General features: G+C 47.2%; 43 protein-coding genes (2 of these 43 only partly in view). 8 read left to right on the top strand and 35 right to left on the bottom strand.

Going from position 1 to position 57,671, the window contains the following annotated elements; genetic code table 11:
* The 4 genes from MHH28_RS15720 to MHH28_RS15735 form a co-directional block, all read right to left on the bottom strand.
* Positions 1-42, bottom strand: the 5' portion of a protein-coding gene (locus MHH28_RS15720; protein WP_405116469.1) for a hypothetical protein. Its footprint begins 372 nt before the window's first position; 42 of the gene's 414 nt are visible here — the first part of the coding sequence; it begins with the start codon at positions 40-42; the stop codon falls past the left edge of the window.
* The gene (locus tag MHH28_RS15725; protein ID WP_405116471.1) at positions 39-875 is read right to left on the bottom strand and encodes a sugar phosphate isomerase/epimerase family protein; all 837 of its coding nucleotides are present in this window, start codon (positions 873-875) and stop codon (positions 39-41) included. The genes MHH28_RS15720 and MHH28_RS15725 overlap by 4 nt, the downstream gene beginning before the upstream one ends.
* 46 nt (positions 876-921) lie before the next feature.
* Positions 922-2,259 (bottom strand): anaerobic C4-dicarboxylate transporter family protein, encoded by a 1,338-nt coding sequence (locus MHH28_RS15730; protein WP_405116472.1) that lies wholly within the window; start codon positions 2,257-2,259, stop codon positions 922-924.
* A 130-nt stretch (positions 2,260-2,389) separates the two neighbouring features.
* Entirely contained in the window at positions 2,390-3,271 is an 882-nt protein-coding gene (locus MHH28_RS15735) for a PfkB family carbohydrate kinase (protein ID WP_405116474.1), read from the bottom strand.
* Positions 3,272-3,580: 309 nt separating this feature from the next.
* Here MHH28_RS15735 and MHH28_RS15740 point away from each other — a divergent pair, with 309 nt between their 5' ends.
* A complete protein-coding gene (locus MHH28_RS15740) occupies positions 3,581-4,291 on the top strand; it encodes a GntR family transcriptional regulator (RefSeq protein ID WP_173132271.1) in 711 nt (236 codons plus the stop codon).
* Positions 4,292-4,364: 73 nt separating this feature from the next.
* On the opposite strand, the gene MHH28_RS15745 is transcribed toward MHH28_RS15740, so the two are convergent.
* Positions 4,365-5,558 (bottom strand): WD40/YVTN/BNR-like repeat-containing protein, encoded by a 1,194-nt coding sequence (locus MHH28_RS15745; protein WP_405116477.1) that lies wholly within the window; start codon positions 5,556-5,558, stop codon positions 4,365-4,367.
* Positions 5,559-5,766: 208 nt separating this feature from the next.
* Between MHH28_RS15745 and MHH28_RS15750 the strand changes: the two genes are divergently transcribed.
* A complete protein-coding gene (locus MHH28_RS15750) occupies positions 5,767-5,946 on the top strand; it encodes a hypothetical protein (RefSeq protein WP_405116479.1) in 180 nt (59 codons plus the stop codon).
* A 72-nt stretch (positions 5,947-6,018) separates the two neighbouring features.
* Here the strand turns inward: MHH28_RS15750 and MHH28_RS15755 are convergent, their stop codons facing one another.
* From MHH28_RS15755 to MHH28_RS15775, 5 genes are all read right to left on the bottom strand, one after another.
* Positions 6,019-6,897: a sugar phosphate isomerase/epimerase family protein gene (locus tag MHH28_RS15755; protein ID WP_405116482.1), complete on the bottom strand. Its 879-nt coding sequence runs from the start codon at positions 6,895-6,897 to the stop codon at positions 6,019-6,021.
* Positions 6,898-6,952: 55 nt separating this feature from the next.
* Positions 6,953-7,975: a LacI family DNA-binding transcriptional regulator gene (locus tag MHH28_RS15760; RefSeq protein ID WP_405116484.1), complete on the bottom strand. Its 1,023-nt coding sequence runs from the start codon at positions 7,973-7,975 to the stop codon at positions 6,953-6,955.
* A 66-nt stretch (positions 7,976-8,041) separates the two neighbouring features.
* Positions 8,042-9,613 (bottom strand): DUF3502 domain-containing protein, encoded by a 1,572-nt coding sequence (locus MHH28_RS15765; protein ID WP_405116486.1) that lies wholly within the window; start codon positions 9,611-9,613, stop codon positions 8,042-8,044.
* A 79-nt stretch (positions 9,614-9,692) separates the two neighbouring features.
* A complete protein-coding gene (locus MHH28_RS15770) occupies positions 9,693-10,595 on the bottom strand; it encodes a carbohydrate ABC transporter permease (RefSeq protein ID WP_405116488.1) in 903 nt (300 codons plus the stop codon).
* 27 nt (positions 10,596-10,622) lie between these two features.
* On the bottom strand, positions 10,623-11,558 hold the full coding sequence (locus MHH28_RS15775; RefSeq protein WP_246553017.1) for a sugar ABC transporter permease: 936 nt from the start codon (positions 11,556-11,558) through the stop codon (positions 10,623-10,625).
* A gap of 401 nt (positions 11,559-11,959) precedes the next feature.
* On the opposite strand from MHH28_RS15775, the gene MHH28_RS15780 reads away from it, so the two are divergent.
* On the top strand, positions 11,960-15,292 hold the full coding sequence (locus MHH28_RS15780) for a GH36-type glycosyl hydrolase domain-containing protein (RefSeq protein ID WP_405116490.1): 3,333 nt from the start codon (positions 11,960-11,962) through the stop codon (positions 15,290-15,292).
* A 29-nt stretch (positions 15,293-15,321) separates the two neighbouring features.
* Positions 15,322-17,487 (top strand): beta-glucosidase BglX, encoded by a 2,166-nt coding sequence (gene bglX / locus MHH28_RS15785; protein WP_405116492.1) that lies wholly within the window; start codon positions 15,322-15,324, stop codon positions 17,485-17,487.
* A gap of 98 nt (positions 17,488-17,585) precedes the next feature.
* Here the strand turns inward: bglX and MHH28_RS15790 are convergent, their stop codons facing one another.
* On the bottom strand, positions 17,586-18,356 hold the full coding sequence (locus tag MHH28_RS15790) for a DeoR/GlpR family DNA-binding transcription regulator (protein WP_405116494.1): 771 nt from the start codon (positions 18,354-18,356) through the stop codon (positions 17,586-17,588).
* Positions 18,357-19,241: 885 nt separating this feature from the next.
* Between MHH28_RS15790 and MHH28_RS15795 the strand changes: the two genes are divergently transcribed.
* The 3 genes from MHH28_RS15795 (at position 19,242) to MHH28_RS15805 (ending at position 24,351) form a co-directional block, all read left to right on the top strand.
* Positions 19,242-20,210 carry a metallophosphoesterase family protein gene (locus MHH28_RS15795; RefSeq protein ID WP_405116497.1) on the top strand — a complete coding sequence of 323 codons (969 nt, stop codon included), beginning with the start codon at positions 19,242-19,244 and terminating at the stop codon, positions 20,208-20,210.
* Positions 20,211-20,235: 25 nt separating this feature from the next.
* The gene (locus MHH28_RS15800; protein ID WP_405116500.1) at positions 20,236-21,096 is read left to right on the top strand and encodes an EamA family transporter; all 861 of its coding nucleotides are present in this window, start codon (positions 20,236-20,238) and stop codon (positions 21,094-21,096) included.
* 78 nt (positions 21,097-21,174) lie between these two features.
* Positions 21,175-24,351 (top strand): ATP-binding protein, encoded by a 3,177-nt coding sequence (locus MHH28_RS15805; protein ID WP_405116503.1) that lies wholly within the window; start codon positions 21,175-21,177, stop codon positions 24,349-24,351.
* 90 nt (positions 24,352-24,441) lie between these two features.
* Here MHH28_RS15805 and MHH28_RS15810 read toward each other — a convergent pair whose 3' ends face one another.
* From MHH28_RS15810 to MHH28_RS15835, 6 genes are all read right to left on the bottom strand, one after another.
* Positions 24,442-29,709, bottom strand: a complete 5,268-nt coding sequence (locus MHH28_RS15810; protein WP_405116506.1) for an S-layer homology domain-containing protein — start codon at positions 29,707-29,709, stop codon at positions 24,442-24,444.
* Between the two features lie 283 nt (positions 29,710-29,992).
* A complete protein-coding gene (locus MHH28_RS15815) occupies positions 29,993-32,188 on the bottom strand; it encodes an S-layer homology domain-containing protein (protein WP_405116508.1) in 2,196 nt (731 codons plus the stop codon).
* A 138-nt stretch (positions 32,189-32,326) separates the two neighbouring features.
* Complete coding sequence (locus MHH28_RS15820; protein WP_405116511.1) at positions 32,327-34,111, bottom strand: aminopeptidase P family protein; 1,785 nt, start codon at positions 34,109-34,111, stop codon at positions 32,327-32,329.
* A gap of 77 nt (positions 34,112-34,188) precedes the next feature.
* Positions 34,189-34,341: a hypothetical protein gene (locus MHH28_RS15825; RefSeq protein ID WP_405116513.1), complete on the bottom strand. Its 153-nt coding sequence runs from the start codon at positions 34,339-34,341 to the stop codon at positions 34,189-34,191.
* Positions 34,342-34,685: 344 nt separating this feature from the next.
* The gene (locus tag MHH28_RS15830) at positions 34,686-36,146 is read right to left on the bottom strand and encodes a helix-turn-helix domain-containing protein (protein ID WP_405116516.1); all 1,461 of its coding nucleotides are present in this window, start codon (positions 36,144-36,146) and stop codon (positions 34,686-34,688) included.
* Between the two features lie 105 nt (positions 36,147-36,251).
* Positions 36,252-37,178: a helix-turn-helix transcriptional regulator gene (locus MHH28_RS15835; RefSeq protein ID WP_405116519.1), complete on the bottom strand. Its 927-nt coding sequence runs from the start codon at positions 37,176-37,178 to the stop codon at positions 36,252-36,254.
* Positions 37,179-37,356: 178 nt separating this feature from the next.
* Between MHH28_RS15835 and MHH28_RS15840 the strand changes: the two genes are divergently transcribed.
* On the top strand, positions 37,357-38,052 hold the full coding sequence (locus MHH28_RS15840) for a nuclear transport factor 2 family protein (RefSeq protein WP_405116521.1): 696 nt from the start codon (positions 37,357-37,359) through the stop codon (positions 38,050-38,052).
* 189 nt (positions 38,053-38,241) lie between these two features.
* Here MHH28_RS15840 and MHH28_RS15845 read toward each other — a convergent pair whose 3' ends face one another.
* The 18 genes from MHH28_RS15845 to MHH28_RS15930 form a co-directional block, all read right to left on the bottom strand.
* Complete coding sequence (locus MHH28_RS15845; protein ID WP_405116523.1) at positions 38,242-38,829, bottom strand: YdcF family protein; 588 nt, start codon at positions 38,827-38,829, stop codon at positions 38,242-38,244.
* Positions 38,830-39,408: 579 nt separating this feature from the next.
* The gene (locus tag MHH28_RS15850; protein WP_405116526.1) at positions 39,409-40,935 is read right to left on the bottom strand and encodes an oligosaccharide flippase family protein; all 1,527 of its coding nucleotides are present in this window, start codon (positions 40,933-40,935) and stop codon (positions 39,409-39,411) included.
* A gap of 37 nt (positions 40,936-40,972) precedes the next feature.
* Positions 40,973-42,049 (bottom strand): polysaccharide pyruvyl transferase family protein, encoded by a 1,077-nt coding sequence (locus MHH28_RS15855; RefSeq protein WP_405116528.1) that lies wholly within the window; start codon positions 42,047-42,049, stop codon positions 40,973-40,975.
* A gap of 19 nt (positions 42,050-42,068) precedes the next feature.
* Entirely contained in the window at positions 42,069-43,241 is a 1,173-nt protein-coding gene (locus MHH28_RS15860) for a hypothetical protein (protein WP_405116530.1), read from the bottom strand.
* Positions 43,234-44,235: a glycosyltransferase family 2 protein gene (locus MHH28_RS15865; protein WP_405116532.1), complete on the bottom strand. Its 1,002-nt coding sequence runs from the start codon at positions 44,233-44,235 to the stop codon at positions 43,234-43,236. The genes MHH28_RS15860 and MHH28_RS15865 overlap by 8 nt, the downstream gene beginning before the upstream one ends.
* On the bottom strand, positions 44,222-45,376 hold the full coding sequence (locus tag MHH28_RS15870; RefSeq protein WP_405116535.1) for a hypothetical protein: 1,155 nt from the start codon (positions 45,374-45,376) through the stop codon (positions 44,222-44,224). Before MHH28_RS15870 ends, MHH28_RS15865 begins: the two co-directional genes overlap by 14 nt.
* Positions 45,377-45,492: 116 nt before the next feature.
* On the bottom strand, positions 45,493-46,548 hold the full coding sequence (locus tag MHH28_RS15875; RefSeq protein WP_405116537.1) for a glycosyltransferase family 4 protein: 1,056 nt from the start codon (positions 46,546-46,548) through the stop codon (positions 45,493-45,495).
* A 137-nt stretch (positions 46,549-46,685) separates the two neighbouring features.
* Positions 46,686-47,816, bottom strand: coding sequence for a glycosyltransferase family 4 protein (locus tag MHH28_RS15880; RefSeq protein WP_405116539.1), 1,131 nt, complete (start codon positions 47,814-47,816; stop codon positions 46,686-46,688).
* Positions 47,813-48,946, bottom strand: coding sequence for a DegT/DnrJ/EryC1/StrS family aminotransferase (locus MHH28_RS15885; RefSeq protein WP_405116540.1), 1,134 nt, complete (start codon positions 48,944-48,946; stop codon positions 47,813-47,815). The genes MHH28_RS15880 and MHH28_RS15885 overlap by 4 nt, the downstream gene beginning before the upstream one ends.
* Positions 48,946-49,584: an acetyltransferase gene (locus MHH28_RS15890; protein ID WP_405116541.1), complete on the bottom strand. Its 639-nt coding sequence runs from the start codon at positions 49,582-49,584 to the stop codon at positions 48,946-48,948. Before MHH28_RS15890 ends, MHH28_RS15885 begins: the two co-directional genes overlap by 1 nt.
* Before the next feature lie 28 nt (positions 49,585-49,612).
* Complete coding sequence (locus MHH28_RS15895; protein WP_405116544.1) at positions 49,613-50,215, bottom strand: sugar transferase; 603 nt, start codon at positions 50,213-50,215, stop codon at positions 49,613-49,615.
* Between the two features lie 117 nt (positions 50,216-50,332).
* On the bottom strand, positions 50,333-51,382 hold the full coding sequence (locus tag MHH28_RS15900; protein WP_405116546.1) for a stalk domain-containing protein: 1,050 nt from the start codon (positions 51,380-51,382) through the stop codon (positions 50,333-50,335).
* Positions 51,383-51,384: 2 nt separating this feature from the next.
* Positions 51,385-52,050: a hypothetical protein gene (locus MHH28_RS15905; RefSeq protein ID WP_405116548.1), complete on the bottom strand. Its 666-nt coding sequence runs from the start codon at positions 52,048-52,050 to the stop codon at positions 51,385-51,387.
* Between the two features lie 23 nt (positions 52,051-52,073).
* A complete protein-coding gene (locus tag MHH28_RS15910) occupies positions 52,074-53,906 on the bottom strand; it encodes a polysaccharide biosynthesis protein (RefSeq protein ID WP_405116550.1) in 1,833 nt (610 codons plus the stop codon).
* A gap of 41 nt (positions 53,907-53,947) precedes the next feature.
* The gene (locus tag MHH28_RS15915) at positions 53,948-54,634 is read right to left on the bottom strand and encodes a CpsD/CapB family tyrosine-protein kinase (RefSeq protein ID WP_405116553.1); all 687 of its coding nucleotides are present in this window, start codon (positions 54,632-54,634) and stop codon (positions 53,948-53,950) included.
* The gene (locus tag MHH28_RS15920; RefSeq protein ID WP_405116555.1) at positions 54,615-55,391 is read right to left on the bottom strand and encodes a YveK family protein; all 777 of its coding nucleotides are present in this window, start codon (positions 55,389-55,391) and stop codon (positions 54,615-54,617) included. Before MHH28_RS15920 ends, MHH28_RS15915 begins: the two co-directional genes overlap by 20 nt.
* Before the next feature lie 93 nt (positions 55,392-55,484).
* Positions 55,485-57,494: an S-layer homology domain-containing protein gene (locus MHH28_RS15925; protein ID WP_405116558.1), complete on the bottom strand. Its 2,010-nt coding sequence runs from the start codon at positions 57,492-57,494 to the stop codon at positions 55,485-55,487.
* An 87-nt stretch (positions 57,495-57,581) separates the two neighbouring features.
* A protein-coding gene (locus MHH28_RS15930; protein WP_405116560.1) for a tyrosine-protein phosphatase crosses the window boundary here: on the bottom strand, positions 57,582-57,671 show its end. 693 nt of this gene lie beyond the right edge of the window; the window shows 90 of its 783 coding nt (coding positions 694-783); its start codon lies off the right edge, out of view; it ends in the stop codon at positions 57,582-57,584.

The following is a 57,671-nucleotide window of genomic DNA, read 5'->3' on the forward strand; positions in this document are numbered from 1 at the left end:
TTCGATCCCTGTGCCCTCATATTCGTATATACCAGCCTTCATCTAAGTACCCCCTGCTTCTCGAACCAGGCCAGCGAATTCCGCACTGCCTGCTCAGGGTCAAGCACATATCTGCGGTCAAGCAGCTCCAGACCCAGATATCCCTTGTATCCGCAGTCGTCCAGAGCCTGCAGCGCCTCTCCCATCGGCAGCTTGCCTTCGCCGGGCACCAGATGTCCGCCGGGATTGCCGTCCACAAAATGCACATATGTCATATTGCCGCCAAGCTCGCGGATGAAGTCGTGAATAGTATCTTTACCTGTCACCGCCATAACGTCTGTATCCGCCAGCCCCTTCAGGTTGGGACTGCCTACTTCCCGGATCATTTTGGCGATGTGCGCTGCGGTGTTAAATACATGGGTAGAGTAGGACGTAAAGGCCTCCAGCGGTAAAATGACGCCCTCCCTTTCTGCGGTTCTGCAGATTTGCTCAAGCGATTCCCTGCACCAGTTCCACATGTCGGAATCATCAGCGTCCAGATAAGCAAGGCCTGTAGTCACCAGCATCTGGTTACAGTCCAATTGAACAGCCGTTTCGATATGCCGGCAAAAAAACTCCACGCTTGCCTTACGGTACACCGGGTCGGGATGGCTGATGCTAATCGGATATACGCTCTGCTCAGGGGTGAGACAGATGACCTTGAGGCCCCGGTCTTGGATGCTCTGCTTCAAGTCCCGGACATCCTGCGGCGTGTAATAATCCAGGTGGAAATGGGGGCCGGACGCCCACAGCTCAATATTCTTGAATCCAAGCCGGGCAGACGAGTCCAGGAAATAGTTCAGCGAATATCGTTTGTAGTGAAAGTTCGCGGTTGCGATCTGATCCAGTTGTATCATGATGGTTGAATTCCTCCTTGTATGTTCTCCGGTTACCTATCTTCTCTTAAGTGAGGATGCTTCCCAGCAGCGTTGCCGTAACGACAGAAATAACGATGTTAATCATTCCCGGCACCATGAAGCTGTGATTCAGCACGTATTTGCCGATCTTGGTTGTACCCGCCGTATCGAACGAGATAGCCGCAAGGCATTGGGCGGATACAGGCAGGAAGAAGTTGGCGTTAACCGCCATCCATGCGCCTACGATAATATAGACCGGCAGATCAAGCGCTATGGCAATCGGAATCATGATTAGGGTGGTCGCGCCCTGACTTGTTGTAAGCGCAGCAACGATGAACATAATTACCGCAAGCATCCAGGGCTGACTGTTAACAATGGCCGTCACATGCTCCTGAATAAACTCCGTCTGCCCGCCGATAAACGTACTGCTCATCCAAGCGAGACCGAACGCGCAGACCATGGCCAGCGCCCCCGCCCGGAAAATGGAGCCGTTCAGAATTGTCTCAATGGCCGGCCGGCAGAAAATAATAATCAGGGAAGCACAGACGAGCATCACAATCTCAATGGTAAGGGCCATGGATAGCACGGTTGTCGTCCCGTCTGCCGTCCAGGAAGGACGCAGCTCAGGGAACAAGCCCAGAACGACAATGGACAGAACTCCAAGCAGGAACAAGAGCACTGCGGTTTTCGCGCCTTTGGGCACCGCGCTGCTGTCCTTCTTCTCTTCCGGTGCAGCCCGCTCTGTCAGCCCCTCATCCATCAGCCCTTCGGCCAGTCTGCGCAGGTATTCCGGGTCCTCCGCCAGCTCTTTTCCCTTACGGAGCGTTAGAAGCGCACTCACAATGACTCCCAGCAGCGTGGAAGGAATGGCAATGGTCAGGATCGTGCCGAGCTCGACCCCGAACGGTGCCATCAGACCCAGCATCGCGGCGGTCGCCGCGGATACCGGTGAACAGGTGATGGCTTGCTGTGACGCAATAATACTGTTGGAGATCGGGCGCTCAGGCCGGATGCCGCTGTCGATGGCCAGTTTGTTAATGATCGGCAGCAGACTATACACGACATGCCCTGTCCCGGACAGGAAGGTGAATAACCAGGAAATAACCGGGGCGATGATGGTCACATTCTTCGGCGATTTATGCAGCATTTTCTCCGCAACCCGGACAAGGAAGTTCAGGCCGCCCGAAGACTGAAGCGCGGAAGCCGCCAGCACCACCGCCAAAATAATGAGCATGACATCCACCGGAGGCGAGGCAGGCTGCACCCGGAACAGAAATACGAAGATCGCCACACCTACACCGCCAAGCAGTCCCATAAAGACATCGCCGACTCTGGCGCCAAAGAATATGAGTAAGAAAATGATCAAGAGTTCAAACCAGAACATAAAAATTCCCCTTTTATAGTTTGTACTGACTTCACCGATCATTAGCCGCGTCTTCTGACTTCACAGGCGGCTTTTCTCTAAGTTGAATACGCTTACAATATTAGGACAAGAATGGAGTCCCACCGGCCAATCAGACCAGTGGCGCCCCGAATCCAAAAGCTCCGTGAACCCGGCAGATTTGAGCTGCAAACTCTGCTCCCTTACCCATGCTTGATTTGATATCTTCAAGGAGCTTGTCCTGCGGGCCAAATTCGATGCGCCGATCCTCTGCACTCCGGATCAGCTCCATGAGGAAAGCCGTAATATAAGAATCTCCCGCTCCCATCGTGTCTGCCGCATCCGTCGAAACGGCCTGCTGGTACACCCATTCATCACCGTACAGGGCATAGGACCCCTCTTCGCCTACTGTTCCAACCACAACCTTGACACCAAGCCGCTGCGCCTTGCGCATCTCCCGTTCCCGCTCCTCTGCCGTTAAATGGCTACAGGACAGAAATGCGATGTCTATATTAGGGCAGACCTGCTGCAGATACTCGTCGTTCCAGCGGACAGAGAAATCATAGGATACGGGTACCCCGCTCTCCCGCAGAACGCTCAGATCCTGCTCAATGTAACTGTTCAGACTCGTATGAATCACGGCAAACTGCTTCAGGTACTCCAGATCACCGCCGGTGAACTCCCACGCCCGTTCCTTGGCGATACCGCCTTTGTTGGACCCGAGGAATACGCGGTCCCCCTCCTCCAGCGTAACCCGTGCATAACCGTTCTCCCCTTCGTAGCTGCGGCAGCGGCTGCGGTCAATCCCTAGCTCATCAATGACCTGCTGAATGTACCGGGCGACCTCATCGTTGCCGAATTTCCCCAGATAGGCGGACTGGACACCGCACATGGCTGCGTAAGCAGAGAAGTTCAAGGCATTCCCGCCGGGATACATCATCCCCTGATGGACATATTTATCGACTACATTGTCGCCGATGCCGATTACTTTAAAGGATTCAATAATTTGTTTCATCTCCCCTATTTTTCCTCTCTTGTATGATACATACTTTTCAAATTCACTCCATGCCGGCTTTTGTATTGGAATGTTATGAGGTTATATTAACACAAAGCAATACATGACGCAAGATAGGGCTTTCATTTTATTTTTCCGCTGCCTTTCCGGGCAGAAAAGGTTGTGCAGTGTTAACAAATGCCCCAGATTGTTATACTATATAAATATAGTATTAAAACAATACAATACATTTCGCTCTAAGTCTGCCCTGGTTAGACAAGCAATTTCTGGATATATTCTGTATTGATTTCACAAGTTGGAGGTAAATACATGCTTGACCCTTCCGAGTCATCGCCTTTATACAAACAGCTTCAAGAGAAAATATTAGACTCCATTCACAGCGGCTCCCTGCAGCCCGGAGATAAACTGCCCACGGAGCTGGAACTCAGCGAGGCCAACCAGGTAAGCCGGGTGACGGTCCGCGCCGCGCTGGACTCACTCACCTCTGAAGGCTACCTGGTGCGTATACCGGGCAAAGGTACCTTCATCACCAAAGACAGAATCAAGAAGAACGTTGCCGAGACGATCGGCTTCAGCGATACATGCAGACTGCAGAACAAAGTTCCGGGAGCCAAGGTCATCAAATGCGTGATTGAAGACGCCACCCTCTCCGATCAGGAGCATCTGGGACTGAAGTCCGGCGACAAGGTGATCAATATCGAGCGTATACGCTACGCCGACGGCGTGCCGATCTCCGTGGAGTATTCGCGCTTCCCTTCCTCTTATTCGTTTCTGCTGAATGAAGATTTGAACGACAAGTCGCTGTATGAAATCTTAAGAGCTAAATATAAGGTGTCATTCGGGCACGCCAGAAAATACATCGTGCTTGAGTACGCCACCTTTGACGTAGCCACCTACCTGAATATCGCGGAAGACCATCCGCTGCTCAGTATCAAGAGCACCGTATCCGGTACAGACGGCAATAAAATCCACCGTTCCAAACAGCTTATTCTGGGCGACAAGTTCGAGTTAATTGTGTGAGATTAACAACCAAAAGACGGGTCCTCTCCCTCCAGGGAGAAGACCCGTCTTTTGGTTGTGACAACTATGTTATTTACTGCCCTGTATTCTCAAAAGAAAATCTGGCTGTCCAGGTAGCTCCTGCATCTTTGGTAACGTACAGTGTAGAGCTGTTCATGCCTCTGACTGCCAGCCAGCCCCGGTTATGATCGGTGAATGAGATGACTCCCCCGAATCCGGGAACCGCCTTCTGATTACTCCAGGTCCGGCCGTTGTTCTTGGTAAGCCCGACGCCCACTTCTTCCGCTGCCGGCTGGTAACCTGCCAGGAAAGCCGTTGTCTTGCCGATCAGCACCATATTGCCGGGGGTACCGGAAGCCGGTCCCTTCTTCACCGTGGCCGCGCCGCTACCCGGAGCCGGTCCACCTCCTGCTGTCTCCTGGGCAATCACCCGGGTCCAGCTTACTCCGGCGTTAGAGCTGCCGTAGACTGAATACGAGGTCTGCGACATTCCGGAACCGCCGTAGAGTACAGCGTATACCTGACTGGCATTGGCGTAGAGCTGTCCGTAACTAGGATCAGCATATGGAACGTTCAGCATCCGCTTCCAGTTCGCCCCGCCGTCAGCCGTCCGCATTATCTGATATCCGCTGCCCGGCACAACAACCGCAGCCCATCCGCTGTTACGGCTGGTGAAATAGGCTCCGCGGGTATTGGCAGGTGTCTTGATCAGGCTCCAGCTCTCCCCGCCATCGTTCGTATAGTAAGTAGAGTTCCGGTTGTAGCCGAATCCCTTGCTGCTGTCCAGAAATTCTACCGATTCAAAGGTCACGGCCTTGTTCGACAGCCTTGTCCACGTAGAGCCTCCATCAGCGGTGCGGATCAGATAATTAGCCTGACCGTCCTTGACTGCGGCAAGTGCCCAGCCATGAACATTATCCGGGAAATCCATCTGCCGGAAATTCCACTGCCCTTCATAGATCTTCTGGAAGTGACAGCCTCCGTCCGAGGTTCCAATCAGGAACCCGTTCCCGGCTGCCCGCCCCGTATCTGAACTTAGGAACTCTACATCCGAGAAGACCAGCGGCTGCGCTTCCGCCCCCTGGTGCGCCTTCTGCAGGCCCTTAAGTAGCCCATGGTCTCCGGTGCTGCAGCCCTGCGGCGGAGTAGGAGCCGGTGCTGCCGATGCCTGAACCGGAGAAGCTGACGCCCCCCAGCCAGCTAGAGAGATTAGACTTGCGGTAAGGAGCGTTGCGGTGATCTGCTGCAATCTGGTTGTCCAATTCATGGGTGACACCTCCTAGAATATATATACCCTCTGAGCAGAACGTTACTCTGACAGTACATGAACATATTACTCCATCTGAGACCCACAATGTAGGTGTGAAAGGGTACAAAACTGTAACCTATTTCGCTAATTAGATTCCCTCCGGAATGGTTAATTAATAAGTAACGAAGCTTACATGCACACCGCATTCAAGGAGGAAGTGAAGAGTATGATCAAACAAGATGTTCAGTATGCACTTCTCTCCAATATGTGGCAGCGCGTGCACTTGATCAGCGGAGAAACCTACACCGGACTATGCAAAATCGACCACTCCTCAGATGCACTGCATATTGAAACGAATAAAGGGAATTTCACCGTTCCCTATTGGACCATTAAGCGATTCATCTAATCACATAACTACAACCAAAAAGACCTCACGGCCACATCAGGAGATGTGAATCATGAGGTCTTTCTTTTACACTCATACAACCGGATTGGGTATCATACTTCCGCCCCGGCACTGCTTCAGATAATTCAGCGCATGGACCTGGCCGGTCATCTCCAGCTCATCACGGTAGACCGGATCATGCCAGCCCTCGATATCGATGGTGCCCTGATAGCCGCCCTGCCGGAGAATGGTGATGATATCCGTCCAGTTGGTATCCCCGAAGCCCGGTGTACGGTCCCATACGTAAGGCTTAGGACCATGAATCCCGTACTCCTTGACTATATCCCAGGCAATCGTCGCATCCTTGCCATGAACATGGAAGATCTTATCCACCCATTTACGCAGCTGCGGAACCGGATCAATTAGCGCGGTGAGCTGATGGGCAGGCTCCCATTCCAGCCCGAGATTGTCTGCTGGAACGGCGTTGAACATCTTCTCCCACGCAGTAGGGTTGTGGGCGATATTCCAATCGCCCTTCTGCCAGCTTCCGCCCATTGCACAGTTCTCAAAGGCAATCCGCAGTCCCTTGTCCGCCGCCCGCTTCGACAGCTCACTGAATACCTCGGCGAATCTCGGAAGCGATTCGTCAATGGACGAGCCGGGCTGCCGTCCGGTGAAGCCGCCGATCATATCTGTGCCGAACAAGTGGGCATGTTCAATCAACTGCTCCCAGCCGGCAAGGGTATCTCCGCTCTCGGGGTTGCCGCCTAGCGGATTGCCATAGATTCCGACAGAGGAGATCACGAAGTGATGTTCAGCAGCCAGCTCCCGAATCCGGGCTGCCGTCTCCGCCAGATCGGTACCGCCAATCGTCTGCCAGAAATTCAACTGGAAGGATTCGAAGCCATGCCTCACAATCTGCGGAATGACCTGAAGGGCTTCACCGCCACGGACCAAAGTGCCTATTCTCAAAGATTCTTGCATCCTTAGGTTCAACTCCAATACGTTTATAGTCAGCGCCCTGCTGTTACCGGCCCTTGATCATCTTGCAAGAGCCCCGTTTGAGCAATACCGCATCATAGACAATATGCTGATGGGCTGAATGTTTGGTGATCAGATCAAACAGGACCCCCACACTCGACAGCGCCATTTCAGTTCCCGGCTGGCTGATGGTATCCAGCGCAGGGTGGTAATATTCTCCCATCTCAATGCCGTCGAAACCGATAATGGACATATCATCAGGAATAGATAAGCCTGCGGTAAGCACCGCCTTGGCTGCACCGATGGCAATGGTATCGGAGGCAGCGAAGATTGCCGTCACTGATCTGTCGCGGTTAAGCAGTCTGCGTGCAGCGTTGAAGCCCGAGCTTGGACTGTATTCACAATCTTCAACAAGCCCTGCGTTGTAAGGCAAATGATGTTCTTCGAGTGCCATCTTGTAACCGCTTAACCGGCGGCTGCCGGTAGTGTCTTCCAGTAAAGGTGACTTAGCGAGAAAGCCAATGTTCTTGTGTCCGAGCGAAATTAAATAGGAGGTCGCCTTGTAGGCTTCCTTGGATTCATCGATAGTTACGCTTGAGAAGATGGACGGGTCTACTTCCTGTGAGGTGGTAATGGTCGTTAGTACAAACGGAACCGTCAGCTGCTTGAACTTCTCTTCGGAGTGATTATAAGTACCGCCCATGAAAATAATCCCGCTAAGATTCTTTTCCTTCACCAGCTGAATTGCAGCGTTGATCTCATCGGTCCCGTCCTCTACCTGATGGATGAGAAACGGATACCCGCGAAGATTGACCTGACGCTCAATTTCTTTGATCATAATGGCGAAGAACGGATTGGTAATCCCTTTAACCATGAGTGCAATGTTCTTGGATTGCGTGGTTTTCAAATTCCGCGCATTGGAATTGGGAATATAATTGTATTCCTTGACGACACTTAGAACCTTCTCCCGGGTAGCATTGCTCACCAGACCCTTATTATTGATGACTCTGGACACTGTTGAGATGCCCACACCGGATATCCTGGCGATATCCTTAATGTTTACGTCCACACTACTCCCCCATTTATAGGTAAGGGAGCTATTCATCATAGCTCCCCTGTAACCTATGTCATTCTTTTAGTTAACAGGTGTAAATTCTGCCAATTGTTTCTCTACTTCGGCAATGACCTTGTCAACTCCTGCTTTTTTCAGCTGATCGCGGTATTCTGCTACAGCTGTTTTTGGATCTTTGTTTGTTTTACCCAGCATGAGCTGAATACCAAGCTGTGCATTCACGTTCGAGATCGAAGCAATTTCGGTAGTTACATTAGCCGGGTCGAAGCTGAAGCCGTTGTATGGATCATCGATAGCTTCTTTATCCCATGCAGCGAACAGATCTTTACGGATCGGGTTCTCAGTATCACTAGGAATCACGAACTTATCGTTTCTGAGCGACCAGGCCGAGAAGCCGCCGCCGTCTGTTTTTTCATTGAAGCCTGCAGGCTGTTTCTTCACGCCGTTTTCAATCACGTAGTGCTTGCCTTCGATACCGTATTGCATCAGGTTGTAGTAGCTTTCATCGGTCATGAATTTCTCAATCACCATCAGAGAACGCTCTGGGTTAGAGGAGTTCGCACTGATAACTGTCGAGTTGTCTACACCCATCTTACGTTTGATTTTCTTATTTGCTTCAGCAAAAGTATAGAAGGCTGTTGGAGAATTAGGCAGCGCCTTGATATCTCCGCCATACTGGCCGATCCAGTCTTGTGCATGAGTCAGATAACCCGCAGAGTTCGCGGCTCTGAAGTTGTCTTTGCTGCCGAGGGAAGCGGACAGAACGTCTTTGCCCCAGTAGCCCTTGTCGCCCCACTCACGCATTTTCACAGCCCAATCCTCGAATTCCTGGGTGAAGGCCGGATGGAATACAGTCTTGTAATCCTCTGGGCTCTTAGTGACCAGGTTCAATTCATTCAGCGAGATACCAGGTGCGTTCAGCCACATGCCTGTAGTATCTACGAGCATTCTGTACATGTTCTGTGCATCCTCAGCCTTACCGTTAATTGGCGGGAAGGATTCCTTGGCCACTACATTATCCATGTATTTAACCATATCATCGATTGTCTTAATTTCAGTCATACCGTATTTCTTCAGCAGATCGGTACGATAAGCATAACCGGCAGGCGTATATTCGCTGAACAGACTCGGTACGCCGTAGATTTTGCCATCTACCTTGGTGTTCTGCCAGGAGGTTTCTGGAATCTCCGCTTTCAGCTTAGGCGCTACCTTGTCCAGCATGTCGGTAATGTCAGTCAGCGCACCTTCAGTAGCCAGGGTGTAGTAGGACACAGGAGCACCCGGAGAAGCATGCGACAGATCGAACGATTCACCGGAAGCGAACAGCAGCGGATACTTGGTAGCTACGTCTCCCCAGTCAATATATTTGATTTCAAGCGTAGTATTCAGATCGGCCTTAAGCTTCTTGTTGATCTCGGCCAGAATGTCTTTATTGGTAACTCCTTCGCTGCCCCACAGGTAGTACGTCAGCTTCGCTTCCTTAGAAGTGTCTACGCCTCCGGAATTAGTGGAAGAGGATGGAGTATTCGACGAACCCGTATTTCCATTTGCATTATTGCTTGACGAACAAGCGGATAGCACTCCAGTAAGCATGAGGACAGCAGCTAGAGAAGAAGCAATCTTTTTACCTTTCATTCGGTAAGCCTCCCTTTTCTTTTCTATATTATGGATTTTGCATCTATAACAAACACCCTTCAATTGAAGCAGGCGTCCATTAACCCTTAACAGCACCGATGGTAAGACCGGTTACGAAGTAACGCTGAATGAATGGATACAGGAGAATGATCGGGCCTGTGGCCAGCACGGCTGTAGCCATTTTGATCGATTGGGTCGGCAGATCGGCTGTATTAATGACCGCCCCCGAGTTGATGAGACTGCCCATATTCGCCTGATTGATCATGCGCTGCAGGAAGTACTGGAGCGGGAATTTGCTCTGAGTGTCCATGTACAGCATTCCGTTGTACCACTCATTCCAGAAGCCCAGTGCCGAGAACAGACCAATCGTTGCCAGTGACGGAACCGCCAGCGGCATGAAGATCCGCCAGTAAATGCGGAAATCGCCTGCGCCGTCAATCGTCGCGGATTCATACAGGGAATCCGGGATCGCCTTCATGAAGTTACGCATCAGGAAGATCGACCACGCCCCTACCACCGCCGGCAGGATCATGGCGAACAGGTTGTCCTTGAGGTGCAGATGCTTAACCATCAGGATGTAAGTCGGAATCAATCCTCCGCTGAACAAGGTGGTGAAATAGATCAGGAAGGAGAAGAAGTTACGGTATTTGAAATCCTTGCGGTTCAGGACAAATCCGGCCATGGACATCATGAACAGCCCGAGCACCGTACCGACGACTGTGATAAAGATCGTTACCTGATAAGCATCCACCAGCTTGTCGGAGTTACTGAGCAACAATTCATAGGCCTTGAAAGAGACCTCATTCGGTATCAGCTTGTACCCCTCGCGGATAATCTCCTGCTCATTCATGAAGGAGGAAGAGATCATCAGCGCAAAAGGAAACACACAGAACAGGGCAAACACGGAGATGCAAATGTAGCTGATCACCTTAATGAAAATGCTGCCTGAATCCTGTTTGATTTTAATAGTATTACTTGCCATATTAACACCCCTGTTTCTTATCTTGTCTTAGAACAACGCGCTATCCGGTTCAACCTTACGCACAATAAAGTTAACGACAAGCACCAGAACCAGACCGAATAAGGATTGGTAGAAGCCTACAGCAGCACCCATGGAGAAGTTAAATTGTCCCACGAGCGACCGGAAGACATACGTATCTATAATATCCGTCTGCGGATACAGCACGGAGTTTGTTCCAATCAAATTGTAGAAGAGGTCGAAGGAGCCTTTGAGAATTCCGCCCATACCGAACAGGAGGAGCAGAATGAAGGTTGGCTTCAGAATCGGCAGAGTCATATAACGGATACGCTGCCAGGTAGTGGCGCCATCCATATAGGCTGCTTCATAAAGATCATGGTTGATCCCCGTTATAGCTGCCAGATAGACAATCATACCGTAACCGGTACTTGCCCAGATTTTGAACGCTACAATAATGTATTTCCAGATTCCAGCGTCGGAGTAGAACTCAATCTTGTCTAAGCCTGTACTGGTAAGCATCGTATTGATAAACCCGGAGTTGAAGTTGAACAGGTTATACGCGAACACGCCGACGATAACCATCGAGATGAAGTTCGGAAGCAGAATAACCGACTGGGAGATCTTCTTGAACCACTTGCCTGCAATCTCCGACAGCATGATGGCAAATACAATCTGGATGATGTTACCCAGTGCAAGGAACACCAGATTGTAGAGCAAAGTATTCTTGGTGATATTCCAGAGGTCTCCGTTCTGAATCAGGAACTCGAAATTCTTGAGTCCGATAAAGTCACTGCCAAAGATCCCTTTGTTGAGCTTGTAATCTACGAATGCAACGTAAGCGCCCGGCATTACCGCATAATGAAACACAGCAAAATACACAATGACAGGCAACAGCATGAGATACAGCACTTTGTTCTTCAATAATTCCCGGACGATATTTCCGCCCGATTGTACAAATCTTGCCAATGAGCCCACCTCCTAAATGAACAATGCATTCCACTGCAATGATTAACCATTTTCGCCAATATAGAAACGTTTCCATTAATTCTTTGTGTTTCCCCTTGCTCAGAGCATACTCCTTCCTTGTATACGCTGTCAAACATTTTTTATTTTCAAATAACAAGTAATAATTTTACATTAAACAGATCATAATATATAAAAAGGCGGTTTTTTTATAGATAATTGACTTTTTTCCGTCGAAAGTCTAAACTCGAAATGAATCGCTTATGGAAACGTTTCTATTTGATTTTCATACGGACATGTAAACCTCTTTTGTGACATCTGATGATGAATCCCCCCATTCTGAACCATTTCATGTCCTAATCAAGCACTGGAAAGCGAGGCTCGATATGATATTCACACAACAAATGAACATGATTACCTTAACCCGTGATGACCTGTCGTATACATTCCTGCCTACAGGAGATATTTTTGAATTCACGCAGGGCTCTACACTTATTAATCTGTTCCAAGGCAATCCGGCAGATGGCTCTTCCAATAATATCTATCTGCGCGTATATACGGAGCAAGGAATCAACAGCTATCCGCTGCTGGGCATCCGCTCAGGCTCCAGGCTCTCCCGTTCCGCTGACAAACTGATTTTTGAAGGTTCTATAGAAGCAATCAGCTACCGGGTCACCTTCGCACCGGCCAAGGACGGCATCTGGTTCTGGCAGCTTCAGCTCTCCGGCAGCGGCGAGACTGTGGATGTAGTGTACGGCCAGGATGTCGGCATCGCAGAGAAAGGCGGCATTCTCGCCAACGAGCTGTATATGAGCCAATATCTGGATCACAGCATCTGGGAAGGTCCGCAGGGCTACGCCGTATGCTCGCGCCAGAACCAGCCGCAGGGAACGGACTTTCCGTATCTCCAGCAGGGTGTAGTCGGTTCACGGGCAGTGGGCTATTCCACCGATGGTATGCAGTTCTTTGGCATTTCCTATAAAGGAACCTATGTGCCGGAGGCGCTGGCCGGCAATCTGCAGAACCGTAATTATCAGTACGAGCTGGCCTACACCGCGCTCCAGACTGAGACTATGGTCCTGTCGGCTCCGGTCCAGTTCGCCTTCTACGGCCTATTCCGTCCGAATCATCCTTCCGCTGTTACAGAGCTTGAATTCCAGGCTGAGCTGCAGGCGGCTTATGCAGAGATCGATTGGAGCGGCAAGGAAGCCGTGCCAAGCCAGGATGTCCCTGTACTGAGTGACGATATCGGCAAGCCTTATGTCTCCGCGCAGTGGTCACAGGACCAGATCGATGCTGCCTTCCCTAACCGGAAGCTTGAGGAGACCGAGAATGGCCAGCTGCTCTCCTTCTTCACAGACGGGCATGTCCATGTGGTCCTGCAACCTAAAGAGCTGCTGGTTGAACGTCCGCATGGCCATATCATTACCTCGCTGCTTGGAGACAAGCAGGTAGACAACAACCTGATCTCTTCCACCAACTATATGTACGGGATTTTCAACGGACAGACCGTGGTGGGGAATACTTCGTTTCATAAAGGGATCTCCACGCCGCGCGGGCTGCTGAACATTCAGCGGAACAGCGGTCAGCGGATCTACGTCCGCATGGACGGGGTCTACCGGATTCTTACGCTGCCTGCGGCTTACGAGATGGGCGTGAATTTTGCGAAATGGCATTATCAGCTGGAAGACGATGTGCTGACGGTTACCTCGCTCGCCGCAGCAGGCCAGCCGGATGTTGCCCTTCAGGTCAGCTCGAAGCTGGGCAGATCCTACGATTATCTGATCACGAACCAGCTGGTGATGGGCGAGCATGAATTCCAGCATCCGGTACGGGTTGAAGCGAAGGACGGTATCCTGCAGCTTCTTCCTGATGAAGCGTCCCTTCAGAAGCTTCCTTATCCGGGCCTGCATTTCGATATCCAGCTGCCGGGAACCTCTTATACTTACAGTGATGACCGGATGTTCTATGCCGACAGACAGCCGCGCAACGGCACCCTGCTTACCTTGTCGGTGACGCAGTCGCCTGGCTTCCAGCTCGTGCTTCAGGGCAGGCTTACAGCAGCGGATGCGCTTCCGCTGGCGGCACCTTACACTCTGGAGAAGGAACAGGCGCAGTATAACGAATTCTACGCTTCGTTCACTTCCGGCTTCCAGCTTGAGATCGGTGGCGCCGAGCAGTCAAGAATCGACATTCTGAACGAGACCGCATGGTGGTACACCCATAACGCGATGACCCACTTCATCATGCCGCATGGTCTTGAACAGCCGGGCGGAGCAGCCTGGGGTACACGCGATGTCTGCCAGGGGCCGATGGAATACTTCCTGATGACCCAGCATTATGAGCTGGCCCGCAATGTGCTGCTGAAGATCTACTCGCATCAGCTGTGGGAGAGCCGGGAATGGCCGCAATGGTTCATGTTCGATCAGCATCCGGTCCAGGCCCATGAATGGCACGGCGACGTTGTGCTCTGGCCGCTCAAATGTATCAGCGATTACATCATGGCTACCGGAGACTATTCGATTCTTGACGAGAAAATCGGCTATCACCATCTGGCGGACGCTCAGCCAAGCCAGCAGACCGAGACTGTCCTTGCCCACGTGAAGGCTGCCGTAGAGACCATCCGTGAACGCTTCATCCCGGGCACGGCTCTGATCAACTATGCAGGCGGCGACTGGGATGATACCCTGCAGCCTGCCAATGAGGCGCTTAAGACCAAGCTGGTCAGCGCCTGGACAGTAGCACTCGCCTTCCAGGTGATCCGCAATCTGTCCCAGGTGACTTCAGCCGATGCTGAATTCTCCGCCAGCCTTGCAGCTATGGCCGAAGACATGAAGGAATCGTTCCGTACGCTCCTGATCAAGGACGGCGTTATCGCCGGCTTCGCTTACTTCCAGGAGGACGGCAGCATTGATTATATGCTTCATCCGCTGGATCAGCAGACCGGCATTCACTACCGGTTATTGCCGATGACCCGCAGCATCATTGCCGAGCTGGTTACACCGGAGCAGGCCGCAGCCAATCTGCGCCTGATCGATGAGCACTTGAACTGCCCGGACGGCGTGCGCCTGATGGACCGTCCTGCCCGCTATGAAGGCGGCGTAAGCACCATCTTCCGCCGTGCGGAGCAAGCAGCCAGCGTCGGCCGTGAGATCAGCCTGCAATATGTACATGCCCATATCCGCTATATTGAAGCTTCCGCCAAGCTGGGCGAAGCGAAGCGTGCCTGGGACGGCCTGTTCCAGATCAATCCGATCAATATCCGGCAGAGCGTGCCTAATGCCCAGCTGCGCCAGAGCAACATGTACTTCAGCAGCTCGGACGGCGACTTCCCTGACCGCTACAGCTATCAGGAGAACTTCGACCAATTGCGTGACGGTAGCGTTGAGGTGAAGGGCGGCTGGCGGCTGTATTCCAGCGGTCCCGGGATCTATCTCAATCAGCTGATCTCAGCGGTTCTGGGTATCCGCTTCAGTGAAGAAGAGCTGATTATCGATCCGGTTCTTCCGGCCAGCCTTGACGGCCTGCGCTTCACTTACGAATGCTTCGGCAAGAAGCTGACCTTCGTCTATCATATTGGCTCCGGCCCGGCCCGCACGCCGGAAGTGCATGCAGCTGGCGTGGCTGTTACCGGCCAGGTTCTATCCAATCCATACCGCCCGGGCGCGGTAAGCATTGCCAAGAATCACCTGCTGACCCTGCCCGGGGATGAGCTGCATATCTATGTAACACAATAACTTTCAGTACGCTTACGAAGGAGTTAGCCATGACTAAACCGTTTATCCAGGATCTCGTGAACGATATGACACTAGACGAGAAGTTAGCCCAGCTTACCCAGCTTGGTCCATACTATTGGGGTCTGGATGATACCGTGGATTTGACGGGTCCATTCAAAGAGCTTAATATCGAGCCGCAGGTGATCAAAAGCATCGGAAGCGTTCTGAACGGCATTGGAGCAAGGAATGTCATTGAGCTGCAGACCCGGCATCTGGAATCCAGCCGCCTGAAGATCCCTCTGATCTTCATGGCCGATGTCATTCACGGCTACCGGACCATTCTGCCGATTCCGCTCGCCATGGGCTGTTCTTTCGATCTTGATGCCTGCGAGCGGTTCGCTGAGGTAGCCGCTCGGGAGAGCGCTGCCGCCGGCATTCACCTCACCTTCTCCCCGATGACCGACCTCGTGCGCGATCCGCGCTGGGGCCGGGTCATGGAGACCTCCGGTGAGGACCCTTACCTGAACGCCCGGGTGACCGAGAGCATGGTCCGGGGCTACCAGGGTAAGGACCTGAAGGAGCCGGGGCGGATCGCTGCCTGCGTGAAGCACTTTGCCGGCTACGGGGCGCCTGAAGGCGGGCGTGAATATAACACGGTGGACATGTCCACCGGCGTACTCCGTGAGTTCTATCTGCCAGCCTACAAGGCGGCAGTGGATGCCGGTGTCGCTATGGTGATGGCTGCGTTCAATACGATTGACCGCATCCCGTCCAGCGGCAACAGCAAGCTCCTGCGCGGCATTCTCCGCGAGGAGTGGGGCTTCAATGGCGTGACTATCGCCGACTTCAACTCTGTGAACGAGCTGGTGCCCCACGGGGCAGCGCAAGACGGCCGCGAAGCTGCCTTGAAGAGTCTGGTCGCGGGACTGGATATCGAGATGATGTCCACCCACTATCTGAACCATGCTGCCTCGCTCATTGAGGAAGGCCTGCTCGACCTCCGTCTGATCGACGAAGCGGTTACCCGGGTACTGGAGCTTAAGGATGCCCTCGGCCTGTTCGACAATCCGTTCAAGGATGCCGACCCTGTAGCCGACGAAGCCGATAAGCCCAGTGCAGAGCATCTCCAGGCTGCCCGCGAGATGGGTGCCCGCTCAATTGTTCTGCTCAAGAACGAGGACGGAGTCCTGCCGCTTAAGCGCGGCATGAAGATCGGCCTCGCCGGTCCCTTCGCGACCTCGATTAATGTTCTTGGCGGCTGGGCCGGTACCGAGAAAGACCCGGCGGTCTCCCTCTACACCGGCATCACCGGCAAAATCCCGGCAGCGGACCTGCTCACAGCGATGACCGGTGAACTGGGAAGCATGCTGGAGGGTGTATTCGATGTGGAGGATGCTTCCGAAGCGGCTTACGAGCAGCTGAAGGATTGCGATGTGATTCTTGCCGCAGTAGGCGAGAACCAGCAGGATACCGGCGAAGGCGGCAGTAAAGCCAGCCTGCGGCTGTCCGCCCATCAGGAGAAGCTGATCCACCGCCTCAAGGCAACCGGCAAGCCGGTGGTCACCATTGTGTTCAGCGGCCGTCCGCTGGAGCTTGCGCCAGTGCTTGAGTCAAGTGACGCCTTGGTGCAGGCCTGGTTCCTCGGCACCGAGTCGGGAAATTCCATTGCAGATGTGCTGTTCGGCGACTATAACCCGTCCGGACGCCTCTCCATGAGCTTCCCTTACTCCGTGGGACAGATTCCGGTGTACTATAACGCTTATCAGACAGGACGCCCTTATGATCCGCAGTACCCGAATGTGCGTTATGTTACCCGGTATCTGGATATCCCGAATGATCCGCTGTTCTGCTTCGGCTATGGCCTGAGCTATTCCACCTTTGCCTACAGCGGGTTCACGGTAGAAGCTGCCGCAGACGGCAAGGTGCTTGCCTCCATCGAAGTGGAGAACACCTCCGGGGTTACCGGCAAAGAGACGGTTCAGCTCTATATCCGTGATGTAACCGCCAGTGTTGTCCGTCCAGGCAAAGAGCTGAAGGGCTTCAAGCAGATCACCCTTGCCCCCCATGAGAAGCAGACGGTATCCTTCGAGATCACCAGAGACATGCTCATGTTCTACGGCCAGGAGGATCAGCTTGTGTTCGAGCCCGGAGACTTCGATATTATGATCGGCGCAAACTCCGGCGACCACAGTACACAGCGTATCTGGATCGGCTGATCCCGGAATACCCCGAATAGAATGACACAACAGAAAGCGCCAATCCGCTCACCTGAAGGTGAACAAGGATTGGCGCTATTTGGGCAACACACACTGAATTATGACCCAGTCAGCAGCTCTATATCCAGCCGGGCAAACGTATCCTTCCATTCCGCAGAGCAGCCGCTGTCCGTCAGAACCATAGAGATATGCTCGATCGGGGCAATCTGGGCAAAGGTCGTGACGCCGAATTTGGAGTGGTCGGCAACCAGAATGGATTCTTCCGCCCGTTCCATCATCCTGCGTGAGATCAGAGCCTCCTCCAGATGATAGTCCGTAATCCCCTCGGAGAGCGAGATTCCCCCCGCCGAGATGAAGGCCTTGTTCACCTTGAACTGGCCCAGCAGGTCATGGGAGGTAATTCCCACGGCCGCCTGATACGCTGTGTTCACCTCACCCCCGGCAAAAATAACCTTCCCCTGAAAATGCTCCAGCGCACAATTCAGCACTGGAACCGAATTCGTAATGACCGTCACCTGTGAGCGGTCTTGGAGCTGGCGCATGATCTCAAGCGTGGTCGTCCCGTTGTCCAGGATGATCGTCTCGCCGTCTTGAATGAGCGACGCTGCGAGCCTGCCGATCGCCTGCTTGTCCGCCAGATTCATCTGGGAACGCCTCATGAAGGTCGGTTCATCATTCCCGGAGCGAATCCGCACAGCTCCCCCATACACCTTGCGCAGCCGCCCTTCCTTCTCCAGCCGGTCGAGATCGCGCCGGATGGTCTCTGTCGTAACACCGAACCGCTCAGCCAAAAAATGCACCTGCACCTTCCCCGCAAGCTCCAGCTGGGAGAGTATCGTGTGCTTGCGTTCTTCATAAGTCAGCGACATCCAAGCTTCCTCCTGTCGTAGGGAATTTTATAGATTGTACTTTTATTTTTTCTATGTGGGATTGGCCGTGACACCAGAGAATAGTTGGCCATCCAGCCGCTTTTGTCCCAGATTCCCTTGACTCAGCCACTTTTCGCGGGAGAAATCCGGTGACGGCTGCTGCACGGGGTAGCCAGGGCAAATGTATGCTAAAAACAGCATACAATCTGCTTGCGCGAAGGTAATCAGGCCCAATGTATGTTAAAAACAGCATACAATCTGCTTCCGCGAAGGTATCAGGCCCAATGTATGGTAAAAACAGCATACAATGTGCCTACGCGAAGGTATCAGGCCCAATGTATGTTAAAAACAGCATACAATCTACTTGCGCGAACTTGTTAGTAAATTCGAATTTTTGTCGGGCATCTCTAATCATAATGTTGTTTTTAGTGTATTGATGTTGTTTTCACCAGTATATGAATCTGAATTCCCCTTGTCAATGCGAGACCCCTGCCACAGAAACATTCTTGGTAGATACACGGGTATGGCACACATTGTATTTTATACAGCAGACTATTCCAAAATCGTCCAAAAAGTAGCCTCTGCTGCACTTTGTACACTAGAATTCTTCTAAGAAGAGGTTTTGAAGCTATATTAGTAAAAACTATTGTATGAACTACAGCAGAATGAGCTTCTGCCTAATCTCGGGCTAATTCTATTGCAGAGAATACAATCAGCAATAAAGGAAGCTTGACAGAATAATCAAACGAGCCTAAAATCAACATGAAACAACATAAAGAAACATAAATCAACAACACATTGAATCAACAAACGCCGCACTATTACATTACCACACGCCTTACTGCCACACTCATAATCGGATTGACAAGAGAGGGGATTTCCCGCATGAACAGTAAATTATCATTTCGGCAAGACGGCACCTTCACTATCGTACAATTCACTGATCTGCACTGGATAGATGGACGGGCTGAGGATCAGCGTACCCGGGAGCTTATGGAGCGGGTGCTTAAGGCGGAGCAGCCGGATCTTGTTGTCTTCACAGGAGACCTTATCTATACCGGTCCTGTCTCTGAAGGCGAGCTTCCCTGCCGGGACCCGAAGCAGGCCTTCCGCGATGCGGTGGCCGCTGTAGAGAAGAGCGGAGTCCCTTGGGCCTTCGTATTCGGCAATCATGATACCGAGAACGGGGTGACCTATAACGAGCTGATGGAGATCGCCCTGGAGCATCCCCACTGTGTGGCTGAAGCCGGTCCGGCTGAGCTTGCCGGTTCAAGCAATTATGTCCTTGAGGTTGAGGGCAACGATCATAGTCCTGGAGCTATCCTCTATATGCTGGACACCGGCGCTTACTCCGGACTTAAGCAGATTCCCGGCTATAACTGGGTCCGGCAGAACCAGATCAGCTGGCTGACCGAACAGTCTGCGCGGCTGAATCCCGGAGAAGGTCCGGCCAAGCGGCCAGCACTGGCGTTCTTCCATATCCCGCTGCCTGAATATGCCGAGATGTGGGCCACCCAGGTCTGCTATGGACATAAGTATGAGCAGGTCTGCGCTCCGGTCCTGAACTCCGGGCTATTCACTGCCCTGGTGGAAATGGGCGATGTGGCGGGTACCTTCTGCGGTCATGACCATATCAATGATTTCACCGGCACGCTGCATGGCATCCGCCTCAGCTACGGCCGGGCAACCGGCTACAACACCTACGGGCGGGAAGGCTTCATGCGGGGAGCGCGCGTCATCCGGTTACAGCAGGACGATCCGTCCTTCGATACCTGGCTCCGGCTTGAAGACGGCTCGCTGCTGTCCGAACAGCCTGTCCATCCTCCCACCCCTGCTGACGGTCCACAACATTAATCATTACTTAAGGGGTTGACTATCAATGCTGCTGCCAATTCTTTTGGTGCTGGCTTCCGGGATGTGTCACGCGGTTTGGAGCATGTTCACCAAGAGAAGCCTGAGTAAAAGCATTTTCCTGTGGTCGATCATGATGATCTCTACAGTTCTGCTGCTTCCTGTCCTGCTGGTTGAGCTGTGGAATCAGCCGCTGACCGGGGGCGCCTACGCCCTGCTGCTGCTCTCTGTAGCTCTGCAGGCCTTATATTCATGGCTTTTGTCCAAAACCTATGAGCTGGGCGATTTGTCCCAGATCTACCCGGTCATGCGGGGAACGAGTACGCTGCTCATCCCGCTGATCGGTGTTCTTTTCCTGAATGAATCCTTGTCCATCTATGGCTGGGCCGGAATCGGCTGCATGCTTGGCGGCTTCGCCGTACTCAGCGGAATCGGCTCAAAAAACCGTTCCCTGGCAGCCTCCGGTTCCGGCTACTACACACCGATGCTAATGGCGCTCTGTGTAGGATTATGCACCACCTGCTATGTATTCGTCGATAAGCTGAACCTTCAGCATCTGTCTCCGCTGGCGCTGCTTGAAGTGACCAATATCGGCTTCGTTGCCGGACTGACTCCGGCGGTGCTGAAATCGCGGAAGCTGCTGGAGGAATGGCGGCGCAACAAGTTCACTATCCTGCTGGGCAGTGTGCTGAATCCGGGCTCTTATCTGCTGTTCCTCTTCGCACTGCAGCAGGCGCCGCTCGCCCATATCAGTCCCCTGCGGGAGATCGGGACGATCTTCGCCACCTTCCTGGGTGTGCTTCTGCTGAAGGAGCGGCAGGGCTTGCGGCGGATGGTATGCTCGGTAGTTATATTCTGCGGCATTCTGCTTGTGGGCGTATGGGGTTAGAATCGAAGTCGTTGCCCGATCCGGCAGGATAACTATCATAATATGTCGAATTGAAACGGTATGAAGAAGCTAACCAGGATGACTATTAATTTCATAAAAGCAACTGCCCGCCTCAATCTGAAACATATTCTATTGCTGCTCCTATATCTGACCCTGCTGATCGGCTTGCGCTATCTGTGGGTCAATGCAAATACGGCATCTGAGCATCCTGAAGCACAGCAGGGTGTGCTTGATATGCGCGGCTGGGACTTCGGGAATTCTCCAACCATCCGGCTGGACGGGGAATGGGAGTTCTTCCCCGGCCAATTCCTAACCGCCGGGGATGCTGCCGGACCGGCCCCGGCGACCCGGAATTATGTCCAGGTTCCCGGCGACTGGAGCGGCGGCTTCCCCGAAGGGGAACAATCCTCGCTCGGCTACGGCACGTACAGGCTGCGTATTCTGCTAGACCCGTCACAGCCGGAGCCTTACGGCTTCTGGATTCAGCGGATTCAAGCCGCTTCCAGCATTGATATTAACGAACAGAGGGAGACGAGCTTCGGGAAGCTGGCTGTGAGCCGCGAGGACTATCTCCCCAAAGCGGTCTCCTACACAGCAGCCTATGATGAACCCGGACAGCAAGAGATTGTTCTTCTCGTCCGGGCAGCCAACTATGATCACCCGCTGGAAGGCGGGATCGTCAGGTCGATCCGCTTCGGCTCCCAGGCAGCGGTGGACAGCGCACGCATGTATTCGATCGGCTTCCAGCTGGTTACCTTCGTGATTATGCTGCTGCACGCCTTGTATGCGGGCATATTATTCTTTTTCAACCGCCGGCAAAAAGCGTTCCTGATCTTCTTCCTGCTCCTGCTGGCGGTAGCCGCTTCAATCGTCACCGATAATGATACGCTGCTGCTGCTCTGGCTTCCGGTGAACTATACCTGGGCGCTAAAGCTCAAAATGCTGGCTTATCCTGCGGTATCCCTGTTCATGCTGCTGCTCACCCGCAGCTTCTCTGCCAATGAGCGTCCGGGCCGTCTGTTCAAGGGATATCTGCTCCTCCTTCTGCTCTATACCGCCTACGTCCTGATCTTACCGGCACATGACGTAGTGTATGCAAGACTGTTCTTCTCCCTGCTGTACCTGCTTCCGGTGACCGGGGTCGTCTATTATATCGGACGAATGGTGGTCCGGCAGGAGCAGGATGCTTTCTTCCTGCTGTTCGCCGCAGCGGCTATCGGCTCCAGCGTCATTGGCGGCGCTTTGGAATCCAATAGCCGGACAAGTATCCTGTATTATCCTGTAGATGTCATTGCCTCCATCGTCGGCTTCTCCGCTTACTGGTTCAAACGGTATTTCCGCAATGCTGAGGAGAACCTGCTGCTCAACCGGCAGCTCAAGGAAAGCGACCAGAAGAAGGATCAGTTCCTGGCGAATACCTCGCATGAACTGCGGACGCCGCTGCATGGCATCATCAGCATTGCCCAGACCGTAGCCTCCAAGGAACAATCGGTGCTGGACAAACAGAGCTATAAGGATCTGGAGCTGCTTATTACGATCAGCCGCAGAATGTCCCTGATGCTGAACGATCTGCTCGATGTGACCCGTCTGCAGGAGAAGCGGATTATCCTCCAGCGGGAGCCGCTGGCTATGGGTTCACTGGTCTCGGGTGTGCTCGGGATGTTCGAATTCATGATTGAAGGCAAACCGCTGGTGCTGCGCAATGAGCTTCCCGCTTCATTGCCGCCGGTCTGGGGCGATGAGAAGCGGATTGTACAGATTCTCTATAACCTGCTGCACAATGCTATCAAATACACGCAGGAGGGAACAGTCACCGTATCCGCTGCAGACGACGGCAAGCTGGCGTGGATCAGCGTAGCCGATACCGGAGCGGGGATCGACAAGGAGACACAGGCGAGGATCTTCTCGCCGTATGAGCAGGGCAGCAAAGGCATCATCGACGGAGGAGGCATCGGTCTGGGCTTAAGCATCAGCAAGCAGCTGACCGAGCTGCACGGCGGAGACCTTACGCTAGACTCAGAGCCGGGAAAAGGGTCGGTGTTCACCTTCACTCTTCCGCTGGCCTCCTCTGCCGGGGCCCGGGAGATGACGGACCTAGAGACAGCCGCCGCAGGGCAGCCGGACAATCCGGATTCGCAGGGGCTGCTGCTTGAGGAGAGCCGGCTGTTATTACAGCAGTCGGATATCCGCAATCTCGCAGTCCCTAAGGAGTTAACGAATCTGCCGCAGATGCAGGATTCCTCCCGGATGGCCAAATCTCTCATCCTGGCCGTCGATGATGATCCGGTCAATCTCAAGGTACTGGCCAGCATGCTCTCGGCCGAGCATTATCAGCTGGTCACCACTACCAGCGCCAAGGAAGCCTTGGAGCTGCTGGGCACCGAACCCTGGGACCTGCTGATCGCCGATGTAATGATGCCGTACATGTCCGGCTATGAATTAACACGGATCGTCCGGCAGCGCTTCACTCTCTCGGAGCTGCCCATCCTGCTGCTCACGGCCCGCAACCAGCCGGCCGACATCTATACCGGCTTTCTGGCCGGAGCCAACGATTATGTCGCTAAGCCGGTGGACGCTCTGGAGCTGAAATACCGGGTCCGCTCACTGACCGGACTGAAGCAGTCCATCACCCAGAGCCTGCGTATGGAAGCAGCTTATCTCCAGGCACAGATTCAGCCGCATTTCCTATTCAACACGCTGAACGCGCTGCTGGCGCTGAGTGAATTCGACCTGCCGAAGATGCGTGACCTCGGTGAAGCCTTCTCTTCCTACCTGCGCATCAGCTTCGATTATATGAATTCGCAGCAGCTCGTTGGACTCTCCCATGAGCTGGAGCTGATAGAATCCTATCTCTTCATTGAGAAGGCGCGCTTCGAGGAACGTCTGCAGATCGAATGGGAGGTTGATTCCGGCATCGAGCTGCTGCTTCCTCCGCTTACGCTTCAGCCGCTGGTGGAGAACGCCGTCAGACACGGCCTGCTGAGCCGCAAGGCTGGAGGCAAGCTCCAGATCCGCATTCACCGCGAGCAGGGCTACACCGCCTTCGAAGTGGAGGATAACGGCAAGGGCATGGATGAGGAGCAGGTGAGCCGGCTGCTGGATGACAGCGGGTTGGGCCTGCCCTCCCGCGGCATCGGCCTGTTGAACACCAACCGGCGGCTGACCCAGCTCTACGGCGAAGGCCTGGTCATCCGCAGCCAGCTTGGAGTTGGCACGACAGTATCTTTTGTGATTCCTGAACGGAGGCAGGGCTGAATCTTAAGCTATACAGCCTGGCTTTCACGACAACATAAAGCAGCGGTTCCAATACCACGGAAACGCTGCTTTTTTAAGATTAGATAAAATTTAGTATTTCAACTGGTACAGCCGGTAGATCAAGGCAGCAGCTTCTGCTTTGCTGGCGGTCTGGGCAGGACGGAAGCTCTGATCCCCGAAGCCTTCGAACAGATGCGTACTCTTGGTCAAGGCCACGCTTGAGGCTGCCCATTTCGATATTTTGGCTCCATCTGTGAAGGATGCAATCACTGCTGCCGGCTCGGCAACAGCCGATTTGCCGTTATACGTTGTAAGTGCCCGTGCAAGCATCGTGGCGATCTCCTCACGGGTGATGGTTGCCTCAGGGTCAAACGCAACCGGCGATTTGCCGTTAATGATCCCGGCGGCATAAGCCGCAGCAATCTCATCCGTGTAAGGATTCGTTGTCTTAATATCCTTGAACGGCAAGACCAGCCCTTCCCCGTTCAGCCCGTAAGCCCGGGCAATCATTGCCGCAAATTGCTGGCGGGTAATCTTATCCGATGGAGCGAATACTCCGCCCTCATCCAGAATACCCTTGGCCAGCAGGTAATTGATCTCTTTAACTGCCCAGTGACTGGCAGCCACATCCGCGAACGAAGCCGCTCCAAGCATCACGGTGTACTTGCTGAAGTGTCCTCTCGGAGCAGTTACGGTTTGTGTAACAGGATCATATTTCCCGCCGACGGCTTCCCAGGTAAGACTCTTCTCATTCAGGACATACACAGTCAGATTCTCCAGATTAGCCTCAGAGTATTTCGAAGTATCCATAGAAGACACATCAAAAGTCACATCGATCGGCTTGGCGAAGCTCTTAACCGGCTGGCCTCCAACAGAAGCACTGAATTCCATCACAGGGATGCTGGCCAGCGGTTCTGCCTGACGTGGCTTGTTAATCACAGCATTCTCTACCACTTCTGCTGCCAGATTGATCTTCTGGCCTGCCTCAACCTTACCGAAGGTGTCAGGCTCAATAGTGAATGCCGTCTGATCCATTTGAATCTTCAATCCGGCAATATCATTCTCCCGCACCAGCGTAAGAATCTCTGACGGCAGTGTGGTATTCAGCTTATGAATCCCTTTATCCACCGGAGGTACTTTCACTGTTAGACTCAGCTTCAGGTCAGCAGCTGATCCGGCTCCAAGCTTGCTTGTCAGATCACCAGCGACAGATGCTAATGCCTGCTTCGCCGTTTCAATCTGTGCGCTGATCAATCCCGAATCCAGTTGTGAAGAGACGGCGTTGCCTTCCACTTTAACATTGTCCTTGGCAATCGTGACTTCACTAGCTTTGTTAAGTGCAGCCTGGCTGGAATGAATAACAGCAGCTTTTAACTTCTCAACCGCTTCAGCCGGGATGCCCTTCGCGTTATTCAGCACTGCAGCAGCATTATTAATAAGTGCCTGGGCAACCTCCACTGCCTTGCTGGAGCTATCCAGCTTGTTCAGTAGATACGGCGCACTTCCTACCAATTGAGTAATCGAACTCACAATCTTCTGTTTCTCTGCGGAATCCTGAATAGCTCCCAGGAGCTGCGCAGCCGTATCCATGGCCTGAGACAGACTCTTGCTGTTCTGTTCAGCCTGTGCAGGAGTGTTAGCCGATTTGAGTGACTCGGCAATACTGGACAGCGCATTCTGGGCAGCCGAAGCCTTCTCTGCTGCGGATCCGGAAGTGTTCTTCAGCAAATCTTGCAGCTTATCATTCTGCTGTTGAATCTTCTCGTTATTACCCGTTGCTGCAGCAGGAGCTGGAGCAGCCGGTGTTGCTGTAGGTCCAGGTGCACCTGGCCCGCTTCCTCCTGGTGCCGGTGCAGGATTTGGATTCGTACCGGTATTGCCGCCGCTGCCTCCATTACCGCTTCCCGGCGGGTTCGGGGCCGGATTAACCACAGTCCCTCCAGACGACTCCAGGATTACTTTTTTGTCCAGGGTATAGGTCTGTCCATCAATGGTCATCGAAGCTTTGATCACATAAGTACCGTCAGTCAAAAACTGGTCCTCTGTATAATCATAAGTAATCGCTCTTAGCGGGTATCCCTGTAAAGTCTCTTTGGATAGCACTTTCCCCGCTTCGTTCTGAAGCTCATAAGCAGCCTCATCCGGGTACAGAGTCTTGCTGCCCATGCTTGATCCGCCGTTGGCAACCAGAATTTGCGGCTTCTTGATTTGTTCGATGGAGTTGCCTGCTATATCGACCAGTCCAATCTCAAGCAAGGTCGTACCCGCGGGCCGGATCAACTTGCCATTCTGCAGCCCCACAATGTCCAGCCCTTTCAAGGCCGGTGGCGTAATCTGGGTAAGCGTACCTGCCTGCAGCGTTCCAGGTGCGAAATGAATATCGTACTGGTATTCGATAGCACCCATGAGTTGGTCTACACTTACTATTACATCGCCAGGAGTTACTTGTACCTGATTGGCATTGTATGCATAGCCTTGCAGTGTGGATTGACCTGCAGTTTTATATTTAACCGCGTAGATCGTCCCTGTCTCAGGGGCCATCAGCGTAGCCAGTGCAGACGGACTGTCATCCATCGGCAAGTTATTGTCTCCTGCACCGATTACAACCTGATCACGGTATACAAAAGTGTCTCCCCGGGTATGTGCCAGCATACTGTAGGTTCCTTGAGTGGCGTAGAAATAATTCTCACCTGCAGGATTGCTGTCGATCATATAAGGGATATATTGCGCCCCTGCCAAGTCCTGCCGCACCACATACAGCTCATCTGTAGGCTGATCTAATATAACCTTGCTGACCTCCTGAAGCTCTTGTCTTGCATCCAGTACCAGCGAATATTCTTTGCCGGGTTCTGTGTTAATGGAGCCATACATGTAGTAACCATATTTGGCCTCCACTCCCTGATGGCTTCTGTTGTAGCGCATGAAGTCTACGTCTACGGATGAAGGAGAATCTACCACCAGGAATCCCTGCGATCCAAGAGTGCGGACGGAAGCAGCCGTAACGGATGAAGTTCCGTCACTTCTTTTCACAGTAGCCTGAATATTTGCATCATCCAGCGGAATCCCGCCCGCATAGTTCACACCTTCAGCCTTATCGAGGCCGCGCACACGGATGACCGCCTGCGATTGCGGATCAATAACCGCTACGTACACACTTTTAGATAAATAATCAGTCTTCTTAAAATACAGCTCACCTATATAAGAAGCCTTATCAGCAGGAATGGTGAACGTTCCCTGCTCATCGGTGGTGCCAAGCACCTCCTCATAACGGCGGATCTGCACTCCGGCCACCGGTTGCCCCTGGGCACCTGTATCATGCTGGCGTACAGTAATGGTTACCTTTTGCGCCTGGTCAACAGTCAGGTATGGCTTGTCTACCAGGTCAACCAGTTGTCCATCGTTGCCTCTGATCTCAATATCCATTTCGTTCTTCGGCAGAACCTTCAGCTCAGCCTCGCTAAGCAGCTCTCCCTTAACATAACCGCCGCTTTGATAGCTGTACGGGAATAACTGAACCTTATACGTCCCTGATTTGGCAGGCTTCCAATCCCGCTTATTGACCCGCTGCAGCTCGCCATCCTGTTCCTCAGTGGACCAATACAGAGATTCATCCGAGATGACTGCGCCGTTCTCATCTGTGATGATCAGCTTATAATCACTGCTGAGATCCAGACGATTCTCATACTCATCGGTCACCTTCACCAGAACATTCACACTCTCGCCCAGAACCACCTGATCGCGGAGTTCAGCCTCGTCATAGTAACTGGAGCCCGGCACCCGGAAGCTGATCCCGGCCTGATAAGTGCTGCCGCCGCTGAAGGTATACTCATCCTCAACCGGAGTGAAGTGTGATTTCAGCAGAAGCTCATTCGGGTTACTGTTATTCGGACCGCCAAATGTGGTATTTGCCGTCAGGCGGTGAATTTCTTCGTTCTTAGGCACATACAGATGATCGCCTACGGCAAGACCCATACTGATCTGGTTATAGTTATATCTTTCGTTCAGATAAGAGATGTTTATTTTACCGTGTCCCGTCCCCATAGCCGGTATCTGAAGTTGCAGCTTGCTGAAATCCCGGGAATGACCATCATAGAAGATTTCATGTTTGGCTTCGGTTGGTGTGATTTTATTGCGGAATAAGATATTAACGCCGGTATCACGATTTCTCGCAATCGACGTGAATTCATATTCTTTATTCTTCTCCAGATAGATACTTTGCCCGAAAAAGAGCTGAGAACCTCTCAGATTATCAATCTGTTTATATCTTGTGTTATCAATGAGAGAATAATTCTCTACATATACAGGCTCACCGTCCAAGGAAGCTCGGAAGCTGATCCGGCTGTAGTCACTGGCATCCTTGATGATTTCTTTGTGTATCCCTTCTTCGTTCGCGTACAGGGAGGAGGCAGGAACCCGGAACATGTAAGCTTCACGGTTCTCCGTTGCAATATATGCTTGGTAATCTCCCGCTACCTCTCCCTTTCTGAATACCAGCACCATATATCCAGGCACAGAAAACTGATTCACTGTTCCGCTGCGTGAGGAGTTGCTCAGGAACGGCTGGGTGAACAGCTTCCCGTTGGCATCCAGATAACGGACAGCCACCATATATGTACCCGCTTGCTCCCGGTCAGTTACATAGATGGGCTTGGCTTCATACTGCTCGCTTCCCTGCTTCAGCAATACGAACATCACCGGGCTATTCATGTATAACTCATGATTATCCTTAAGCTGAATCTGTCCGTTTGTATCCGTAGTATAGTTGTAGGACCGATAATTCATCCAGATCGCCACGGATCCATTCACAAGCGGAACACCATTATTCAGGATGGTAAGCCTTACATTCTTATCATCACTGCGGATCTCTGATTGTACAGCACTTTCATATGTATTGGAATCCTTAGTCATCCGTTCTACAGAGATATCAATACCCGTAGCTGAAGGCACGCGGATGCTCTGAGGGGGTGTCACCACCAGCCCCTTCTCGCCCGTATATTCGGCATGAAGAGAATATTCCTGACCGGCAGCCAGCCCTTCAAAAGAAAGATAACTGTACTCCATAGAAGTATAAACAGCATCCTGCACCGTAAGCTTGGCTTCATTTCTGGCCTTTACCTTACTGGCTATCTCCACATCTTCTTTCATAAGTACGAACTTAACATCATTTAGAACCTTAAGATCGCTATAAGTCACATCTACTACACTGTTGACCGTAATCTTTTGTGTGCCGTCCGGGAGCCGGTCATTGGAGACTACCTCTGCTCTGAATGAAGCGGCTGATACCTCAAGCACACTTAATAACGATAACAATACGACCAGAACCATTGAAACTGCCGTTCTTAATTTCTTCGAATACATACTCCATCTCCTTCTCCCCAGTTCATACCATGACAATTGACAATTATAGTTATATTTCAACTCCCTTCCCATTTAATTCTATTCAAAAATTCACACAACATGGATGTTACATTTTTTTCGCGAAAATGTCTATTACTTCCTTAACAGGGTCGCAGAAAATCAACTTAACACTAGGGTTTTGTCACATTTTGTCTGAAACTATTCAGAAGATTCACAAAAAAACGGCAAAACAGGGGTATTCCCCGTTTCGCCGTCTCACCCATTACTTCCCGTACTGTTATACTTACTCCTTACTCGCTTCCGGCGTATAAACCACCGTCTTCTCAACTGTAACCATCTTGCCGAAGCTGTTGGTCACCTTGAATACGAACGTATTACTGCCCTCTGTCAGCGTCACCGACTCATAGAAGCTGCCATAGCTGCTGATCAGTTTGTCATTCAGATAGACTTTGGGACTGCTGTCGTTTGCATCCGTGACACTCCCAGTCAAGGTAAGCTGTTTCGTCTTGGTCGTCTCAGGAATATAATCCAGCTTCAGCACCGGCTCACTCACATTGAACATAATAGTCTTGGTTACTGGCTCCGAGCTTTTGCCCAAGCTATTCACAGCTTTGAAGGTGAAGGTATTGGCTCCCTCCTTGAGAGTTACCGACTCCCTGAAGGGCCCGTAGCTGCTCACCAGTTCATCGTTCATGTAAATCTTTGGACTGCTGTCATTCTTGTCGGTGGCCTTTCCGCTCAGGGTAACCGTCTTGCTGCTGCTGGTCTCCGGGATCAGATCAAGCGTCAGCACAGGGCCGTCTACTTTAAAGGTAATCGTCTTGGTAATCGCCTCCGAGCTTTTGCCCAAGCTGTTCACAGCCTTGAAGGTGAAGGTATTCACTCCCTCTTTGAGGGTTACCGTCTCTCTAAAGGGTCCATAGCTGCTTACAAGTTCATCATTCATGTAAATCTTCGGGCTGCTGTCGTTCGTATCGGTCGCCTTCCCGCTGAGGGTAATTGTCTGGCTACTGCTGGTCTCCGGGATCAGATCAAGCGTCAGCACAGGGCTGCCCACATTGAACACGATCGTCTTGGTGATGACGGAGCTTTTGCCCAGACTGTTAGTCGCCTTGAAGGTAAACGTATTCACTCCCTCTTTGAGGGTTACCGTCTCTCTAAAGGGTCCATAGCTGCTTACCAGTTCATCGTTCATGTAAATCTTTGGGCTGCTGTCATTCTTGTCCGTCGCCTTCCCGCTCAGGGTAACCGTCTTGCTGGTGCTGTTCTCCGGGATCAGATCAAGCGTTAACACAGGCCCGCCCAGGGTAACGACAATCTGTTTCTCTACCACTGCTTTTTTATCATTTTTATTGACTGCGGTCACCACAATCTTGTTCAAGCCTTCCTTCAGCGTCACATCCGCACTGAACTCCCCGTTGTAAGACACATAGGCGGTCTTATCATTAACCGTAACTGCCGGATACATATCGCCGCTGTCCTTCACTTTACCGGTGATCTTGGCCGTAAGCTGATTGGACGTTTCGGGAACCTGCACCGTAAGCTGCGGCCCGGAGGTCTGATAGGTCACCTGCTTCGTCACTGTATTCGAGCGTCCGTTCGGCAGAACCGCCTTGAAGACAAATTCGTAGACCTTCTCTCCCCCATCCAGATCATACGCCTCAGCAAAAGTGCCCTCCACATTCTCTACTTCTTCATCGTTGATGTACACCTTGGCGTCCGCATTCACTTTGCCCGTAAGCTTGACCGTTCTGTCCGACACCTGTGCCGGAACTTGTACGTCCAGCTTCACATCCTGTGTTGCGGTAGTATAAGAGGACTTCAGGACACGGTACAACAGAGTAGCTACAGAAGCCCGGTTAATCGGACTAGTCGGCCCGAAGGTTCCGTCCGGGAAGCCCTGAATCAGCTTATGCTCCACAGCCACCGCTACTTCCTTCGCCAGTTGAGGGGTCACATCCTCATAGTCGTCGAATCTGTACTGCAGAATGTTGTCCGCGTCTACATTATCCGTCTCCAGCCCCATCGCACGTACCAAGGCAACAGCCACATCTTCACGTGTAGCGCTTGCCTGAGGATCGAAGAACGGTTTGCCTTTTACCGGGAAATAGCCGGTCAGATAGTCCTTGGCAGTCTCCACATATTTGTAGGCCCAGGAGGAGGGAGCCACATCCGAGAATGTCTGCGTTCCATCCGAGACCAAATCAAGTCCAAAGGTCAATGTAATCAGCTTGGCTAACTGTTCTCTGGTAATTGCCGCTTCAGGCTTAAAGGACCCGTCCGGGTTCCCCGTAATAATGCCCTGATTCGCCATACTTTGTATCGCTTCATTGGCCCAGTATGTGGTCTTCACATCCACGAATACATAAGATGACGTCTGTTGTACAACTGTTGCCGCACTAGCCACTCCCCCGAACAGCATACTCAGCAGCATCACCCATGCCGATACTACTCTCCATCTTCTCGCTTTCACACTCATCGCCCCCAACCATAGTAAGCAGCCCCGGCCGTCCACTCTTCTATTACTATCCTGAGAGAGCAGCCTGCTAGACTCGCAGAGACAATTATACTCCAATTAGTACCAAGGTAATAGTTCCTAAGACATAATATATTTCCCTCACACCGCCAACGCCGCCGTCTCCCGCTTCAGCCACGCCCGGTGCTCCTCATCCAGCAGCGGAGCCAGCTTATCGTACACCTCAGCATGATAATGATTCAGCCAATCCAGCTCCTCCGTACTTAGTATAGACGGCTCAATCGCCCGGGTATCTATCGGCAAATAACAGAGGTCTTCAAATCTCAGGAATCTTCCGAACTCCGTAGTTACATCCTCCGTAATCAGCAGCGTGTTCTCCGTGCGGATACCATGACGGCCTTCCTTATAGACTCCCGGCTCTACCGTGATAATCATCCCAGGCTCCAGGACAACAGGATTCGGCTTGAAGCTGAACCGCTGCGGCTCTTCATGCACATTGGAGTAATAACCCACACCATGTCCGGTGCCGCACTTGTAATCGAGGCCGTTATCCCACATCGGCCCCCGGGCGAGAATATCGAGCGTAGATCCGGTTGAGCCATAGAGGAACTTCGCCGTAGACAGCGCAATCACAGACTTCAGCACCAGTGTAAAATCTCTCTTCTCCTCATCCGTCAGCGGGCCAAGCGCCAGCGTGCGGGTGATATCCGTTGTCCCGTTCTGGAAGTGAGCTCCCGAATCCAGCAGATACAGGCCTCTGGCTTCCAGCTCTACCGGATGATCGGCGGACGGCGAGTAGTGCATCATCGCAGCATTCGCGCCGTAAGCAGAGATACTGGCGAAGCTTAGCTCAGCGAATAACGGTTGCTGCCGCCGCAGCTCCAGACCCTTCTCATCGGCTTCAAGCTCAGTCACCGGACGGAGCGGGACCGTCTCCTGCAGCCATTTGAACAGTCCGACCAGGGCGGCCGCATCCTTCAAATAGACATCACGGATATTCCGGATCTCCACCTCGTTCTTGATCGACTTAAGGGCCACTACAAGGCCCGGCGCTTCTATAGGATGAGCGGATTCCGGGATGGCCGCCGCCAGACTAAATCCGGTTTTGTTCGGATCGTACAGCACGGAAGCCGCTTCCGGGAGCGTCTGCAAGTAAGGAAGGATGTCCTCATACTCCCTGATCTCCACGCCATCCCGGGCCAGCGTCTCCTTATCTTTCGGGGTGGCCTTATGTCCTCCAGCGAACAAGATTGCGTTATGTACCCCTACTATGGCAAAAGCAGTCACATACGGATTGAACGGGATATCCCGTCCCCGGATGTTGAACAGCCAGCACAGATCATCCAGCGCGGACAGCACATAATAATCAGCGCCCTTACGCTGCATCGCCTGCCGGACCTGCGCCAGCTTATCCACCCGGCTGAGGCCCGCATACCGTTCATCATGCAGCACTAGCGGCTCGGCCGGAATGGCCGGTCTGTCCGTCCAGATCGCCCCTACCGGGTCGAGGTCTGTAATCGTCTGAAGCCCTTTCTCTACGAACTTAGCCTGCAAACTCTTCATAGCGGTTACGGACAACGTTCTGCCATCTACCGCCATACGTGCGCCCTGCGGCAATTGCTCTGCCAGCCATTCATCCCACTGCGGGACGCCCGGCTCAGCCATACGGAACATACGGATGCCCGAGCCCGCAAGCTCCCGCTCCGCCTGAATGTAATACCGGCCATCCGTCCACAAGCCAGCATCCGCTAACGTAATCACAGCCGTTCCAGCGGAACCGGTGAAGCCGGTAATCCAGCGGCGGCTTTTCCAGTGCTCCCCTTCATATTCACTGAGATGAGCATCCCCGCTTAATACCACACAAGCCTGAATCCCGCGCTCCGCCATCCATTCTCTTAACTGATGTACTTTCTCCTTAGGCATCATACCCGTAACTCCTTCTCTCTATCTAGTCTACTGAATCATCATACACCTGCATTTCCTATAAAAAAAGATGAAGACCCTCAGGTCTCCATCGTGTCACGTTCCTCTTTACGAACCAGCTGCCGCCGCTGCTTCCCCTTCTTGATCCACAGCCGGTCCTGGTCATCCCGGTAGAATCTGATCCCGACCAAGCGCAGCGGTGTCCATACTTCCCGAAAATAGTAATTAGGCATAGTCCATTTCTCCCAGACAATAAATAGATTTGCTCCTAATTATAGACCGGGATACCTGGTTTGTTTGTCGCATTGTGGAGACGGAGCCTTAAGGTAACCACCAGTTTCCCAAAATCGCCTTATCTGCGGAAACAGCGCTTGATCTGCTCCAGTGAACCCTTCGCTTCCGGGGCATTGTAACCTATGGCTTTGCCATCATCAAAATAACGCTGCTGCCCGGTAAGCATCAACCGCCACCTATACCGTGACCCATAGTTTGAATCATACTTTGAATTACAGTTGGAGTGCTGATGTTTGCTACGAACTCAGCAGTACCAACAGATATAATAACTGCAACAACCAGACTACAGGAAGCTAGAAGCTTGAACAATTTTCTTTTCATGTGAGTCCTGCACCTCTCTAATTAGAAGTTTGTATTGCTCTTTCTCCTCTTCATCTGCCAGATGCCGATGCTGCTCGAACAGATCAACACATTTGATAATATTGCTCTCATCATTGATTCTAGCAGACGATTCCAAACTTTGCAGGGTGAATCTAATACCTTCTTTACGCTCATTATGTAAACAATAGGCTGCCATTTCTGCAAGGAATTGAGTGTGTTGGTCTAACATAACCTGCCGGTTATAATCGCCGAATTCTGTAGAATACGTCCGGTAAGGAATATAGGAAGCAAATCGCTGCAGAATATAATCAACATTCCAGTCATAACGGTTAGCCGATAAGACAATACTGTATAACGCTGTAAATATCTCATCTGGCCGGTGGGAGATATATTCAACATATTCAGAGAGCGCCTCGTATTGTCCTTGCATCACCCGATAAAGCAGTCTGTTTGCGGTACCCCACTCATGGAACTGAACCACAGTCCGCTTCACTTCTACATCGTCTTCCTGTATCCAGCTTCCATCCATATAGAGGGATACCCAATCTAATGCCGATGGGTAGTCTCCTATTTGCTCACACACATATGAACGGATAAGCTGTGCGTACAGGATGTAGAAGTACAGTGGTTTCTCAGTTTTTTTCTCGTTACTCTCTCTACGGTCCGACTGACGCTGGAGATTATAACGAAGAGTCGCTAATTGCTGCATTTGCTTCGCCAGCTCATCCACCTTATGCCACTTGTTCAATGAAACATATACATGAGCGAGATGCTTCAATCCATCTAACTGATCCGCTTCATCCAGCCGGTCCAGGTAACATTCGAAGAGATGCGCAGCCTGCAAATTCCGCGCCTGGTCATCACCAATGGCAATACGGAATAGACGGTATTGGCATATCGCGAGTCTCTCGGAATTCTGATACTTCTCACTGACACTCACATGCTTATACAGCAATTCGGCAGCTTGCCACAGCCCCTCTTGAAACAGTCCTTCAGCCACTTCGAACAGCATGGGGGCATAGACCAGATTCTCCAGCAGATTCTGAACCACCTGTTCAACACAATCCAGACGGCCCAGCTCAGCGGAGCGCACAAGAAAAGGCCGCAGACGCCGCCAGGTGGGCGACGAGAAAAAGAAACATTCATCCACGTATAAACTGTAGAAATGATCCTCCGGCAGATCCATCGCCTTGGTGATTCGCTCCAGATGGTTCATAGCAATGGGCTGGTGACCACTAAGTATCCGGCTGAGCGTTCCTGAATTAATTCCGGATTGTATGGAGAATTGATGAATAGACATTCCCTTCTGCGACAAATGCAACGCTAATAGATCGCGAATCATCGTTCTAGTAGTAGGGACCACGCAAACACCACCTAACTGGAATCCAATATAATTTCTTTTATAGTTGTAATAATATGTCACATTATACCAATGGTCAATAACGTAGATTGCTACAGATTAGTCTAATCCGTGAACTGCAGGCAACCGGTTTGCCATATGAGGGCAAAAAAATAGAGACTAGTAGTCTCATAAGGCAGGGCCACCCTTTCGATTCAAATTCCCCATCATTACCTCTATCTTGCTCATCACAGCATCCCGTAGACTTTCTGGCTCCATCGCTTCAATAATGGGGCCATAAGAGAGAAAGTAATTTGAAAGCCAATCTCCTTCGGGCATGGATGCAATAACAGTAAAAGATCCATCTTCATGTTTTGTTATTTGTTTTCCACTAAAGTCATCGTATATTCTATACGCTCCCGCCGGAGAGATTTTTAAGCGAATATCAATAAATTTCTGTAATTGATTATCTGTCGCTTCAGCCGCATTTTCCACTAATATCTCTTGCTCAAAAACATCTTCAGTGATTTCGATATTAGCCATACGGGATATTTTGAATGTTCTGTATGTTCTTTTATCATAGCAATAAGCCTTCAAATACCATGCCTTATCCTTGAAAATCAACTTAAGCGGCTCAACCCTGCGCAAGCTTTTCACACCTGCGGTATTGAAATATTCGAATATAATAATATGTTTGCTTATAATTGCCATTTTTAGTGCATTGAAATTTTCTTTGTTTCGTTCGTCACTTCCCCAGGGTGAGAAGTCTAATTCAATCCAATTCACATCGCTCTTTTTGAAAAGGCTGCTTAATCGTGAAAGAATAGTCTCAATTTCCGGATACCGCGCTGCTGATAGATTCTGCAAGGCGAGCAGTATTTCATCCTGTTCTTTTTCAGAAAGTAACGACTTATTTAGTATAAATTTGTCAAGTATGACGATTCCGCCGCCTCTGCCTTGATTCGTATAGACAGGTATGCCAGCGCTGCTTAATGTCTCAATATCGCGATATATGGTTCTAACCGATACTTCAAAACGGTCGGCAAGCTCTTGCCCCGTAGTTTCTTTTTTCTCAAGTAAGTAATAAACAATGCCGAAAAGTCTGCTGATCTGCATTCAATCACCTCAATTCAAGTACAGTATATCGTTCTAAACACGACACCATTGTGTCATATTTACGATCAATATTTATTCATCCAAAACCAGACGGGCTGTTGTCAGGTTTTGTCCTTTATATTAAGAAGTGTAATTGAGCTGCGGCGTTGTCCGCACATGATAAAGGAGAATGATGATTATGATAAACAAAATTCAAATCCCCCGACCGGTTGAGCAACATTTTCATGCGACAAATACAGATGATCCCGCGACCTTCCTTTCGATCTTTGCCGAGGATGCCGTTGTTTTTGACGCTGGCAAAGAATATCACGGGAAAACCGCTATCAAAGAGTGGAGCGACCACGACTATTTCGGAGTAGGCTTAAGACTGGAAATCAAAAATGTTGTTGAGAATGCCAAGGAGATCGTTGTTACCGCACAATCAGACGGAAATTACGACAAAACCGGACTACCGGACCCCCTCTATTTTGATTTTCATTTTACTGTGGATGGAGATAAAATCACACGCCTGCACAATGTTCTTTCCTCTAACAGTAGGGCAATTCCTTTGCCGCAGCCTATCGCAGCCTATTATCATGCCTCAGATATCTGTGACGACGACCTTCTCGCTAACTGCTTTGCAGAGGATGCCATATTAGTTGACAATGGAGAAGAAATTCATGGTCCTGAAGTTATCAGCGAGTTTATTGTGAAGGCAAACAGGGACGCTGCGGGTAGGACTGAAATCACCAATTGTGCGGAGAAAAACGACGAAACGGTGGTCACCGCCACGATTTCAGGTAATTTCAAGGGCAGTCCAATTCCACTGGATTTCCGCTTCATGCTTAATAACGGGAAAATCAAAGCCTTGAATATCGTAGTGTCAGGTGTATAAAGATGATGGTGGAACATCGTCTATGTCTTCTTTGTTAGAATCCTGTTATTATATCCGGCAACTTCCGGACAGGCAATCCCGCCAGCTTCGCGGCGTTAAGATTCAGCAGAAACACCTAGTAGTCACATAAGGTCTCTGTCGTCCTGGTATCACAATTGCAAAGCTGCTGCCTCTACTGTTCCCCCTGCTTCACCCACTGCGGAACCAGCGCTTGATCTGCTCCAGCGCCCCCTTCGCTTCCGGGCCGTTATAACCGAAGGCATTGCCAATCATCTTGATATATTCGTTAAAAGTCGTCTCCCGGCTATACCGGTCACTCCACCATGCCTTCGCGTTATAGCCCGAGTCAGAGCCGATATAGGTCAGCTCAATCCCCGACTTCCTATACACATGATCGAAGATAAACTTCACCCGCCGCATATGAAAATCAGACGACATCACAATCGCCGACTTGAATCCCTTCTGCTGCATGATTGGAAGCGTGAGCTGGGCGTTCTGGTAGGTGCTCTCCGCAGCATCTTCCGTCAGAATAGAGGATTCCGGGATTCCCAAGGAGAGGGCGGTTTCGCGCATGTCACCGGCGGGGCCGGCCCCCTCCTTAGCGTTAGACAGCAGGAGCTGCGGCGCGTAGCCTTTTTGAAACAGCTTAACCCCTTGCTCCACCCGTCCTCCCCCGCCGCTAAGGATGATGATGATGTCTGCTTGCTTGGGAGACTCGAATACGGGAAGGAAGCGCCCGGCGCCCAGGAACAGCAAGACGATTAACAGAAGGGGCAAGTACAGAAAGAGAATTCTTTTTCTGCGCTTGCCCAACTTTTTACTAACCGATTTTCTTATCATAAGCTACTTCCGATAGTTCTTATTATATAATTCATTAAGCCACCCGCAATAAGTTAATAAGTCCAGTTTTTAATGTCATAGTGCCAATATGTTTCTACCCTGTATTGTTCGAAGTTGCCTCCGGTAAAACCCATACTACCAGTAACTAATAATTTTTGCTTACTTATTCAGCACACCTTAGAATATATCGTATTACCAATAGTAGTTACTAATGCTTTCACAAATTAAATTAAGAGTCACTGTTCAGTAAAGAAATTTAGCAAAGATATAGGATATACATCGTAAAAGAAACCATTTAATATATTGAATATTGGTTGAAGAGCTTTGTCGATATAAAAGTTGGCTTGTACGGAGAACTTGGAAGAGAAAACAATATTCCATTCAGCATGGTAGTCCAGAAGAGGAACGTATATAGAATGAATGAAAAGAGTTTGGTTCATTCATAAATAAAACGTTATTATAAAAACAATGTAATTAACTTCAAACGAATTGTGAAATCATGATAATTGTAGATCTTTAAATATTATTTCCACTAATTTTTCTATACACCTTTTGAAATGGTGATAAAAAAACATTTCTTTCGTATTTATTTAATCCTATGTTCCACATAAAACAAAAATACATTAGAGAATATATTACTACTTTTAAAATAAATCTAGTTAGACTATTACCATCTATTAGATAATTAATACCAGTACCGCAAATTAAAGAAATTAAAATAGGAATCGTCATATATCCAATGTTTTTCCAAAATTCAGAAATATCTATTTTCACTTTTCTGTGGTAGTAAGTATTCATTACTAGAACATTACCAATAAACAATGAGATCCCTGTTGCAATAGCACACCCGTACCCACCAAAATACTTTGCCAAAGGAATACTGATAATTACATTAAATAAAGCAACAGCTAGAAGTACAATAGACCTAAATCCATGTAAACTTTTTGCCTGAAGAATAGATAATCCTACATTCTGAATTAATGGAATCGTTAAAGGGATAAGTATTATTAATAAAAAATAATAAGCGCTTGTATAATTGGGGCCAGCCCACATATTTATAAATACCTTACCGAATAATATTATTCCACTTAGTATATAACCCATTATTACAAATTGGAGTCTACCAACTTTTATCATTAAATTTGAATATTCTTTATCTTTAGCTTCATTTATAACCATCATAGATATTTTCGGTAGGAGCATACCTCCTACCGAAGTTGATAGCATCATATACATATTAGTTAACTGCATAGTTATTGCATAAATAGCAACCACTAATGTCCCTGAGACCGCTCCGAGAATCAACTGCCCAGTACTCCAGTATACTCTATCAACTATTACACTTAGAAATATAAAAAAGGAATATGACGAAATTTCTTTAAGTAACTTAAAATTAAATTCTTTATAATCAAATTTAATTTTTATCTTTTTGAAACAAAAATATATGTTAAAAATCAGAAAAACAACATTTAAAATAGTATTAACCACAACTATTGATATCGCCCCATATCCCCAAAATAGAAGTGGCAAAACTAGTAAGGGATTAGTTATGGTTCTAATAATTGCTGTAACCCTGAGAAATACAAACTTTTCATAAGCTTGTAAAATAGATCCAAAAACACCAAGAGGAAACGAAATAGAAAAATTAAATACTAATAATAGCACCATCACTTTCGCTTTTTCTAATTCCGTTTGAGATAATGTTGTATCAAATATATTATTGATATTACAATACAATATATATCCAATAATTAGAGTTATTAAGCCAATAATAGTGTATATAATTAAGAACATGCCATTCAACTTTGCTTGAGCATCATTATTATTTAAAGCACGATTTTGAGAAGTGTACTTTACAACTGCATTTCCTAAACCCATATCTAAGATACTAAGATAACTAATTATGGAACCAATCAACGAGTATAATCCAAACTCCTGCTGACCTAGAAGTCTTAGCATAACTGGAGTATATAGAAATGAAATTATTACACTTACTAAAATTGAAAAATATGATAGTATAGCTCCAACTTTAAGTTGATTCACTTTTCAAGCCTACTTTCGAACATGTAATTATAAAACATTAGCTTTCTCTTAATAATTTTCCAAGTTCATTAAAGTGAATTTCATAATCCAATTCATTATTGTAATTGAATTCATTAAATATTTTTTTGTTATAGATCAGACAATCTGTTATTTCTTCAATTTCTTGTCTGTTTCGAGGTATATTTTTTATTGATATTCTTATCCCTGAAAAATTTAAATCATCTAAATAATTATCCATTTTATTTGAATATACTATTGGCAAGAATGGTATTTTAAGTATTTCACATAAGATAGCGCTATGAAACCTTACTGCTATGAACCTACTACATTCTTTCATGGATTGAATAAAATCTTTATAGTCCCCAATGTAAGGAACTATTTGTATTTTGTCAGGATATAAAGAAAGTTTTTTTATGTGAAAAGCCGGACTTAGGTCATTTTCATTTTCAGTATCAAATGCAAATAATCGAACACATCCATTTGTTTCTTTAATAAATTTATCTGCAACACTTGCCAAAAAAATATAATTAGAGTAATTATATTCATTATTTACAATAGAGCGATATGCAGATATTCCCAATATATTTTTTTTTGAAATATATGGCAATTCAAATTGATTAGAAAAATTGTATACAATATCCGAAGCCAAGTGATTATTTTTGATATTTTTAAATTTTTGAATATAACGAAATGAATCTTTATCTCTCACTGTTGTCAAACTATTTTGCTTTAATTCTAATTTTGTTAGCAATGGTCCAAATCTATTATTATATGGTCCTAAATTACAACCGATAGTTGCAATTCTAATATTTTTCTTTTTTAATTTACGTAGTATTCTTATCCTCTTAATTCTTCTAATAATGCCCAACACTCCATTTATATCATTAAACAATGATCCACCAATAGATAAAAACACACTAAACTTTTTTAAATATTGGTCCGAAAGCTCTAATTCATGAAAGATTATGTTATCAAAACTTTCAAATGTTCTTTTTACTGTGCTATTTGAAGAGGTAAGGTAAAAATTATGCTCAGGGAATTTTTTTGATAACGAGATTATCATTAGGTCATCCCCTAAATTATTATCTAAATAAGCAGAAACAAGTATATTCATAAAATCCCCTTTATAAACACTATATTTTTCTTATTTCTTTGATTCTTTCAGAATCCGAAAAAATGATAACAAAATATAATACATAATAGAAATTGTTACTATAGATAAAAGAGTCTATTGCACTTATCATTATAAAAATCAATAAGAAAATCCTACCTAGCATATTGTTCTTTTTGAATAAGTATAATAAAAAAACAAAAAAGGCTATTAGTCCGATAATCCCATGATTTATTAATATTAAAATAAAGGAATTACTGTAATTATATAATCCATAGTTACTAAAATAGTTAGATAATTGAAAAAAGCCCACTCCAATAAATTGATTTATAATTGGCAGCTCCCTAAAATATTCTAAATATCCCATTATTCGAATTTGACTAGATTCACTCAAATTATTTATTTTATCTAAATTAAACTTCATAAACCAACTAAGATCTATTGTTTTTAATATTGAAACCACTATGATTATTCCTGCTAAAATTACTGCTAATTCCCTTATTTTTTTATTAAATAGAGTATAAACCAAAATTAATATAACACTCCCTAATACACCAAGAGTTGAAGTTGAAATAAAAAGTATTAACCAGCAAACTATTGCTATCATCTTTTTTTCTCTTATAAGCATTAAGGCCATTATAGGAAGAAAATATATTGAAAAATAAGATGGTTCTGAAAAAAATGAATTTGCTCGTCTGTATGTAACAGAAGCAGACCAATTATATCCTTCTACTAATTCTTCGAATAATTTACCATTATAAGGTATAACGCCGCGGTTTATGCTCAGAAATTGAAATAATAAAAAAACTCCACAAACTACTGCTATAAAAGATATAACATTAAAAAATATTTTCTTTTCATAGAAAGGAATTAATTGCATAAATGAAGTGCTAATGATGAAGGTCATTATTATACTCCAAAACATGCTCTGTAGTCCTGAATTATAATTCAAAGTAAAATAAGCTAAAAAAGAAAGACATGAATGAATAATAAACAATAAAAATAGCGGAGGGTAAATCACTATTTTTCTCTGGGCTAAAATGATTAATAATGAAACAATTATGATAATTACGTTTCCTATAGACAATGGCCCCATGAATTTATATGGAGCAAGAATAGGCCCCACACAAATTGCTATTGCAGCTAAATAATTTAATATGGTAGGACCACTTTTATAAACATACAATTTATTCATTAATCTTAGTCCTTTTCAACTTATTGTTTATTTCATATATAATAAAAACTATATATATAGGAACTATCTTAATTATAAGTAATTTAATTTTCTCTTTTTTTGTAATCTTTATTCCACCAGAAAAAATATATTTCGTATGTGATTTTCCTTTAATTTCTTTTAGTATTCTTTTTTTTTCCATTACGGTTCCATTAGAATTTATAATATGTTGTAATGACAAAAAAAAGTCATTAAGAAAGTAGTTATATAATTTATCTTTATACTTTTCAAGTAAACTTTTTTCAAGAAAAACTTCATTTAATCTATTTGCCAAAAGTTCTATACGATTATATTGATTAATATTCATGAATCTTATTGCTGATCCTTCCCTCTCTTCTATCGAATAGTATTCAAAAGGAATAACTCCAAATTTTTCTGTACTACGTATAGCAGTCTTTAAGCTGAATAACATATCTTCACCATAAGTCATGTTCTTGTCAAACGTTATAGAATATTCTTTTAAATTTTGTAAATTAAATAAAATACCGCAAGCAGATCTTGGTAAATCCCCTTCCAAAATTTTATCTATATACTCAAAGAGGCTTACGGTATAATTGGATTGGTAATCCCTCCTATAAGCTTGTGTCTTTCTTTCATGCAAACAAACCGCCATGTTCAAATTTTCAGACTCAGCAAAAAGATACATATCTCTTAACATAGTATTTAATACATAGTCATCTCCATCGATAAAAGTTATATATTTTCCTCTAGCATTCTCTATTCCTTTGTTTCTGGCAACACTAACACCGCTATTTTTTTGCTTAAAATATCTTATTCGAATATCATTTTTAGCATAGCTTTTAATGATTTCTTCTGATTCATCTGTTGAACCATCATTTATTACTAAGATCTCAATCTCTCTTAATGATTGAGAAAGTACAGACTTAACACATCTCTCTATATAATCCCCTAAATTATAAACTGTTATCACCACGCTAATCTTAATTCGCTCCATTAACATCTCGCTCCATTTTTAGAAGTAGCTCTGTTATTATAGATATAGGTGAAAACTCTTCTACAACTCTTGACCTTATATTCGTACTATTGTGCGAGCGAATTTTATTTATAGCTTTAATTATTTCTTCTTTTTTATTCTCGCAAAAATAATAGCGATCATATTTACTAAAAAATTCATATATCGAATTAATTTCCCCATCCAAGATAAATAATATTGGCTTACATGTACCAGAATAATAATACACCTTGGCAGGGATTTGTGTGCCCTTACTATTACATAAATGAATATAAACGTCTGTATTTTTTTCTATTTCCTCCAGCTCTCTTATTGATACTCTATTGCCAGAGTTAATATTGGATGTGCTAATTACTGGACTATTAGAATTCCCTCGAATTATTAAATTTAAATTCAATTCTAATGCAGCATCATACAAATGTGTAAGATTCCTCACATGCGAATTATAATCACCGTAGTATCCAAAAACCATATTTTTCTTTTCAATAGTTCTTTGCTCAGTTTCGTCTCTTTTTAAAAATGGAACTAGGACATAATCAATTTTCTCTGCAAGAGTAGGGAACAACTCTTTTTGCTTTTGTGCTGTAAATGGAGAAACATAAAAAACTTTGTTAGCTGCTGATAAAATTCGTTTTTCCTCTTTCAAGAGTCTTCTGTTTACAATCCCCCCTTTTCTTGTGATATCAAGAAACAAAGGATCACCCCATATTTGTATCCATTGATTAAATCTAACTTTATGCAATCTTATAATTTCATTAGCAAACAAATGAGTATGTTTTGGATCTGAAGAAGATATTATAAAATCAAAATAATTATTTTCAAATGTTACTTTTTTCGCATTTCTAATCCAACTTTTCTGGCTATCGTAAATAGAAAACTTGTAATATAACTTTCTTAATATAGATTTAATAATCGAAAAAAAATTCAGTTTTTTATTATTATTCATTTTTTTATTACTCAAATGATTAAACGCTGAACCCAATGGAAACTCATCAATCTTCACACCTTCAGGTACAAGAAAACCATCGTCTATTGATATATGATTTTCTGGCAATTTAGAAGTTAGTATATGTACTTGATGTCCTAACTCTACTAATCCTTGAATATAAGCTAAATTCATCATAGTAACTGATGAATTTGACTTTATTGCTTGCCCTGCAATGAATAATATCCTCATTATTTACCCCACGATAATTAGAATTTTGATCATTTAAGATTAATCTCTTTAAAAGTTCACGATTAACTTTTTAATATCTCACTATATAATGTTGAAAGTCTTTCACTCATTATTCCCCATGAGAAGTTTTCAAAATATAATTTCTGCGTACGCTCTTTCAAATCCCACTCTTCTCTTCGAGACTCTGCTATCTCATTGAGTGCTTGTTTAAATGAATTCTTCTCATAATCCACTACTTTTCCAATATCAAAATTTTCAACAAATTCATCAATACCAGTACCTCTAGCCACAATTATTGGTTTTCCTAACATCATTGCTTCATACAGTTTGTTGGGTGATGAATATTTGTGATTAGGTACTGATGGACTATAAACAGCAAACAAAATATCACAGTATTCCTCAAGATTCAAAGCTTGATTATATGGCAGCTTACCATAAAAATATATATTACTGTGTTCCTTTGAAGAATTCTTAATATTCACTTCGAGTGGTCCAAAACCTGCTATATGAAGCTCATACCTAGGATCCAAGCGTATAATTTCCAATAACTCTAATAAAAACCTATTGTAGCTTAATATCCCTACATAAACCAATTTGATTTTATTGCTATTTTTTACATATTTTTCATTTTTCATAGAAATTATTCTTGGCCATTCATTGATAATATCTCTACGCTTTTCTTCTGGGGAATTATGTATAACAACAACTTTTTGGGGTTTACTTTTATTTATTTGTTCCAATCTTCTTTCATTTGTAATTATCACAGCGTCAACACTACTTATCATTAACAGATCCACTTTCTCAATCAATGACTTCAACACTTTCGGAACTTGAAAGGAATCAATATAGTAATCAAATATATCGTATATTATTTTTTTCTTGAATATTTTCGTACATATTCTAGCTGGTAGAACTGTATCAAAATCACATGCATGAACAATATCGTATTCCTTATTATGCTTTATTAGCCAAAATAGTAAACTTATTTGAAAAGCCAGAAGTCCTTTTAACGTTTTCATGCCTCCACCAAATGATGCTTTAATGTTAAACCATCTTATAGGTACTTTACCGTTACCTAGTTTTATTTCACCTTCCTTGGTATTGTTACTATCATTCATTCTATCCCAAGAGAGAATTTTAACTTTATATCCTCTACTTATAAGTGAATTAACTTCTTTTTCGACCCGAGGATCAGGTAGTACAGAATTCGAACGAATAAATATTACTTTCAATAGTTATCACTCACTAACTGGATTTATTTCATATATGGAAGATAGATATCTTCCATATGACTAATTACATTTTGAATTGAATAAGGTTGAACCATCTCTAGCGATTTCAGCCCCAACTTTGATGCTAATTCTCTGTTTTCATACAAGTTCAAAATATGTTTTGCCATTGCTTCCGGACTATCTAATGAAAATAAAAACCCATTACCCTCATTAAGAACCAGATCGTTATTCCCTCTAACATCAGTAACAACGCATGGTTTCCCACAAGCCATTCCTTCCAAGATATTTACTGGCAAACCTTCTTGTCGGCTAGATGACACTACAATGTCAGAAGCTTGTATAAGTTCATTAATATCCTCTCTAAAACCTAGAAATTCAACTATTGCACCTAATCGTAAATTTTCAGTTATTTTAATACAATGTTCTTTATTGCCACCTTCTCCAGCCAACAACAATTTCATACGAGGGATATTTTTGCTAATTATATTCACTGCTTCTATTAAAAGCTTTTGGTTTTTCCGATAACTAAACTCACCTGCAAAAAATAGAATAAAATCACTTTCATTAAGATCATTCTTTTTTCGTATAATATTCTTCGTTGTAACATCTACTGGTTTATATTTCTCAAGGTCAATTCCAACACCATTGATTTTATTAATTTTTTTAACATTAAATCTTTTTTTTTGAGCGAGATTATAATCCTCAGTATTTATCGTAATTAAGTGGTCAGTGAATCTTGAAAGGAACTTTTCAATTGGATAAAACATCATCCAATTAAAAATAGAAGCACCTTTGTAAAAATGAAAACCATGGGCTGTATATATAACTTTTGTTCCATTACTTCTAGATCTTCGTGCAGCAAGCCGCGCTAATACCGATCCCATCGGAGTATGACAATGAATAATACTGTATTTGTTTTCTTCTATTAAGTTTTTCATTTCTCTCAAAGCATTAATATTCTTTTTATTATAAGGTGATCTCATTATTTGTGTTTTATAATGTTTATCTACAAAAGGTAAATCACCGTTCCCACTGGCTACCACATGAACCTCCCACCCTTTTTCCTTAAACCACATTAAATAGGGAAGGTGAAATGCTTTTATGTGATAATCAACTGTTGCACAAAAAAGAACTTTTTTATTTATATTATTCATTTGAACAATCCTTTAATTTTAGTTATGATCATATCTTGCATTTTTAGAGATAAATTGCTTCCTGATGGTAAACAAACTCCATATAAAAACAATTCATTTCCGAATGATTTTTCATAATAATGTGTGAAAGTTAAACATTCATTAAATATAGGCTGTAAACTCATTGGCTTCCATGTATGTCTAGACTCAATATTGTTACTTTCAAGTTCACCAATTATATCATCTATCATAGTAGAGCTATTATTATTCAACTTAATAACTGATAGCCAATAATTAGATGCATTCCCAGTTGAAATAGGCATTAAAGAGAGGGGTAAATTCTCAAATTCCTTTTTATAACGTTCTCTAATTTTTTCTTTTGCCATAATACGCTCATCCAATACTTCTAATTGCCCCCGCCCAATCCCCGCACAGATATTAGACATCCGGTAATTGTATCCTACTTCTTTATGCTCATAATGCTTCGCTGGCTCTCTAGATTGTGTGGCCCAGAAGCGCATTTTCTTAATAGCTTCCTCATCATTAGAAACGATCATTCCACCGCCAGAGGTAGTGATAATCTTGTTCCCGTTAAATGAAAAAATACCAATGTGACCAAATGAGCCGCATTTTTTACCCTTGTATGAGGCTCCAAGTGCTTCTGCTGCATCTTCAATAACAGGTACACCATAATGCTCACAAATAGGAAGTAATGCATCATAATCTGCACTTTGTCCATATAAATCTACTATAATAACTGCCTTTGGCATTTTATTTTCTTTTTTGGCCCACTCGAATGCTTTCTCTAAAGCTATGGGTGACATGTTCCAAGTTTCCGGTTCGGAATCAATGAATACCGGATTCGCATACTGATATAGAATTGGGTTACAACTTCCTGCAAAAGTTAAATCTGAACAGAATACGTAATCACCAGGACCTACATCAAAGTATTTCAGTGCCAGGTGAATTCCCGCTGTACCTGATGACAAGGCAAGCCCATGCTCCATGCCAACATAGGCGCATATTTCTTCTTCGAACTTATCAACGTTAGTGCCTAATGGGGCAATCCAGTTACTATCGAATGCCTCCTGTATGTATTTCATTTCATTTCCACTCATATGTGGTGGTGACAAATAAATACGCTCCTGCATTACGATTCATCTCCAAAGCATTTTTTTGTTTGTGCTGGTACGCCTGCTACCATTACACTATCAGGAATATCATTAATTACTACAGCGCCAGCGGCAACAATCACATTGGAGCCTATAGTAATATTATTTACAATCTTCGACCCTACACCTAGCCAAGAGAAATCATTAATTGTAACTGTTCCGCTAACATTGGTGCCGGGAGAAATATGTACCCCATTCCCAATCACACAATCATGATCAATAGTACTTGAAGTATTAAGAATGCAACCCTTTGCGATCCTAGCGTTTGCATTAATCACAACGCCAGCGAGAACTACAGTACCGGACTCAATTTCACAGAATTTACTTAATATGCTGGAGGGATGAATTATTACAGGGATTTTGTAGCCTGCTTGTTCAAGTGTAGTGAGCCAAGTCAACCTATTGTGATTATTTCCTATCGCAACGATCGCACTAGAATATGTCTCTTTATGGTTATGATAAGTATCAAAATCTCCAATAACAGGAATCCCTATTACCCTATTAAGGGTACTATCATTGTCCAAAAAAGCTATCTCATCCCATAGACCAGTAAGCATAGCTGTCTCAGCGACAACCTTACCATGTCCTCCAGCCCCCAAGATCAATAAGTTCCCCAAATGAAATCACCTGGCCTCGATAGAATAATCAACTTTCAAATGTCTTGCCACCAGTAAAGACTGGCATCGTATCTGTCTGAGAATTGTTAACCCCTTCTCTAATCAAAACATTCTTAATCGTTTTCCAGAAAATTTTCATGTCAAGTTTTAAATTAATATGATCAACATACCAAACATCATAATCAAACTTTTCTTCCCAGCTGATTGTGTTTCTTCCATTCACTTGAGCCCACCCTGATATCCCTGGTGTAACTTCATGTCTACGGTTTTGTTCAGGTGTATAATATTCAAGATATTTGACTAACAGAGGACGCGGTCCAATGAAGCTCATATCCCCCTTAAGAATATTAAACAATTGGGGTAGTTCGTCAATGCTCGTCTTACGCAAAAAAGAACCAACCCTAGTCATTCTTTGTATATCGGGCAAAAGTTCCCCCTGCGCATCCGTCTCTAGAGACATTGTCCTAAACTTGTAAACCGTAAAGATTTTGCAGTTCTTTCCGGGGCGTTTTTGCTTAAATAAAGCAGGCCCCTTAGAGCTAATCTTCACAGCTATAATTGCTGCTATCATAAAGGGCGAACTCAGTACAATAAGCACACATGCAATGAGCCAATCAACAACCCTTTTCACTACTAAGTATGGCCTCATTCACTATCAACCTCTGTTTTCAGATATTGAAAATAGCGGATGTTAACCCGCCATCTTCTCGACAATATCTCTTCTTTGTTAAAGCTATTCCAACACCAACTATTTCCCCATACCCTCAGCAATAGCTCTTCCCTTATCCAGATCAGCCTCGAAGGCTGCTCTATACTGAGCAATAATAGCTGTGCTATATCCATTAGTGTTTAGTTTTTGTTCAGCGTCAGCGACTATACTGTTAAATGAGGCTTTAAAAGAGGCTAGTTGCTCTATCCCTTTGGCCTTGATACTTTGCTTAGTTGCAGCATCTGTAGCACCCACATATTCAAAAGCAATTCCAAGCAATGTAGATGTACTCTGCGACTGTAACGCACTCAGCTTCGCTTCGGTCTCACTGGTAATACTCTCGTAAGAAACCTTAGCTGATCCTGTTCCTCCCGCTCCTGAACCGCCTGCTGCTGCACTTGGTTCAGCCGTTGGGGTTGCTGCGGGTGCCGGTGTTGCACTTGCAGATGGACTAGATCCATTATCGGTTGGCTTTGCGGAAGCCGTGTTTTCTTCGTAGGTTTTGGAATTTGCAGTGATGGTTTTTGTTTTCGGATTCCAGCTAATGGAATTTCCTACAGATTCCGATAAGAATCTTAGGGGGACATAGATGGAGCCGTTCAACAGGTAACTGGACTGGCCTTTGGGTAACGCTTTATTGCTTCCATTAAATACATAGCTCGCATTTACGTTATTCAGCACCAGATTCTTCGGATTGAAAGCAGCGTCGTTAACGACGTTCATCAGGTATTCCTTAATGATTACCATCTCTGAGCTGCTTGGCTCGGCTACGGTTACTTTCAGGTTCTTGGCATCCCAGCTTACGCTCTTTTGCAGGGCATAGGACATGAAGCGCAATGGGACGTAGGTGGTGTTATTGTACATGAATACATGCTGTCCTACCGGCGGCTGTAGTGCCACACCGTCGAATAGCAGCGTCACATCTACGTTCTGCGCTTTGATAGAATTGGACGCTTTGACGGGAGCAGCTGTTGCAGTTGCGACAGGAGTAGCTGCCGCTACAGTAACTGGAGCCGATGCTGTCAGGGGCTCACAGCCCATTAAGGCTACAGTCAACAGCGCTGCTGCTGGAATCTTGATTTTGAACATGCCTATTCACTTCCTTTTTCTTGGGCTTTGAGTTGTTCTTCTTCAGCCAGGATCTGATCCTGGGTCTTGCCTTGGCTGACGCCGTACTTCTTGGCAATCTGAGCAAGCTCGTTATATTGCTCCTCTGAGACCTTGCCGAGGATAATGCTGCGGGCTTCCCGCTTCTCCTCAGTTGTTAGTCCGCCTTGGGCTAACTCTTGTAATCTCTTAATATCTGATACACTGAGCTGCTTGGCTACGATGGCTGCCACATTCGCTTTATCTGTGATCGTTACGCTCTCTTGAACTTCCTTGGCCTTGTCCGTTGAAATATGGGCTAGCCCATCCACACCCGCAGGTGTTGGGACAGGAGTGCTCGCAGGCTTGTCATTACTTACCGGCTTATCCGTGCTGGTGGCATTACCGGATGCAGGTGTACTAGCTGGTGCAGAGCTTGAAGCCGGAGCAGCGGAAGCTGCGGGCGCCGCAGTCGGATCACTATTAGCTACCACAGGCTCAACCACTTGTCCCTGAGGTACAGCGGGCGTATTACCGGCTTCCACATCGAAGCCGCCTGCCATGGAGTTCATCAGCTTATCGACAGCATAATTGGCCGCGAATGCTCCGCCAACACCTAACACCACGATGACCGACAGCGTCCAGATCAATACTTTTTTCCATCTTTTCAATTCAGGTACCTCCAACTCTCTAATTAGCTAATGGCCGCCTGGATGACTGGCTGCATCGGTACGATCTGGTTAATGACTTCACGGATAGCTTCTGCATCTTCGGTGACCACCCGTTCTAACCGTTTGAATTCCAGCTCCATCTGGCTCCGGGTGTAGACATTCGGTCTGCCAATGAAGATCCGGTCATGCTGGGTGGAACCCAGGTTCTCCTCATCGGTCAGCAGCTCTTCATACAGCTTCTCGCCTTCACGGATGCCTGAGAAGGCGATGTCGATATCCTTGTAAGGCTCGTAACCGGACAGTGTGATTAAGTCCTCGGCCAGAGTCAGAATCTTAACCGGTGCTCCCATATCGAGGACAAATACTTCTCCGCCATTCGCGAAGGAACCAGACTGGATCACCAGTTGAACGGCTTCAGGAATGGTCATGAAGTACCGGACCATCTCGGGATGCGTTACCGTAACAGGACCACCTGCGGCAATCTGCTGCTTGAAGGCGGGAATGACACTGCCCCGGCTGCCTAATACATTACCAAAGCGTACCGCAGAGAACTTGGTAGGGCTTGTTACATTAAGACTCTGCACATACATCTCGGCAATCCGCTTCGTGGCCCCCATGACGCTGGTAGGGTTCACGGCTTTGTCCGAGGAAATCATCACGAAGCGCTCGGTACCATACATATCTGCACAGTCGGCCACATTGCGGGTCCCGAAGACGTTATTCTTGATCGCTTCGGAAGGGTTGCGCTCCATCAGGGGAACGTGCTTATGTGCTGCCGCATGAAAGACCACCTGCGGCTTGTAGCTCTGGAATACATCCATTAACCGGGTACGGTCCTGAACATCGGCAATCACGGTCACGATCTCCAGATAAGGGAAGCTCTTGCGCAGCTCCATCTCAATCGTATAGATACTGTTCTCGCCGTGTCCTAGAATCAGCAGCTTGTCCGGTGCAAAAGGAGAGATCTGGCGGCATAGCTCTGATCCGATCGAACCGCCTGCGCCTGTAACCAGTACGGTCTTGTTATGTACATAGCCCAGAATACTGTTCATGTCTGCAACAATCGGCTCACGGCCCAGAAGGTCCTCTACGCTGACATCGCGGAGCTTCTTGACAGAGATCTTGCCTGCGATCAGGTCATTCAAGGCCGGAATAATCTTCAGCTTCGCGCCTGTAGCCTTGGCCAGGTTAATAATCTCGGATATTTCGGTTCTGGAGACCGAAGGCATAGCGATAATAATCTCGTGGATCTCTTTTTCCTTCACAATCCGCGGAATGTCATAACGGTTACCGAGTACAGGTACACCCAATATGGACAGGTGATATTTATCTGCGCTGTCATCAATGAATCCAACCAGCCGGGTATTCGCGAACGAAGGTCCTGTCAGCTCTTTGGCAATCAGAATTCCGCAATCTCCGGCTCCGACAATAAGCGTATGAAGCTCTGTATTCTTATTGTTGCTCCGGTCACTGCGGAAGACTCTCCAGAAGAAGCGGACGCCCCCCACCAGCAGCAGAACCGTCTCCATCGCCCGGACTTCTATGCTGAATGGCACGCGCTGAGGCAGGATGATATAAGCGGCGGCGTAAGATAGCACTGCACCTACGACAATGGCTTTGAGTACCGAGATAATCTCGTTAATACTGGCATATTGCCACATTCTGCGGTAGAGTCCGAAGAAGACCAGGCTGCCCCCGATGGCCACCGTGGAGATTACGCCGAACACGATCATCTGTACCACGTATTCCGGTGGAATCTCATTGTAGAACCGGAACAGGTAGGACGTCACGATGCTGAACCATATGATCGCAATATCGATCATGAATAATACTAACACTCTGGTTTTTGCTGTCATTTTCAGTGCCTCCAAAAATAACATTTTATCTATTAAACAATTCAATTGCCATAGTAATAATAGTAATAGCCTTCACTGGCCTTACGCTTCACGTTGTTAAGAACCACGCCCAGCATCTTGGCCCCTACCCGGTCCAGATTGTCCTTCGCCTTAGCTGCAATATCGCGCTTCACCTTACCGTAGCTGACCACCATGATTACGCCATCACTCTTGGAAGCAACAATCTGTGCATCTGTAACGGCCAATAGCGGCGGAGTATCAATCAGAATCACATCATATAACTGGCGCAGCTCCTGCAGCACCGCACTCATCCGGTTGGAGGCCATCATCTCCGCAGGATTCGGAGGAATCGGGCCGGAGGTCATCATATACAGGTTGTTCACACCGGATTCCTGAATCACCTCGGGCAGGTTCGCCTGCTGCGAGAGCAAGGAGGACAACCCATACCGGTTACTGAGTGAAAAGGTCTTATGCGCTGTAGGCTTCCGCAAGTCACCATCGATCAGCAGCACCTTCTTATCCGCTTGCGCGTAAGCAGCGGCCAGGTTGGCAGTAACGGTTGACTTCCCTTCCTCCGGTCCGGAAGAAGTAACCATAATGATCTGGATCTGTTCATCTACAGAGGAGAAATCAATGTTCGTGCGCAGTGCCCGAAATGCCTCGGATACCGGCGAACGCGGGTTGGTCACGGTGATCAGATGGCGTTGTTTATTTGGTTGCTGTGACATGCTCGAGTTCCCCCGCCTTTCTGCTCTGTGTCTGAGCCTGCTGCCCGGTGGTCTTGGTTTCTTCCTGGCCCAGCCGGGTAATCATAGCTATAGTCGGAAGTCCGAGGTACTTCTTAATGTCGTCTTCTGTCTTCAGCGTATCATCGAGATACTCCAGCAGGAAGGCAATGCCCAGGCCGATCATCAGAGATACGATAAAAGCAATGGCGAGGTTCATGACCACATTCGGCTCTACCGGTCCAGGTTCAACTGGCGGATTCAGCTTGGCTTCGTTGAGGATGGACACATTCTGTACGTTGAACAAGGACGGAATCTCCTGCTTAAATACAAGGGATATGGCATTCACGATCTCTGCGGCTCTCTGGTATGAATTATCTCGAACGACAAGTGTCATCACCTGCGTATTATTTACAGAACTCACGTTAACCTTCTTCAGCATTTCCTCTGCCGTAATCCCGAATTGCGGATAGTTCTTGGCCACAACATCGAGGATCGCCGGAGTCTTGATAATTTCCTTGTACGTATTGATCAGCTGAATGTTGGTATTAATCTGATTCAGATCCAGCTGCGCCGCCGTAGCTTGGGTAGGCGTCTGATTAACAATGATCTTCGTTGAAGCTTCATAGACCGGATTCTTGATATATAAGCTGTAGATCCCGGCAAGAACACAAGCCACGATAACAATGCTGATAATCATCCACAGTCTCTTCCTGACAATCTGAAAATAATCGCGCAAATCCAATTCTTGTGCTGACAAGTGCATTTCCCTCCAAGCTGTAAATTCTTATATTCTCCAAAAAAGTGCCTCCTCTCTAAACGACGAGAGGAGGCTCTCCACAATCCTATTTACTTACTTGAAGTTGATCGTACGGTAGATAATCACTGCAGCTTCAGCACGTGTAGCTGTGTTGTTAGGGTTGAACTTGCCGGCGTTGCCGATAACCAGATTATTGCTGGCAGCGAAGGCTACTCCGTCTTTCAGGGAAGCAGCGATCTTGCCTGCATCGGAGAACTTGCTCAGGGAGCTGACATTCGTTGCAGCTTCCGGCTTCTGCGACTTCACGGCACGGGCAATCATTGTTGCCATTTCTGCGCGAGTAATCGTTGCACTAGGATCGAACTGGGCTGCACTGCGTCCAGTAATGATTCCCTTCTCAGCAGCAACAGCTACGTAAGGAGCATACCAGGAAGTGGAGCTTACATCGCCGAAGCTCTGCTTCGCGGAGTTGTTCTCCAGGTTCAGTGCGCGGATCAGCATCTTGGCGAATTCTGCACGGGTTACATTGTTCTTTGGAGCAAAGTTGCCGTTGCCTACGCCTTCAATAGCGCCCTTGGCAGCTACGACTGAAATCTGTCTTCCAGCCCAAGCCTGAACACTTGCAACATCCTTGAAGCTGACTTTGTTCTCCAGTACAGCGTAGGAGGAGAAGCCGTCACGCGGTTCAGTGATGTAATCACCATCTACAACACCGCCCTGGTATTGCAGTTCTTTGTAGACTACCTTCGCAACGGACAGCAGTTCACGGTCAACGCCTTCTGTATTCTTAAGCGGCAGCTTGATGATGATTGGCTGCTTGAAGGTGGATGTAACCACACCGCCCACAGTCAATTCGAAATCATATACGCTGGATGCCAGCTTCATGCTGGACAGGGAAGTTACAGTTGTATCTGCTACAGTGGAAGTAGTCAGTGTAATAGCTTCACTGAACTGTCCTACCGGAATCGTTACGGTCAAACCATTGAAGGTAATTGCAATGTTGGCAATGCCTTTGGCCTTAGCCGCTTCGATGATTGCTTTGGACAATGGCACTTCAACTGTTGCCGCGTTCACTGTACCCAGGTTCAGGGTAAGTGTAAGACCTGTCTTACCGGCATTGGCAGCAACCAGTGCATCGAAGGCTTTCAGTACGTCAGCATCTACGAGCTTCAGGGTTGCTTTGTCGCCCACAATCGTTACCAGCTTGGATACATCGTATACTCCTGGTGTAGCTGTAGGATTCGTAACTGGAGTTGTTACTGTGCCGTTGCCGCCGCCAGTACCAGTTCCAGGAGGGTTAGTAGTACCGCCACCGCTGAAGCCGTAAGCTTTGATATAAGCTGTAGCAAGGGCCTTCACAGCTGGCTTTGTTGCTGGAATCGCAGTATTCAGGTTCGTCAGGCTTTGTTTCACATCAGCAGGAGAAATGTTAAGGTTGTACACTACTTGGCTTACTGTAAGTGCTCCAGCACCTGTCTTGTGGTTAAGTACTGTAGTAATAGCATCATTAATCAATTTGTCCTGGCTTGCAGGATTAGCAACGATGTCCAACAATTCCGAACTAGTTTTGCTGCTGAGTAATGCGCGGAGCTGGGCTTCAACACCATCAGCGCCGAACAGGAAATCAATGAAATCATCCGTTGTAAGATTCTTTACGCCTGCCTTGTCTGCAATCTTCTTCAGCAGGTCCACATTCTTCACATCATAACGGATATCCTTAATTGCAGTGTAATCCTTGTCATACACATCATAGACTACACTGGATACGCTCTTGAATGCTTCATGGGCAGTTACCACGTCAGCTTCTTCCAGGAAGGTAAGCTTCTCAAGTACTGGCTTGAAGATTTCTCTGAATGCTGCAAGATCAACAGCGTTTGCTTGGTTTTTGTAATTCAGAAGCGCTAATCTGTCGTCGGCTGTCAACTGAGCATAAATCTTCTCAACCTTCGCCTTCACATCTGCCTGCGATACTGCTGCTGCGGAAGCTGTACTCACTCCAAAATGTTCAGCCAGCCCCTTGCTGCTGAACGGGAATCCGGCAACGGATGCCGCTGCCATGCTTACTGCTAGTGTAGATACTGCCAATTTTTTCTTCAAACTCACTTGTCATCCACCTCATTGTATGTATTTGGTATAAATAGTAATGCAAGAATCCAGTAATACCCATTCTACCATCAAAAGTTAGGTAGGTCACCCTTTACGCGAGAAAATTCCGAACAATCTATGACGTTTGCTGTTAGATTGAATAGGATTAACTCGAATAATCTCCTTATTTGTAAG

The organism is Paenibacillus sp. FSL K6-1217, from assembly GCF_045040735.1.
Lineage (GTDB): Bacteria > Bacillota > Bacilli > Paenibacillales > Paenibacillaceae > Paenibacillus_AQ.

Coding starts and splice junctions, on each gene's coding strand:
- MHH28_RS15875 (WP_405116537.1), bottom strand. CDS start 46,548: ATGAATGATAGTAACAATACCAAGGAAGGTGAAATAAAACTAGGTAAC.
- MHH28_RS15840 (WP_405116521.1), top strand. CDS start 37,357: ATGATAAACAAAATTCAAATCCCCCGACCGGTTGAGCAACATTTTCAT.
- MHH28_RS15855 (WP_405116528.1), bottom strand. CDS start 42,049: ATGAATATACTTGTTTCTGCTTATTTAGATAATAATTTAGGGGATGAC.
- MHH28_RS15900 (WP_405116546.1), bottom strand. CDS start 51,382: ATGTTCAAAATCAAGATTCCAGCAGCAGCGCTGTTGACTGTAGCCTTA.
- MHH28_RS15790 (WP_405116494.1), bottom strand. CDS start 18,356: ATGTCGCTGACTTATGAAGAACGCAAGCACACGATACTCTCCCAGCTG.
- MHH28_RS15835 (WP_405116519.1), bottom strand. CDS start 37,178: ATGCAGATCAGCAGACTTTTCGGCATTGTTTATTACTTACTTGAGAAA.
- MHH28_RS15735 (WP_405116474.1), bottom strand. CDS start 3,271: ATGAAACAAATTATTGAATCCTTTAAAGTAATCGGCATCGGCGACAAT.
- MHH28_RS15800 (WP_405116500.1), top strand. CDS start 20,236: ATGCTGCTGCCAATTCTTTTGGTGCTGGCTTCCGGGATGTGTCACGCG.
- MHH28_RS15865 (WP_405116532.1), bottom strand. CDS start 44,235: ATGGAGCGAATTAAGATTAGCGTGGTGATAACAGTTTATAATTTAGGG.
- MHH28_RS15745 (WP_405116477.1), bottom strand. CDS start 5,558: ATGAATTGGACAACCAGATTGCAGCAGATCACCGCAACGCTCCTTACC.
- MHH28_RS15880 (WP_405116539.1), bottom strand. CDS start 47,816: ATGAATAATATAAATAAAAAAGTTCTTTTTTGTGCAACAGTTGATTAT.
- MHH28_RS15870 (WP_405116535.1), bottom strand. CDS start 45,376: ATGATGAATTTAGCTTATATTCAAGGATTAGTAGAGTTAGGACATCAA.
- MHH28_RS15795 (WP_405116497.1), top strand. CDS start 19,242: ATGAACAGTAAATTATCATTTCGGCAAGACGGCACCTTCACTATCGTA.
- MHH28_RS15860 (WP_405116530.1), bottom strand. CDS start 43,241: ATGAATAAATTGTATGTTTATAAAAGTGGTCCTACCATATTAAATTAT.
- MHH28_RS15730 (WP_405116472.1), bottom strand. CDS start 2,259: ATGTTCTGGTTTGAACTCTTGATCATTTTCTTACTCATATTCTTTGGC.
- MHH28_RS15725 (WP_405116471.1), bottom strand. CDS start 875: ATGATACAACTGGATCAGATCGCAACCGCGAACTTTCACTACAAACGA.
- MHH28_RS15810 (WP_405116506.1), bottom strand. CDS start 29,709: ATGTATTCGAAGAAATTAAGAACGGCAGTTTCAATGGTTCTGGTCGTA.
- MHH28_RS15910 (WP_405116550.1), bottom strand. CDS start 53,906: ATGACAGCAAAAACCAGAGTGTTAGTATTATTCATGATCGATATTGCG.
- bglX (WP_405116492.1), top strand. CDS start 15,322: ATGACTAAACCGTTTATCCAGGATCTCGTGAACGATATGACACTAGAC.
- MHH28_RS15825 (WP_405116513.1), bottom strand. CDS start 34,341: ATGCCTAATTACTATTTTCGGGAAGTATGGACACCGCTGCGCTTGGTC.
- MHH28_RS15915 (WP_405116553.1), bottom strand. CDS start 54,634: ATGTCACAGCAACCAAATAAACAACGCCATCTGATCACCGTGACCAAC.
- MHH28_RS15770 (WP_405116488.1), bottom strand. CDS start 10,595: ATGGCAAGTAATACTATTAAAATCAAACAGGATTCAGGCAGCATTTTC.
- MHH28_RS15740 (WP_173132271.1), top strand. CDS start 3,581: ATGCTTGACCCTTCCGAGTCATCGCCTTTATACAAACAGCTTCAAGAG.
- MHH28_RS15750 (WP_405116479.1), top strand. CDS start 5,767: ATGATCAAACAAGATGTTCAGTATGCACTTCTCTCCAATATGTGGCAG.
- MHH28_RS15805 (WP_405116503.1), top strand. CDS start 21,175: ATGACTATTAATTTCATAAAAGCAACTGCCCGCCTCAATCTGAAACAT.
- MHH28_RS15780 (WP_405116490.1), top strand. CDS start 11,960: ATGAACATGATTACCTTAACCCGTGATGACCTGTCGTATACATTCCTG.
- MHH28_RS15765 (WP_405116486.1), bottom strand. CDS start 9,613: ATGAAAGGTAAAAAGATTGCTTCTTCTCTAGCTGCTGTCCTCATGCTT.
- MHH28_RS15820 (WP_405116511.1), bottom strand. CDS start 34,111: ATGATGCCTAAGGAGAAAGTACATCAGTTAAGAGAATGGATGGCGGAG.
- MHH28_RS15885 (WP_405116540.1), bottom strand. CDS start 48,946: ATGCAGGAGCGTATTTATTTGTCACCACCACATATGAGTGGAAATGAA.
- MHH28_RS15815 (WP_405116508.1), bottom strand. CDS start 32,188: ATGAGTGTGAAAGCGAGAAGATGGAGAGTAGTATCGGCATGGGTGATG.